The sequence below is a fragment of the Paenibacillus sp. JZ16 genome (assembly GCF_015326965.1).
GTDB lineage: Bacteria > Bacillota > Bacilli > Paenibacillales > Paenibacillaceae > Paenibacillus_AQ.
The window spans coordinates 4382501-4440171 of record NZ_CP017659.1 but is presented as its reverse complement, the minus strand read 5'-3'; the positions used below and the strand labels follow the sequence as shown (position 1 = coordinate 4440171).

The 57671-nt window shown below is 50.3% G+C and carries 53 protein-coding genes, 2 rRNA genes, 2 pseudogenes and 1 riboswitch (2 of these 58 running past the window's edge); of the genes and pseudogenes, 3 read left to right on the top strand and 54 right to left on the bottom strand.

All coding sequences use genetic code 11. The features are described from left to right. The 28 genes and pseudogenes from pabA to pth form a co-directional block, all read right to left on the bottom strand. Positions 1-329: the 5' portion of an aminodeoxychorismate/anthranilate synthase component II gene (pabA, locus tag BJP58_RS20180; protein ID WP_194540313.1), read on the bottom strand. Its footprint begins 253 nt before the window's first position; the window shows 329 of its 582 coding nt (coding positions 1-329); the start codon lies at positions 327-329; the stop codon falls past the left edge of the window. A gap of 1 nt (position 330) precedes the next feature. Then, on the bottom strand, positions 331-1995 hold the full coding sequence (locus BJP58_RS20175) for an anthranilate synthase component I family protein (protein WP_194540312.1): 1665 nt from the start codon (positions 1993-1995) through the stop codon (positions 331-333). Positions 1996-2258: 263 nt separating this feature from the next. Continuing rightward, a complete protein-coding gene (cysK, locus tag BJP58_RS20170; RefSeq protein ID WP_194540311.1) occupies positions 2259-3194 on the bottom strand; it encodes a cysteine synthase A in 936 nt (311 codons plus the stop codon). 428 nt (positions 3195-3622) lie between these two features. Beyond that, positions 3623-4558 carry a peptidylprolyl isomerase gene (locus tag BJP58_RS20165; RefSeq protein ID WP_194545003.1) on the bottom strand — a complete coding sequence of 312 codons (936 nt, stop codon included), beginning with the start codon at positions 4556-4558 and terminating at the stop codon, positions 3623-3625. Between the two features lie 20 nt (positions 4559-4578). Beyond that, positions 4579-5463 carry an Hsp33 family molecular chaperone HslO gene (hslO, locus tag BJP58_RS20160; RefSeq protein ID WP_194540310.1) on the bottom strand — a complete coding sequence of 295 codons (885 nt, stop codon included), beginning with the start codon at positions 5461-5463 and terminating at the stop codon, positions 4579-4581. Positions 5464-5520: 57 nt separating this feature from the next. After that, positions 5521-6285, bottom strand: a complete 765-nt coding sequence (locus BJP58_RS20155) for a type III pantothenate kinase (RefSeq protein WP_194540309.1) — start codon at positions 6283-6285, stop codon at positions 5521-5523. After that, positions 6282-7157: a carboxylating nicotinate-nucleotide diphosphorylase gene (gene nadC, locus BJP58_RS20150; RefSeq protein ID WP_194540308.1), complete on the bottom strand. Its 876-nt coding sequence runs from the start codon at positions 7155-7157 to the stop codon at positions 6282-6284. Before nadC ends, BJP58_RS20155 begins: the two co-directional genes overlap by 4 nt. Next, a complete protein-coding gene (gene nadB / locus BJP58_RS20145; RefSeq protein ID WP_194540307.1) occupies positions 7147-8763 on the bottom strand; it encodes an L-aspartate oxidase in 1617 nt (538 codons plus the stop codon). The genes nadC and nadB overlap by 11 nt, the downstream gene beginning before the upstream one ends. A gap of 38 nt (positions 8764-8801) precedes the next feature. Beyond that, positions 8802-9740 (bottom strand): quinolinate synthase NadA, encoded by a 939-nt coding sequence (nadA, locus tag BJP58_RS20140; RefSeq protein ID WP_194540306.1) that lies wholly within the window; start codon positions 9738-9740, stop codon positions 8802-8804. A gap of 229 nt (positions 9741-9969) precedes the next feature. Further along, a complete protein-coding gene (gene ftsH / locus BJP58_RS20135) occupies positions 9970-12045 on the bottom strand; it encodes an ATP-dependent zinc metalloprotease FtsH (RefSeq protein ID WP_194540305.1) in 2076 nt (691 codons plus the stop codon). Positions 12046-12144: 99 nt separating this feature from the next. After that, positions 12145-12684 carry a hypoxanthine phosphoribosyltransferase gene (gene hpt, locus BJP58_RS20130; protein WP_071221070.1) on the bottom strand — a complete coding sequence of 180 codons (540 nt, stop codon included), beginning with the start codon at positions 12682-12684 and terminating at the stop codon, positions 12145-12147. A 68-nt stretch (positions 12685-12752) separates the two neighbouring features. Beyond that, on the bottom strand, positions 12753-14183 hold the full coding sequence (tilS, locus tag BJP58_RS20125) for a tRNA lysidine(34) synthetase TilS (protein ID WP_194540304.1): 1431 nt from the start codon (positions 14181-14183) through the stop codon (positions 12753-12755). Positions 14184-14636: 453 nt separating this feature from the next. Beyond that, complete coding sequence (locus BJP58_RS20120; RefSeq protein ID WP_194540303.1) at positions 14637-15557, bottom strand: serine/threonine protein kinase; 921 nt, start codon at positions 15555-15557, stop codon at positions 14637-14639. Continuing rightward, a complete protein-coding gene (locus BJP58_RS20115; RefSeq protein ID WP_076326532.1) occupies positions 15541-16281 on the bottom strand; it encodes a vWA domain-containing protein in 741 nt (246 codons plus the stop codon). The genes BJP58_RS20120 and BJP58_RS20115 overlap by 17 nt, the downstream gene beginning before the upstream one ends. A gap of 169 nt (positions 16282-16450) precedes the next feature. Next, positions 16451-18960: pseudogene (spoIIE, locus tag BJP58_RS20110) on the bottom strand (stage II sporulation protein E). A 345-nt stretch (positions 18961-19305) separates the two neighbouring features. After that, positions 19306-19794, bottom strand: a complete 489-nt coding sequence (locus BJP58_RS20105; RefSeq protein WP_009591896.1) for a S1 domain-containing RNA-binding protein — start codon at positions 19792-19794, stop codon at positions 19306-19308. Between the two features lie 114 nt (positions 19795-19908). Next, a complete protein-coding gene (locus BJP58_RS20100) occupies positions 19909-20259 on the bottom strand; it encodes an FtsB family cell division protein (protein WP_113057411.1) in 351 nt (116 codons plus the stop codon). Between the two features lie 11 nt (positions 20260-20270). Continuing rightward, the gene (gene yabQ / locus BJP58_RS20095) at positions 20271-20840 is read right to left on the bottom strand and encodes a spore cortex biosynthesis protein YabQ (protein WP_194540302.1); all 570 of its coding nucleotides are present in this window, start codon (positions 20838-20840) and stop codon (positions 20271-20273) included. After that, positions 20837-21118, bottom strand: a complete 282-nt coding sequence (yabP, locus tag BJP58_RS20090; protein ID WP_009591926.1) for a sporulation protein YabP — start codon at positions 21116-21118, stop codon at positions 20837-20839. Before yabP ends, yabQ begins: the two co-directional genes overlap by 4 nt. Positions 21119-21336: 218 nt before the next feature. Then, on the bottom strand, positions 21337-21615 hold the full coding sequence (locus BJP58_RS20085) for an RNA-binding S4 domain-containing protein (RefSeq protein ID WP_076326537.1): 279 nt from the start codon (positions 21613-21615) through the stop codon (positions 21337-21339). Then, complete coding sequence (locus tag BJP58_RS20080) at positions 21615-21887, bottom strand: HU family DNA-binding protein (RefSeq protein WP_009591918.1); 273 nt, start codon at positions 21885-21887, stop codon at positions 21615-21617. Before BJP58_RS20080 ends, BJP58_RS20085 begins: the two co-directional genes overlap by 1 nt. Before the next feature lie 166 nt (positions 21888-22053). Continuing rightward, positions 22054-23568, bottom strand: a complete 1515-nt coding sequence (gene mazG / locus BJP58_RS20075) for a bifunctional methyltransferase/pyrophosphohydrolase YabN (RefSeq protein WP_194540301.1) — start codon at positions 23566-23568, stop codon at positions 22054-22056. 93 nt (positions 23569-23661) lie between these two features. Further along, on the bottom strand, positions 23662-25341 hold the full coding sequence (locus BJP58_RS20070) for a putative polysaccharide biosynthesis protein (protein ID WP_194540300.1): 1680 nt from the start codon (positions 25339-25341) through the stop codon (positions 23662-23664). Positions 25342-25540: 199 nt separating this feature from the next. Beyond that, positions 25541-26083: a stage V sporulation protein T gene (spoVT, locus tag BJP58_RS20065; RefSeq protein WP_071221080.1), complete on the bottom strand. Its 543-nt coding sequence runs from the start codon at positions 26081-26083 to the stop codon at positions 25541-25543. Between the two features lie 326 nt (positions 26084-26409). Beyond that, a complete protein-coding gene (locus tag BJP58_RS20060) occupies positions 26410-27495 on the bottom strand; it encodes a peptidylprolyl isomerase (protein WP_194540299.1) in 1086 nt (361 codons plus the stop codon). Continuing rightward, positions 27479-31006 carry a transcription-repair coupling factor gene (mfd, locus tag BJP58_RS20055; protein WP_194540298.1) on the bottom strand — a complete coding sequence of 1176 codons (3528 nt, stop codon included), beginning with the start codon at positions 31004-31006 and terminating at the stop codon, positions 27479-27481. Before mfd ends, BJP58_RS20060 begins: the two co-directional genes overlap by 17 nt. A gap of 186 nt (positions 31007-31192) precedes the next feature. Continuing rightward, positions 31193-31423, bottom strand: coding sequence for an anti-sigma-F factor Fin family protein (locus BJP58_RS20050; protein ID WP_006207424.1), 231 nt, complete (start codon positions 31421-31423; stop codon positions 31193-31195). 101 nt (positions 31424-31524) lie between these two features. Beyond that, a complete protein-coding gene (gene pth / locus BJP58_RS20045) occupies positions 31525-32088 on the bottom strand; it encodes an aminoacyl-tRNA hydrolase (RefSeq protein WP_076326543.1) in 564 nt (187 codons plus the stop codon). A 107-nt stretch (positions 32089-32195) separates the two neighbouring features. Here pth and BJP58_RS20040 point away from each other — a divergent pair, with 107 nt between their 5' ends. Next, complete coding sequence (locus BJP58_RS20040; RefSeq protein WP_071221084.1) at positions 32196-32396, top strand: hypothetical protein; 201 nt, start codon at positions 32196-32198, stop codon at positions 32394-32396. 156 nt (positions 32397-32552) lie between these two features. Here BJP58_RS20040 and BJP58_RS20035 read toward each other — a convergent pair whose 3' ends face one another. From BJP58_RS20035 to BJP58_RS19975, 13 genes are all read right to left on the bottom strand, one after another. Beyond that, a complete protein-coding gene (locus BJP58_RS20035) occupies positions 32553-33506 on the bottom strand; it encodes a ribose-phosphate diphosphokinase (protein WP_006207421.1) in 954 nt (317 codons plus the stop codon). An 81-nt stretch (positions 33507-33587) separates the two neighbouring features. After that, positions 33588-34982, bottom strand: a complete 1395-nt coding sequence (glmU, locus tag BJP58_RS20030) for a bifunctional UDP-N-acetylglucosamine diphosphorylase/glucosamine-1-phosphate N-acetyltransferase GlmU (RefSeq protein ID WP_194540297.1) — start codon at positions 34980-34982, stop codon at positions 33588-33590. A 109-nt stretch (positions 34983-35091) separates the two neighbouring features. Further along, positions 35092-35376, bottom strand: a complete 285-nt coding sequence (spoVG, locus tag BJP58_RS20025) for a septation regulator SpoVG (RefSeq protein ID WP_006207419.1) — start codon at positions 35374-35376, stop codon at positions 35092-35094. 183 nt (positions 35377-35559) lie between these two features. After that, a complete protein-coding gene (gene purR / locus BJP58_RS20020; RefSeq protein ID WP_071221086.1) occupies positions 35560-36387 on the bottom strand; it encodes a pur operon repressor in 828 nt (275 codons plus the stop codon). Positions 36388-36496: 109 nt separating this feature from the next. Continuing rightward, the gene (gene ispE / locus BJP58_RS20015; protein WP_194540296.1) at positions 36497-37351 is read right to left on the bottom strand and encodes a 4-(cytidine 5'-diphospho)-2-C-methyl-D-erythritol kinase; all 855 of its coding nucleotides are present in this window, start codon (positions 37349-37351) and stop codon (positions 36497-36499) included. Positions 37352-37529: 178 nt separating this feature from the next. Continuing rightward, positions 37530-37712: a small, acid-soluble spore protein, alpha/beta type gene (locus tag BJP58_RS20010; RefSeq protein ID WP_009591920.1), complete on the bottom strand. Its 183-nt coding sequence runs from the start codon at positions 37710-37712 to the stop codon at positions 37530-37532. Between the two features lie 234 nt (positions 37713-37946). Beyond that, the gene (veg, locus tag BJP58_RS20005) at positions 37947-38222 is read right to left on the bottom strand and encodes a biofilm formation stimulator Veg (RefSeq protein WP_006207415.1); all 276 of its coding nucleotides are present in this window, start codon (positions 38220-38222) and stop codon (positions 37947-37949) included. A gap of 289 nt (positions 38223-38511) precedes the next feature. Further along, entirely contained in the window at positions 38512-39414 is a 903-nt protein-coding gene (gene yabG, locus BJP58_RS20000) for a sporulation peptidase YabG (RefSeq protein ID WP_071221088.1), read from the bottom strand. Positions 39415-39526: 112 nt separating this feature from the next. Next, a complete protein-coding gene (rsmA, locus tag BJP58_RS19995) occupies positions 39527-40411 on the bottom strand; it encodes a 16S rRNA (adenine(1518)-N(6)/adenine(1519)-N(6))-dimethyltransferase RsmA (protein ID WP_194540295.1) in 885 nt (294 codons plus the stop codon). Continuing rightward, on the bottom strand, positions 40408-40959 hold the full coding sequence (gene rnmV, locus BJP58_RS19990; RefSeq protein WP_194540294.1) for a ribonuclease M5: 552 nt from the start codon (positions 40957-40959) through the stop codon (positions 40408-40410). Before rnmV ends, rsmA begins: the two co-directional genes overlap by 4 nt. A 185-nt stretch (positions 40960-41144) precedes the next feature. Further along, on the bottom strand, positions 41145-42332 hold the full coding sequence (locus tag BJP58_RS19985) for a resuscitation-promoting factor (RefSeq protein WP_194540293.1): 1188 nt from the start codon (positions 42330-42332) through the stop codon (positions 41145-41147). A 271-nt stretch (positions 42333-42603) separates the two neighbouring features. Next, positions 42604-42818, bottom strand: a riboswitch (cyclic di-AMP (ydaO/yuaA leader). Between the two features lie 205 nt (positions 42819-43023). Further along, on the bottom strand, positions 43024-43788 hold the full coding sequence (locus BJP58_RS19980) for a TatD family hydrolase (RefSeq protein ID WP_194540292.1): 765 nt from the start codon (positions 43786-43788) through the stop codon (positions 43024-43026). A gap of 97 nt (positions 43789-43885) precedes the next feature. Further along, positions 43886-45175, bottom strand: coding sequence for an HD domain-containing protein (locus BJP58_RS19975; RefSeq protein WP_194540291.1), 1290 nt, complete (start codon positions 45173-45175; stop codon positions 43886-43888). A gap of 323 nt (positions 45176-45498) precedes the next feature. Between BJP58_RS19975 and BJP58_RS19970 the strand changes: the two genes are divergently transcribed. Continuing rightward, on the top strand, positions 45499-45753 hold the full coding sequence (locus BJP58_RS19970; protein ID WP_006207408.1) for an AbrB/MazE/SpoVT family DNA-binding domain-containing protein: 255 nt from the start codon (positions 45499-45501) through the stop codon (positions 45751-45753). A gap of 267 nt (positions 45754-46020) precedes the next feature. Here the strand turns inward: BJP58_RS19970 and rsmI are convergent, their stop codons facing one another. From rsmI to BJP58_RS19920, 10 genes and pseudogenes are all read right to left on the bottom strand, one after another. Continuing rightward, complete coding sequence (rsmI, locus tag BJP58_RS19965) at positions 46021-46914, bottom strand: 16S rRNA (cytidine(1402)-2'-O)-methyltransferase (RefSeq protein WP_194540290.1); 894 nt, start codon at positions 46912-46914, stop codon at positions 46021-46023. Continuing rightward, positions 46911-47678 (bottom strand): tRNA1(Val) (adenine(37)-N6)-methyltransferase, encoded by a 768-nt coding sequence (locus tag BJP58_RS19960; RefSeq protein WP_194540289.1) that lies wholly within the window; start codon positions 47676-47678, stop codon positions 46911-46913. Before BJP58_RS19960 ends, rsmI begins: the two co-directional genes overlap by 4 nt. A gap of 205 nt (positions 47679-47883) precedes the next feature. Further along, the gene (gene yabA / locus BJP58_RS19955; RefSeq protein ID WP_009591928.1) at positions 47884-48252 is read right to left on the bottom strand and encodes a DNA replication initiation control protein YabA; all 369 of its coding nucleotides are present in this window, start codon (positions 48250-48252) and stop codon (positions 47884-47886) included. Between the two features lie 32 nt (positions 48253-48284). Continuing rightward, the gene (locus BJP58_RS19950; protein ID WP_071221096.1) at positions 48285-49085 is read right to left on the bottom strand and encodes a PSP1 domain-containing protein; all 801 of its coding nucleotides are present in this window, start codon (positions 49083-49085) and stop codon (positions 48285-48287) included. A gap of 56 nt (positions 49086-49141) precedes the next feature. Further along, on the bottom strand, positions 49142-50128 hold the full coding sequence (holB, locus tag BJP58_RS19945) for a DNA polymerase III subunit delta' (RefSeq protein ID WP_194540288.1): 987 nt from the start codon (positions 50126-50128) through the stop codon (positions 49142-49144). An 85-nt stretch (positions 50129-50213) separates the two neighbouring features. Then, positions 50214-50657, bottom strand: coding sequence for a YaaR family protein (locus BJP58_RS19940; RefSeq protein WP_071221098.1), 444 nt, complete (start codon positions 50655-50657; stop codon positions 50214-50216). Positions 50658-50993: 336 nt separating this feature from the next. Next, positions 50994-51323: a cyclic-di-AMP receptor gene (locus BJP58_RS19935; protein ID WP_006207400.1), complete on the bottom strand. Its 330-nt coding sequence runs from the start codon at positions 51321-51323 to the stop codon at positions 50994-50996. Positions 51324-51387: 64 nt separating this feature from the next. After that, positions 51388-52032, bottom strand: coding sequence for a dTMP kinase (gene tmk / locus BJP58_RS19930; RefSeq protein ID WP_194540287.1), 645 nt, complete (start codon positions 52030-52032; stop codon positions 51388-51390). Between the two features lie 85 nt (positions 52033-52117). Then, positions 52118-53784, bottom strand: a pseudogene (locus BJP58_RS19925) (aminotransferase class I/II-fold pyridoxal phosphate-dependent enzyme). Positions 53785-53923: 139 nt separating this feature from the next. After that, positions 53924-54109 carry a sigma factor G inhibitor Gin gene (locus tag BJP58_RS19920; RefSeq protein WP_071221101.1) on the bottom strand — a complete coding sequence of 62 codons (186 nt, stop codon included), beginning with the start codon at positions 54107-54109 and terminating at the stop codon, positions 53924-53926. A 232-nt stretch (positions 54110-54341) separates the two neighbouring features. Between BJP58_RS19920 and BJP58_RS19915 the strand changes: the two genes are divergently transcribed. Next, positions 54342-54863, top strand: coding sequence for a hypothetical protein (locus BJP58_RS19915; protein WP_194540286.1), 522 nt, complete (start codon positions 54342-54344; stop codon positions 54861-54863). Between the two features lie 96 nt (positions 54864-54959). Here the strand turns inward: BJP58_RS19915 and BJP58_RS19910 are convergent, their stop codons facing one another. The 3 genes from BJP58_RS19910 to BJP58_RS19900 form a co-directional block, all read right to left on the bottom strand. Then, entirely contained in the window at positions 54960-55397 is a 438-nt protein-coding gene (locus BJP58_RS19910; RefSeq protein WP_194540285.1) for a hypothetical protein, read from the bottom strand. A gap of 345 nt (positions 55398-55742) precedes the next feature. Next, a 5S ribosomal RNA gene (rrf, locus tag BJP58_RS19905) occupies positions 55743-55859 on the bottom strand. 146 nt (positions 55860-56005) lie between these two features. Continuing rightward, a 23S ribosomal RNA gene (locus tag BJP58_RS19900) occupies positions 56006-57671 on the bottom strand (it continues 1262 nt past the right edge of the window).

Here is a 57671-nt window from a genome sequence, read left to right as displayed (position 1 = left end):
GTATGCTGGATCGCGGATGTTTTCCCATGCATGAGGCGCTCCGCACGAATCACGTTGCCGCCAAAGGCTTGCCCGATCGCCTGATGGCCGAGGCAGACGCCGAAGATCGGAATGACACCCTTGAAATGCGAAATCACATCCAGACTGACGCCGGCTTCATTCGGCGTGCACGGTCCCGGCGATATCAGGATATGGTCCGGAGCCAACGCCTCGATGCCGGCGATGTCGATCTCATCATTCCGGTAAACCTTCACTTCCTCGCCGAGCTCACCCAAATATTGAACCAGGTTATACGTAAACGAATCATAATTGTCGATGACAAGTATCATGTTATTTCCCCCCTATATTCGCAGCCACTGCTGCCGCTTCCTCTTCGCTGCATATCAGTGCGGCAATCAAAGCCTTTGCTTTGTTATGACACTCCCTGTATTCCCGGTACGGATCGGAGTCAATAACAATCCCTGCACCCGTCTGAATGTAACCAACCCCATCCTTCACGGCGAGGGTCCGAATAATAATGTTAAGCTCCATATCACCATTATAATCGATCCAGCCCATGGAGCCGGTATAGGGCCCTCGCGTCACAGGCTCCAGCTCCTCGATGATCTCCATCGTCCGGATTTTGGGTGCGCCTGTAATGGTGCCGCCGGGGAACGCTGCCGCAATGACATCATACGCATGGTTGCCCTCTGCAATCCGCCCTTCCACTTGCGACACCAGATGCATCACGTGCGAGTACCTCTCAACCGTCATCAACTCCGGAACATGCACGGTTCCGTATGCGGCAATGCGGCCAATGTCATTACGTTCCAAATCAACCAGCATAATATGCTCCGCCCGTTCTTTCTCGCTGCCAAGCAGCTCCGCTTCCATTGCCGCGTCCTCTTCCGGATTGCTTCCACGACGCCGCGTTCCCGCGATCGGCCGTGCAGACACGACATCGCCATCCAGCTTCACCAGCAATTCCGGCGAGCCACTGGCCAAGCTGAAGCCCGGTGAAGAGATATACCCCATATATGGCGACGGATTCAGGATGCGCAGCCACTCATAAATATCGGCAGGGTCCGCATGCAGCTGCAAGTGCCGGCGAAGAGACAAATTGACTTGAAATACGTCACCCTGCCGAATATATTCTTGAATCGAGAGCACCGCCTGCTCGAACGCTTCCTGCGTAAAATCAATCTCCAGCCGATCCCAGATTTCGACATTCGGTCCTGACAGCTCCTGCGCTTTCTTCCATCGTTCCTGCCGCACGCGCTCATCTTCGGAACTCGAGTCGTTCCCTGAGCCCGTTCCGAACATTTGATTCCATTGGGACAGCATCGATTCAGCCCTTATGACAGCCCGATCATATAACTCCTGCAATAACTTCTCTTGGTCGGTTGAAAGCACCGAACCACTGGATTCATCACTAGAAGCACCGGGCGCTTTCTTTTCTTTCGAAACTCCCCCGGTCCCGAATGCCCAAGGCAGAGGGACATGCACCGAACAGTAGATGCTGTCATCTGAATGATCATAGATCCAAATCTCTTCCATCCGCATCCACATATAATCCAGGAACCCCGGCTCATCCTTGGCCATCGTGGGCAATTTCTCAATCGACCGAATCACATCATAACTCAGGAATCCGGCGCAGCCTCCGCGGAAGTCCGGCCACCCCGGTACACGGGGAGCCTTCCATTTGTTCATCCACTGCTCTAACAGGTGCAGCGGCTCTCCCGTTACCTGCGTTCGCAGACCGTCAGACAGCTCGATGATCTCACCATGGCATCCCTTCCCCTGCAGAATGGACACCGGCCGCAATCCAAGATACGTATGGCGTCCGCCCTTACCGCTCTCCAGCACAAAGGCATATGGTGATGCGGCGTTCCATGCATGTCTCCATGACAGGGGTAACCCACTTGTTGCTCCTTTATATTGAACCAGATAGGGAACGACGGACCAGCCCTCTTCAGCCCATGCCTGCCACTGGGCCAGCTCCACTCTTCTCTCCATGCCGATCCTCCCTTAGTCATCAAAAGCCTTACTGTTGCCTGTCAGTATACTGTATCCCGCTTCTCTTGAAAACCCTAAATAGAAGCTCGTCCAACAATAATTTTTGGAGCGGTCATCAGGCGGATTCTAATAAAGCGTTATCTTAGGGAGTAGTATACGCAAAAAGCCCTCAATGCTATAAAAACACATTGAGAGCTCCTTCCTTGCCACCTGTTACCTCAACCAGATGAGGTAAGGAGATAGGTGCATATTACGATATCATCTTACTCGAAGTTGTAAAGCGGTGTGCTCAGGTAACGTTCTCCGTTACTTGGGATCACGGCTACTACCCGCTTGCCCTTACCAAGCTCCTTGGCAACCTTCAATGCAGCATATACAGCCGCACCGGAGGATATACCTCCAAGAACGCCTTCTTCCTTCGCCACGCGGCGGGAAGTTTCAAAGGCATCGTCATTCTCAACATGAATGATTTCATCGTAGACTTCTTGGTTCAAAATTTCAGGAATGAAGTTTGCGCCGATGCCCTGGATTTTGTGAGGACCCGGTTTGCCACCTGCAAGGATTGGTGATGCAGCAGGCTCAACCGCAATAACCTTGATGTCAGGGAACTGCTCCTTCAGTACTTCGCCAGCCCCTGTAATCGTTCCGCCTGTTCCGATCCCAGCAACGAACGCATCCAGGGAACCACCGATGGATTCGATCGCTTCAACGATTTCCGGACCTGTTGTTTCACGGTGAATCTTCACGTTGGCTTGGTTCTTGAATTGCTCGGCCATAAAGAATCCGGCATTTTCCTTCAAAATTTCTTCTGCCTTCTTAACCGCACCGTTCATTCCTTCCGATCCCGGTGTCAGTACCAATTCCGCACCATAGGCACGCAGCAGGTTGCGGCGCTCCAAGCTCATGGTTTCAGGCATAACGATAACGGCTTTGTAGCCTTTGGCAGCTGCCACCATAGCTAAACCAATGCCGGTATTACCGCTGGTTGCTTCAATAATGGTATCGCCCGGCTTCAAACGTCCGTCCTTCTCCGCTTCTTCCACAATGCTGATCGCAATCCGGTCTTTAACGCTTGCGCCCGGGTTCTGGTATTCCAGCTTCAGATAGATCTCTGCACTATCCTCCGGTACGATCCGGTTCAAACGGACGAGTGGAGTTCCACCGATTAATTCTGTCACATTATTTACGACTTTTGCCATGAATGAAGCCCTCCTCTAGATATGAATCTTAGATAAACTAGTAAGTCCATAATGGTGTTATACATTTAATGTTGAATCATTAAATTTGTAGTGTCTGGATGTTGAAAGAAAAGCGGAGCCAGCTTATAGACGCAAACTCCTTGATTATTGAGGTCTCTGATATCCGAGTAAAAAGGTAGGTTTTTATACCTTCATCTTAACAACGTTACGAGTCATTGTCAATATCCCACACCTCGAAAATCAACATTTCTAGGTGGATTTTCCTGCGCCTCCCGAACGAGATAACGGGGGACTCGCCTCCAAGGTATACACGCTCAAAAAGCCATCATCCTTCAGTGAACGTAACCTATTGCATCCTTTAACGCAAAAAAAGCTCCTGCAGCTACATCTTACTCCGCCACAGCGAGCTTTCCCTGTTCTTCCTCTTTTTACAACGTGACCGTACCCGCACTAATCCGTGCCTCGTATTTCTCACGAAGCTGACGCTCCAGTTCGGATAAAGACACCGCCTGCTCCAGCGCCAGCTGCTTGCGAACCGCCTCGCGGACACTTTCCTCACTAGGGGCCTGAGGCTCGATAATGTCCTTCACATAAACAATGGCATAGGTGTCTGTGAGCGAGATTGGCCCCGCAATATCCCCGGGCTCCAGCGTTAAAGCTGCATCCAGCAGTGCCGGCGGCAAAAAGGGATCATCCTCCTCGACCAGTCCGATCTGCCCGCCGTCTTCGCGAGTATACTCATCGAGTGATACCTGGGATGCGAGATCCGCAAAAGCTTCTCCATTCTCCAGCCGATCCATCACCCGTTCCGCCTCATCTTTCGAAGCGACTTCGATCATGGATAAATTCAGCTGCTTCTTGGGACGAAATTGGTCAGGATACTGTTCCAGATACGAATCGATCTGCTGCTCCTCGATGTGCACGTCGGAAGTTGCAATTTTCTCAAGCAGCAGCCGATACGTCGTCTCTGTCTTTAATTCACTCTCCGTAATGCCTAGCTGATTTTCCATTTCCGATAAGAAACGCTCCATAGAACCGTAGCTGCGGCTCATGACTTCGATTTCTGCATCGACTTCAGCCGCCGTAACATCAATACCCTTCGCTTTGGCTTCCAGGGCCACAGCGTGCCGATTCAGCATGGTCATCAGCATTTCGCGGCCGTAACGCTTCTTTAGCTCGTCAACCCACTCGTCTTCGGTAATCGCCCTGTCCTGGATGGATGCAACTGGTTGGGAGCCCTCTTTCCACGGTGGTGAAGCCTCTTGCGAAAAATTCCCGGAAAACAGCATCCAGCCGCCCATACCCAATACGCATGCTGTCAAGACAATGACGGTCGCCCACAATCCCTTCTCTTGTCTCGTCATCACGGTCGCTCATCCCAACGTTAAGATTTGGCCCGCTCTAGCACGGATTTCAGCTGTTCTTTATCGAACGTATATTTTTCATTGCAAAAATGACAGGAAACTTCGGCTTTGCCATCCTCTTCGATCATCTGTTCAAGCTCTACCTGTCCCAAGCTGATCAAAGCGCGCTCCACCCGCTCATGCGAGCAGTCACAGCTGAAGTACACTTCCATTTCCTCCAAAATGGTTACATCCGGAACGACTCGCTTCAGGATGTCTTCCAGTTCCAGTCCTTCTTCCAGCATCTCGGTGATCGGAGGAATCTTGCTTAGCGCAAGCTCAAGCTCCGTAATCTCATCCTCCGTAACCCCGGGGAGAAGCTGGATGATGAAGCCCCCGGCATTCGCCACGGAATAATCCGGGGAAACCAGCACTCCCAGACTTACCGCCGAGTTGGTCTGTTCGGATACGGCAAAATAGTATGTGAAGTCTTCAGCGAGCTCGCCCGAAATAATCGGCACGCTGCCACGGTAAGGCTCCTTCAAGCCGAAATCCTTGATCACATCAATATGGCCGGTGGTACCTACAGCAGCGGCCACATCCATCTTGCCCGGACGGATATTCGTCAGCTCCACATGCGGATTTTTGACATATCCGCGCACCTCGCCGTTAGCATTACTCTCCGCTGCAATCAAACCGATCGGTCCGTCGCCGCGCACTTGAATGCTAAGGCGCTCGTCTCCTTTCAGCATAGCTCCCATCATCGCTGCTGCTGACACGGTGCGGCCCAAAGCGGCTGTAACGACAGGGAACGTATCATGTCTTTGGCGAAGCTCTTCGACCAAATCGGTTGTCCGCACGGCAAATGTCCGTACTTTCCCGTTTAATGCAGTTCCCCGCAGCAAACGGTCTTTTTGATTACCCATCTTGAGGCCTCCTTGTCTTTCTAGTTGTTTGTAATATTTAACGGTTTTATATCGGTTCTAGTTACGCTCATAAATAATACGCAAGCCTTCCAATGTCAGAAGGGGAGAAATCTCTTCAATGGACTCCGTCTCGCCGGCAATCAGTTCAGCCAGTCCCCCCGTAGCGATAACCTTAACATTGTCCGTACCCATCTCGGCTTTTATACGCTTGACCAGGCCATCGACCTGTCCCGCATAACCAAAAACGATACCGGCCTGCATGGCATGCACGGTATTGCGCCCGATTACCTTTTTCGGCTTTTCGAGCTCTACGCGAGGAAGTTTGGAAGCACGCTGTACAAGAGCCTCCGTGGCAATGCCAATACCAGGCACAATCACTCCGCCAAGATAATTGCCTGCCTCATCGATGCAATCAAACGTCGTCGCCGTACCGAAATCCACCACAATCAGCGGCCCCCCGTACTGCTCGACGGCTGCTACTGCATTCACAATCCGATCAGCGCCAACCTCGCGCGGATTTTCATACCGCAGATTAAGTCCGGTTTTGATGCCTGGTCCTACGATCAGGGGCGCCTTGCCAATATATTTATTGCACATCTCCTCGACCACACGCACAAGAGGAGGAACTACGGAAGAAACAATAACGCCTTCGATTTGGCTTACCAGTATATTGGACATTTGAAACAAATTATGAATCAATACACCGTATTCATCCACGGTGGACTGACGCGATGTACTGATTCGAAAATCATGCAGCAGCTTCTTTCCCTGATACATACCCAGTACAATATTGGTATTCCCTACATCCACAACCAGAATCAACTCTCTGTCCCTCCTTTCTTCGCATTTAGATCCAAGCTGATATCGAGACTATGGAAAGAATAAGTCAGCCGTCCAACGGATATGACGTCGACCCCGGTTTCGGCAATCCCGCGCACGGTCTCCAGCGTCACGTTCCCCGATGCTTCGACGCGAACATGAGGGGCCTTGGCCTTGATTCTTCGAACAGACTCCGCCATCATGTCATGACTCATGTTATCCAGCATAATAATATCTGCGCCTGCAGCCAGTGCTTCCTCAACCTGCGCCAAGCTCTCGGTTTCAACTTCTATAGTCATGGTATGTGGAATATGGGCTCTTGCACGGCTGACCGCTTGCGCGATTCCGCCTGCACCCTTAATGTGATTATCCTTAATCATGACGGCATCATACAGGCCGAAACGATGGTTCGCGCCGCCGCCAACCCGAACAGCATATTTCTCAAGCATTCGGTGGCCTGGCGTCGTTTTGCGGGTATCCACCAGCCTTGTTGGCAATCCCTCAAGCACATCAACAAAAGAACGCGTTCTTGTTGCAATACCCGACAGACGCTGAAGCAAATTCAAAGCAAGACGCTCGCCTGTCAAAATACGGTGCGTGCTTCCTTCCACTTCGGCGAGAACCGTTCCTTTTTCAACCTCGTCTCCATCACGGACCAATGCCGTAAACGTCAGCGACGGATCAACCGTTTCGAATACCAGCTCTGCAACCGGCATACCTGCTACGATTCCTGCCTCCTTGGCATGAATAACACCCTTGGATTCATGACCCGGCTCAATGGTGGTGAGGGTCGTAATGTCCCCCGACCCGATATCCTCCTGCAGCCAAGTCCGTATACTCTGGAGAAGGCCATCGTTGTATCCGTTAAACATCATCGCTTAATTCCTCCGTCATTTCTTGATCCCGTGTGTGGACTATATGTTTCTGCCATACGCTGTCATTCCGTTCCGGGAAATCCTCACGATAGTGGGCTCCCCGGCTTTCTTCACGACCCAGCGCACCCTGAACCACGAGCAGGGATGCTGTGAGCATGTTAGCAAACTCGTATTCCTCACGCTTGGTGAGCACGGATTGGAACAATGGCAGCTGACGGCCAAGCTCTTCCGCTGCTCTTAATAGAGTATCCCGATTTCGCCGAAGTCCTGCATAACGTACCATCACCTTCTGTAGCTTCAAGCGTTTTTCCACCATCGCTTGGGACGGAGCGTCCTTGCGACCGAGGTGGAATGATACATGAAGCGGATCGCCTGAAGGTTCCGGCAGGCTCTTAATGCGCTCGACAATACGACTACCGTACACAATCGCCTCCGACAGCGAATTGCTGGCCAAACGGTTCGCCCCGTGGACACCAGTAGACGATACCTCCCCGCAAGCAAATAAACGTTTCACGCTGCTCTCGCCGTGCAGATTGGTTTTGATGCCCCCCATCATATAATGCGCAGCCGGGGAGACAGGAATCCAATCTGACGATAAATCGAGTCCATACTGCATGCAGGTTTCATAAATCGTTGGGAATCGATGTCTGACCATTTCCGGCGACTCATGGGTAATATCCAGATAAACAAAGGTAGACCCCGTTGCTTCCATCTCACTGACAATAGCCCGTGCTACAATATCCCGCGGTGCCAGCTCCAGTAAATCATGGTATTTGGGCATGAAGCGTTCCCCTTGTATATTCCGAAGAACGGCGCCTTCACCCCGAACCGCCTCTGATATTAGGAATCGGGGCGCACCCGGATAGCTAAGCGCCGTCGGGTGGAATTGTATAAACTCCATATCCCGAATTTCTGCGCCTGCCCGATAAGCCATGGCAACGCCATCGGCTGTGGCAACCTCCGGATTGGTCGTATACCGGTACAATTGACCGGCGCCGCCGGAACACATAACCGTCGCCCGTCCACGAACGAATACCCGTTTTCCATCAGGCATTTGTACCAAAGCGCCATGACATTCTCCCTGCTCGGTAATCAGGTCAATGACAAAATGATCGTCCCACACCTCTATATTGTGAAGCATTTCAACCTGAATGGAAAGGGCACGCACAATTTCATATCCGGTAGCATCCCCGTTGGCATGAAGGATCCGGCGGTGACTGTGTGCGCCTTCTTGGGTCAGCGCGAGCTCGCCATTCTCCACATCAAACATCGTGCCGAGCCGAATCAACTCTTGAACGCCAACCGGCCCCTCGTTTACAAGGACATCCACCGCGGCAGATGAACATAGGCCCGCCCCTGCCAAGAGGGTATCCTGCCGATGATAGGCCGGGGAGTCATCCTCAGCTGTTACGGCTGCAATTCCTCCCTGCGCATAACGCGTGTTGCTTTCGAGCAGCGATTTCTTCGTAATCAGCAGCACATTCTGAGTCGCACTTGCCATGATCGCCGTATATAAACCCGCAATGCCTGAACCGATCACGATGACGTCCGTCTCAACTGCAGGAAGATCGTTCAGATCAAAATCAATTAAATACTGCGGTATCACGATGCCTCACCTGTCTTTTCACGAAAGAGTAGCGCATGCTACTTAACCTGTAACATGCGCGCTAATGAAGTTCTGGCTTTTTCTGCAACGACCGGCGGCACATAAATTTGCGGCTTCATCGTTTCCAACGCTTTAACCAGCTTTTTGAGGTTATTCACTTTCATATTCGGACACACCAGGAATTTCGTAGCGAAATGGAACGATTTATCCGGGCTATCCAGTCGAAGCTGATAACCGGTTCCGTCCTCAGTACCCACGATAAACTCCTTGGCCGATGAATTTTTGCAATACTCCAGGATGGCGGTGGTACTTCCTACAAAATCCCCCATCGCAACAACCTCCGGACGGCATTCCGGATGCACCACAAATTCAGCATGAGGATATTTGGCCTTCATCTCGACGACATCCTTCACCGTCAGCATGTCATGCGTGTTGCAGTACCCTTCCCAGATAATGAGCTTCTTGTCGGTATGCTGCTGAACATAATGCCCCAGATTTTTGTCAGGCACCCATATAATTTCATCCGAATCCACCGACTGAATCACTTTCACGGCATTGGATGAAGTACAGCAGATATCCGTCTCAGCTTTGATCTCAGCCGATGAATTGATGTACGTGACCACTTTGGCATTCGGATGCTGCGCTTTCAGCTTCCGCAGTCCGTCAACGTTCACCATGTCCGCCATAGGGCAGCCGGCCCGCTCATCCGGTATAAGAACCGTCTTGCCCGGTGCCAGAATTTTAGCGCTTTCGCCCATAAAATGCACACCGCAAAATACGATAACCTCGGCATCCGTTTGTGCTGCCTTCTGCGCGAGCAGGAAGGAATCCCCCCGGAAATCAGCGACCTCTTGTATTTCATCCCGTTGATAATAATGTGCCAAAATGATTGCGTTACGTTCCTTCTTCAATTGCATTAACCGCTCGCGCAGCTCACGGTTCTGTTCCGACTTACGCTCCAGTGCCAACGCTTCCATGATCGACCCTCTCCCCTTATATAGTCCGGCAGTTCGCCGCTGATGACCATGTGACTTTCAGGATGGTTTTCACCTTTGTGAAAGGATTCGCATCCTTATTTAACAACTAATGTACACGTTCGTTCTGCCCCCTGTCAATGTGATAGAAAGCACAAAAAGAACCGGAAAACGAATTATCGTTCTCCGGTTCTTCAATTTTATTCGGTATTCGAGGTTTTATCAGCAAATATTACGTTAAGCTGCTGTTACCGTTGTCCGATCCGCCTGGAGGATCCTTGCGCTCCGAATCTTTGCGCTCTGGCCCTGGATCATTCGAATCCATCGGGTTGTTCGGAATTTCCTCCGTGGAAGTCGGCTGCTCGCCGTCTTCTTTCCCTTGGATGCGAACTTTCACGTCGCCAATGTTGTCGATGATCGGTTCACCATTCTCGGAAGAACCTTCTCCTTCACCGTCGCCACTGCCGTTGCCTTCAGCTGATCCGGTCTCAATGAGATTCTTGATTTGCTCAAGCTCCAGCGTTTCCATCTCGAGGAGCGTATTCGCAATCAGATGAACCTCTTTAGCATGCTTATTCAGGATCTCTTTACATTTCTCATAGCAATCATTAATGAATCGCTGCATTTCCTGATCGATCTCATAAGCGATTGCATCACTATAGTTCTGCTCATGTCCGATATCACGTCCAAGGAACACTTGTCCTTGGGATGTACCGAACTGCATCGGTCCGAGCTTCTCACTCATACCGTATTCCACAACCATGCTGCGGATAATGCCTGTTGCTTGCTGGAAGTCACTGTATGCCCCGGTCCCGATTTCACCGATGAACAGCTCCTCAGCGACACGTCCGCCAAGCAAACCGGTTACGCGATCCAGCAATTCCTGCTTCGTCACGAGCATCCGATCTTCCTTCGGCATCATAATGACATATCCGCCGGCACGGCCACGAGGGATAATCGTTACCTTATGCACCGTATCCGCATGCTCGAGGAAGTAACCCACAATGGTATGACCCGCTTCATGGTATGCCACGATGCGTTTCTCGCGGTCACTGATCACGCGGCTGCGTTTCTCCGTACCGACGATAACGCGGTCAATCGCCTCATCCACTTCTCGCATGGAAATATCTTTACGGTTGCGGCGAGCTGCAAGCAAGGCAGCCTCGTTCAGGAGATTCTCCAGATCGGCGCCTGTAAAACCGGTTGTACGTTTGGCGATGATGTCAAGTTTAACATCCTTCGTCAATGGTTTGTTGCGTGCATGAACCTTCAGTACGGCTTCACGGCCCTTCACATCCGGGCGATCTACGGTAATCTGACGGTCAAAACGTCCCGGACGAAGAAGCGCCGGGTCCAAAATATCCGGGCGGTTGGTCGCAGCAACGATGATAATGCCTTCGTTCGCTCCGAAACCGTCCATTTCAACCAGCAACTGGTTGAGTGTCTGTTCACGCTCGTCATGACCGCCGCCAAGACCAGCGCCACGCTGACGACCTACTGCATCAATCTCATCGATAAAGATGATACATGGTGCATTCTTCTTCGCGTTCTCGAACAAGTCACGTACACGAGAAGCACCGACACCGACAAACATTTCAACGAAGTCGGAACCGGAAATACTGAAGAACGGCACTCCCGCTTCACCGGCAACGGCACGAGCCAGGAGCGTCTTACCGGTTCCCGGAGGACCGACAAGCAAAACGCCCTTCGGAATGCGAGCGCCAACCGTGTTGAACTTGCGCGGATCCTTCAAGAAGTCAACAACTTCAACAAGCTCCTGCTTCTCTTCATCTGCTCCGGCTACATCTTCAAATGTAATCCGTTTCTTCTCTTCATTATATAAGCGGGCTTTGCTCTTGCCAAAGTTCATCACTTTGCCGCCGCCGCCTTGAGCCTGATTAAACAGGAAGAAGAACAGTACAAACATAATGATGAGCGGAATAAAGGATGAAAGCAATGTCAGCCAAATGCTTTGGCCTTCCATTGGCAACACGGACAGTTTGACTTTGTTGCTCTCACTGGCTGCAGTCAGCTCTTGCATCGCTGCATCCGTGGCAGGAATATAGGCTGAGAAATTCTCCGATTTTTTCTCTTCGGAAACCTCCCTATACTTACCGGTCACCAGATAAGCGTAACCGTCAAATTGTACCGTCATTTCCTCTATGTTGTTAGCTTTGACTTCCTGCCGCAGTTCATTATAACTAGGGGCATCGGCTTGCTCGCCGCCATTAGTAACGAATTGTACTATGCCCACCACGACTAAAAATAGAATCAAATAAAAACCAGAATTCCGGATGAACCGACTCATCCCCTACCTCCTCTCAAGACACATAAGATATTTTACCACAGCCTGTCTGGCCATCTCAACAAAGGGCCCTGAACTGTGATAGCGGCCCATTGGCGCGGTTTAACTGCTGTAGATTTCCGGCTTCAAAATCCCGATGTAGGGGAGGTTCCGGTAATGCTCGGCATAATCAAGTCCGTATCCGACAACAAATGCATCCGGCAGCACGAATCCGGTATAATCGGCCTGCAAATCCACCGTACGGCGTGCCGGCTTGTCAAACAAGGTGACAACGCACACCGAGTTTGCCTTGCGGCTCTTCAGAAGCTCAATCAAATGGCTCAGCGTAAGACCGCTGTCGATAATATCCTCCACAATCAGCACATCCCTGCCTTCAACGGATGCGTCCAGATCTTTAATGATCTTCACCACGCCGGAGGATTTGGTTGATGCCCCATAGCTGGATACAGCCATGAAATCCAACTCAAGAGGTACTGTTATGGATTTAACCAAGTCGGCCATAAAAATAAACGCACCTTTAAGAACGCAAATAACGAGTGGATTGCGTCCCACATATTCGGCGCTGAGTTTGGAACCAAGTTCCTTAATCTTTGCGTGAATCTCTTCTTCACTGATGAGTATTTCCTGAATGTCATTCTGCAACTTAAGTGGACCTCCTACGTTTATACTATGAAAGCGTGAAACGGGCCATTCTTCGTTTTACACTTGCCTTAAGCATCCGATAGCTCCATCCGGAGAACTCGTGATGTGTGCCGCCCGCAAGCGGCGTGAACGGAACGTCGTACACCTGGAATCCACACAATGCTGCCGGAACCGTCACAAAGAATAGGAATCCGGGCACGGACAGACGGTGGGATTTTCTCATCAATGAGAATATCTTTCACCTTTTTGCTTCCGTTTAATCCCATGATCTTCATCTTGTCCCCCGGCTGTCTGTTACGCAAGGTTAAAGGAAACCTAAGCTCATCCGCATCAAAATCCGCCACAAAGGCCGATGGTCTGGAGCCGCTCCGGCTTTCGCTTCCTGTCTTTAACGACAATTTCAGCATCTTTCCGATTTCCTTAACATACTGCTGCGAAACATCAGGAGAATCAAGAATGTATATGTACTGTCCCTGTTCTTCCGGAGGCTTAGGCCAAAACTGGATCACTCCGTACTCACGAACACAGGTAATGCCGTCACCCAGATCCAGACGCCAGTTGCTTCGCTGATCGTTAAGAATGCCATGGCGCACCGTTTCTATCTTGACAAAATCGGTGTTTTCCTGGTCTGAGGGCAGGTAATTTAATATTAGTTTAATCAAACGCCGTTGTAAAGCGACATGTAAGCCCAAAAAGGAAGGCGCGTCGAAAGCGAGCCTCCCATCGTTCTCCTGTACCATACTCCGAAATTGCTTCGCAGCTTCAAGCTCCACAAAATCATCCTCCTGCTGGACAATCTCGGCCAGCTGATTGAGTGAGGAGGAGAACTGCCCATTGTATCGTTCCAGAAAAGGCAATACTTCCAGGCGAATCGCATTACGGCGGTACTTCGTCTGCAGATTGCTGTTATCCACCGCATACTGGAATCCGCATATACGGCACAGCTCCACGATATCCGCCTTGTACATACGTAGGAACGGACGGATAAGTTCCACTTTTTTTTCCGTTCGCTTAAATTTTATTCCGGCAAGTCCGGACAGGCCGCTCCCGCGCAGAAGCCGCATGAGCACCGTCTCGGCTTGATCGTCAGCATGATGAGCCAGCGCTACGGCGCGCGCATTGTATTTGTGGGCTGTTTGCAGCAGAAATTCATAACGCTTCTCTCTTGCAGCCTCCTGCCCACCCTTACCGCTCTCTTCCATATAAGCAGGAATATCGATAAACGCCGTTTCTAATGGAAGTCCGAGCCGCTCCGCCAGTTCACGCACCATCTCTGCCTCTTGGTCTGATTCCTTCCGAAACCCATGATGAACATGGGCGCAGATCAATCGGAGCGGCGTCCGGTGCATAGAAATTTCATGCAGTACGTGCAGGAGCGCAACGGAATCAGGCCCGCCGGAAACGGCGACCACGATGCTATCGCCTTCTGACCACAGATCAAACTCTGCGGCTGTACGCTCGACATGGTTGACGAATGTCCGTAAATAATCCTGTTTCACTTTCCAGGTCCCCTTTAGAGGTTGTTCAAAAAGCCCGCTTTTGATAAGAAAACCCCTATCGAGGCCACTTCAAGGATGAGCGAGCGCGATGCATAGGTAGGTTTTCTTGCGATATAGAATTTCATCAGTTCCACTGATAACTCATAAATTCTATATCTAACACGAAGTGAATCAGGAAGCCACTCGGCATCGAATCTTGAATTCAGCCGGGCCTAAGCAGATGCTTTCGAAGTATGTTTCCTGCGGAAACATTTCAGGTGCTCACGTACCAAAAACAGCAGATGCTTTCGAAGGCGTTTTCTGCGAAAACGTGTAGCTCCACTCCTGACGTCCCTAGCTTCATCCAACTGAAGCGTTTTGAAAAAACGCACATCGGGAGCATAAGCTTCGGTGCTGAAAACCGACCTTTTTGAACTCGCACCTTTATGAACTCCCAGTAACAAGGTAACAACTTCATGAGCGGAAGAAAAAATAAACAGTAAGGGCCATGATGACTAACGACAAACCAAACGCGTTCTTCAGCCAACGCGGAGTTCGCCCCGGTTTAGGACGCACGCTCCGGCCCGAGCCTTCATATATTCGTTTTCTCCACTCGTTCAACGCTTCCCGTGAATCCGCGAAATCTCCCGACAAAGCCTTGTTCAGCCACACAGCGTATGGCTTGAACAGGAGGTTTCTTCGCAGCACCAGCTGCAGATCGGCAACACTACGGGTCTGGGGAAGCTGACAAGACGCCTCCCGTAATGATTTCTCATCCAGTAGGCCGATACACATCACGGCAAACGAGAACAAATCATAGGATACGTCGCCAGTCCGGCTTCCGGCATTCCAGTATCCCCGATCATACCATTCCGTAAACTGCTTGACGCTGCGTCCGAAAGGGCTTACGCCTCCATAATCGATCAGTTCCACTCTTCCGTATGCCGAGACCATCACATTATCCGGCTTCAAATCACCAAATGCATAACCGGATGCATGCAGAACGGACAGCTTCTCGAGCAGCTTCAGTCCGATCAATCCGATCCAATCGGCACCACGCTTGCGAATAAAATGATGCAGCGGACTCCCTTCAATGTAACGCATGACATAGAAGGACACTTCCCCACTGCCGTCATGATGATCGTCCGCCTCCACGAGATAAGGGTTCGGCATCTGTTCTTTCAACGCATTCAGGACATTAATTTCGGATTGAAGATCCAGAGCGTCATACCCAACTTTTAGAGCATAACGCTCGCGTACTCCTGCCCGATGGACCAGATACACCTTGCCGTTAGCCCCTTTGCCGAGCATACGCTCCACGATGTACCGGCTGTTCCGCCACTTGCCCTTAATTACGGTTCCTGGCGGATAACCCGGGTTAGACAACGTAGTCACCGAGCATCCCTTCCTCTTGGCTGGAATGACCCTGCCATGATTGATTACCCTCTAGTGTACCATATCGGTAAAATTCAATCACCTTTAACAAGGCAGGTCCCGTCGGCGTAGCCCCTCTCATCTGCAGGCGGCTGAACATTCCCCGGGCGCCGTCCAGATCCGAGGTCCAATTCACGTCCATCACGATATCCTCGCCGCTGTGTTTTCCAGGAAAATGGAATACGGACAATTCGCTTGAGCCTGCGCGCGCTTTCAAACTCAGCATTAAATCACGTATCGCTTCCTCAACGGCAGCCAGCTTGGGTTTCATGCTAGCACTTGCATCGATTAACAACGCGACCTGCAGAGATGACGTCTCAGCCAGCTCATCCACAACTTCAACGACCTGCGATCGCTTGTCCGGCGGAAGTTCCTCCAGCGACCCGCCCCCCAAAATATGCTGTATCTCCTTATTTACCGCTTGTTGGATCGTCTGAACCACCGTTTTCCGAGTCATCATCTGTATCGTCTGCGCCAGCTGCGGTGTACCTACGATCCGGTGTATACCCCCTCCCGCTTTGGCTATCTCCTGAATTTCCAATCCCCCAAGCTCACCGATCGTTCCGTAATCAAGGACCCCCACCACATTCACGACAATACCATCCTGGAGCGCATGGGCTGCAGCCAGAACCGGACTGGCTCCCACGTTCGAGCATCCGTCCGTAATCAGTAGAATTTGCTTCATAATAAATGATCGCCTCCGTCTCATCCTATCGATTTGACTTCTGTCTCTATCATTTCCACATTCAAGAGAGTTCAAACGATATATAGAAGAATCGACGGAAAAGATTTACCCTCTCCGGGGTCCTCCATTTCCCGGGTAATCACTTAGTTTATCTATTTTATCTATCGCATCAGCTAACCGTTCGCGGCCGCTCCATTCGGGCGAAGCCCGGAACATGCACATTCGACCATTCCGGATGGAAGTGATCCACACGCCCGACCACCACCGTCATATCATCATGTATTTGATTCTGTTGATAGCGAATCACTTTCTCCAGCAAACAATCGGCTATTTCCTGCGGATCCTCGCTGTTCACCTCCTGAATCATTCGTTTCATCCATAGCTCCTTGTTCACCGCATAACCCGGCGCATCATATATGCCATCCGTCATCATGATGAGAACATCACCGGCTTGCAGCTGTAACGACACCAGATCCACTTCGATATCCTGAATAATCCCGATCGGGAGATTGCTGGCCGAGACCGGTATGACATCATTCCCCCGCTTGATAAAGCTTGGCGTCGAACCGATCTTCATAAAGGTGGTTTGAGCCGTATATTGATCAATTAGGGCCATATCGACCGTAGCATAGATTTCATCCGGTGAACGCAGCATAAGGATGGAGTTCACCGATTTGATCGCCAGCTTCTCATCCATCCCGGATTGAAGCAGTTGTTCTAATATATTCAGAGCCGAGCTGCTCTCAAGCCGAGCCCTTTCCCCGTTGCCCATACCATCACTAAGCGCTACCGCAAACGTCCCGTTCCCCAACTCGACCGTACTGAAGCTGTCACCTGATAAAATATCTCCTCCCTTAGCCGCTGCGGCTACGCCTGTCATAATTTCATATGTTTTCGCTGAGCCGAATCGCACGGTGGCCAATCCATCCCTTGGATGGGTCAAGGTCTCTTCCATTACGGCGATATGCTCCCCGAGAATGTCGGACAGCAGCGGTCCGATAATCTTCCTGCATTCGTCATAACCCCGGGTATACGCATGAACGATCTCAATCTCAACCTGCCCGGAGTCCAAACTGATGATATCAATGCCTTGAATCGATAAACCCAGCTGCTGAAGCGCTTCCCGAATCTGTTCTTCCTGAATGTGCATCGTCTGGCTTTCCCGCTTAATCTCTCGTGCCAAATCTTCCATAACCTGCGAAACCCCGGATAATTGTTCCGCTACCAGATGTCGGCTATCGTATATTTGGCGTTTCCACTGCATATCATGTTGGTAAAGATGATACTGCTGCTTGAGGATGCCAAGCACCTCCTCCTTCTTGGCACAGATCCGGCTCCATTCCGGTGGCAGATCATCTGCTTCCATCTCAGGGTTCTCCTCGATGGAGGTCATCATATCGGTCATATATTTATAAGTCTGGTAAAATTTCATGTCCCAGCACTGATTCCGTTTAAAGCATGTGGCACAGCTGCCCTCCGCCACGGCATTCATGAAATGATTCATCTCCTCCGTTTGTTTGCCCGGAGGCTGTATAACCCCGGACGTTTGTCCGAAGCTTTGCGAGAGCTGCCGGAACACCCGGGAAAATTGGGTAACACGATCCGCTGTAAGATCCCGGACCCGCTTGGCATATTCATGCTGTGAACGGGTATGATCCTGCGTGCCTGGCACATATTTGCCTATAGCCTGCATCACGCTCTTGGGTGTAATGAGGAATAACACAATAGCCGCGCAGGTTTCCCAAGTGGAGATCATCACTTCTCCAGGATTGCTGAAATAGATGGAGAGAATGGTAGCCCCGAGCAGCATTCCCAGCGAAACGCCGCCTTTCTTCCCTTCCTTCAGCATACCGGCGAGCATCCCGGAGAAGGCGAGCAGACTCATCTGGGAGAATGCCGAAATGTTGGCAAGACTGAGGATGAGGCCTGTTACTACACCAACCGAGGCGCCTAGTGGAGCTCCCCCGACTAGAGCAAACAACAGAATTAAGTATCGGGATAGGACATGCTCTACCGACAGGGATTGGATCGTCCAGCCAACGGCTCCTGTCATGACCGACGCCAGCAAAATGATGATACATAAAATTTCTTCATTTCGAAGAGCATGTGTTTTTTTACGAAGGGTCAGCACCGGGATCGCTTGGATAAAGACCAATGTCAGTACAAAGCTGAGCACGGCGTTCAGGGTGAGCATCATCATGGAATACCAGGTAATGCTAGGTCCGATGAGAACACTGAACAGATTCACGAAGAAGGTGGAGACAAATACCATCAGCGGCGCATATGACAATTCTGCCCGATCATAGGTCTCCAATCCCCGCATCATAAAGTAAAAGATCAAGATTTCTGCCGGTACCATCCATGCCACCGGAAAGGACGCAAATAAACTACCTGCAACGATCGCTGCGCCTACCGGCAGCAAAACATCACGACGCATAAAGGCAATAACTGCAAAATAAGCGACTGCAAATGGAGACAACTCCCCAGAATCATAGCTCGTCCGAGCAGAAAACCCATGAAGGTTAGCAGAATCATCCACTTCTTAGCGGCCAGGAAGTGGATGGGACGCTGCAGGAAAGGCAGCTGCCCTAACCGTTCTGTTACACGGGCACGAATGGAACCCGCTCCCCCTTTAACCGCCTCAGTACCCGGAAACATCACCAGATTTCTTTTATCCATTACGCTGGCACCCCATTCTTCACGAATTTGTTGGTCCCATTATAAAACCCCTGTTCAGGAAAGTTTGTCAGAACACCGGACAAGCCCGAAAGAAATTTCCGACAAAATCAACGTGTCTTGCGAACGTTCGGGAAAAGAGCGTCCATCCCCCGCGCCCAGCGGTGTTTCCACGGGTCAAGCCTGCAGCATTCTTGCGGATCATTTCCCGAATTGAGGCGGACATTCCGTGCTCATTCCATACGACAGCGCCGTAAATTGCGTAGGAACCTGTCGTACCCTTGGATGCAACGACAAAAAAACCGCAGAAGGCGATTTCCCTCTGCGGTCAGTTTATATTTTATCGAATTACATACGTTTGGCTCCGCGTCCACCGCGTTTGCCTTCCGTATTCTTCTTAAGCGAAGAGATCCGTTCTTCACTGTCTTTTAGGAAGCGTGACATTTTATCCTCAAATGAAGGCTTGTTGGCCGCAGGCTTAAACGGGCGTCCGCCGCGTTCACGGTTGAATCCTCCACCACCGCCACCTCCGAATCGTTCTCCGCCGCCTCCACTGCGTTCCGGTCTCGGTGCGCGGGGTGGACGACTTTCGGAAGCCGGCTTGTCGACAGCCTGCTTGATCGAAAGACCGATCTTGCCGTCCTTGTCGACATTAATCACCTTCACGGTAACGACGTCGTTGATTTTCAAATGATCGTTGACATCCTTAACGTAATTGTCGGCGATCTCCGAGATGTGAACGAGACCCGTGACACCTCCTGACAGATCCACAAATGCTCCAAAATGCGTTATGCCTGTCACCTTGCCCTCTAACTTGGTGCCCACTTCAATTGCCATAGAATAAAATGATCCTCCCTTAAAAATATACAGTCCGATTTAGAAATCGCGCTGCGGTGATTTGATTATACGATAATGACCTAAACAAGGTCAACAGACGTCTGTCATGCCTAATTACGGCTTTTCGCCCGAATTTTGGGGCTGAATGATCGGCGTCTCATTTGGCAGATACAGTCCAAACTTCTTGCGGGCAATCTGCCCGATATATTCAGGGTCCTTCAATCGCTCCACTTCATGAGTAATCTGGATTAGCGACTGTTCAACGGACTTATAATCCTCTTGCTTTTGAGCAAGCGCTTCGTTCTGATTACGGATGCGGTCATTCTGGGACCAGAGCGTTGAACCTGCCCAGATCAAAAACAGCGCCATCATCGCCACAAACATTTTTTTACGCCGGCGTGCGCCCTTGTTCTTTGTCTTGGTTTGTTGGGGAGCCTGCTTCGACGGATCAGCAAATCTTCCCATGACCATACCTCCTAAAACCAGCGCTTCCACGCCTTAATAACCTTGTCCGCGAGTTGCTTGCTCCATGCCGGCAGCCTGACTCTGGATGTGATCGGTCTCAGCATCCATTTCAAGAGTCGCCAAAAAGGCATGAGGCATTTAAGGACTAAACGCAACAGCGACAGGAGAAACTTCCATAGAAACCTTAACAATCCCAAGATGAGCATTAGGAGTCCTTTGATGGGATTCCACACTAACATACGGAACAGCTTGTACAAAAAGGCCATTAAGCCTTTTGTCACTTGAATTAACATTACCACAAAACGCTGGGTTATGACACTCCATAATAAAAAATAGATCCAAACCCCTATAAACAGGCCCACAAACACATAAAAACGCAGTTGACCGTCATTGGTCACGTACAACATGCGAAAAATGAAGAAGGCTGCCGCAATCCAGTAAAGGAAGTCCAGGGTATGCTTGGACCATCGCGGGAAACGGAGCTGCCCTGCCAGCACCCGGTAGCTGTCAAAGGCGACTCCCATCGCTGCTCCGGAGAAGAGCATCCAGAGCAGCGTGATCCATTGTACGCTGGGGTTCATTTAAACAGCTTACCCAGCAGACTCTTGTTCTTGGTCTGCGAACCGGGATTCAAATAAATCAGTGAATGCACCTGACCTTCAATCGACAAAAGCCCCTCTTCCAGGCTGAGATTTTTAATATGTAAATTTTGCCCCCGAATGGTGAGATGCCCAAGCTCGGTTTGAAGCAGAAATTCTTCACTGTCAAAGCTCTCCACATTTTGGACACCCGTTATGTCCAGCAGCTTCCGGTTCTGCATCCGCAGGTCATGAAACTTACCCTTCCCTTGGTCGATCATGGCATGTACCCCTCCTTTAACAATAGCTTATGGGAAGGTGCCTGTCTTTAGAACCGGAAGAAGAACAACCGCCTCAGGAATGATCGTGACGCTGCGACGAAAGCCAGGCGAAAGAAAGAGAGCAGGAGTTCCAATCGTTTATACATCCATGATAAACATAAAAACGCCCCCCACACCATATGGTGAGAGGGACGTTTGATGGAACGGCTTTGGGCTGCTTACCAGTCCAATCCGCGATCTTTAACGATCGGTTCTTCCTTGACCAAGGTGTAGAGGCTGGTCGCCTCATCTTTACGGGTTGTCTCGGTAAGACGCTCGACCCGGACGGTCACCAGCTTCTGGCCAAACTGGACGGTGATCTCGTCGCCCAATTTAACCGTGCTGCTCGGCTTGGCCTCGCGGCCATTGATCAGCACCCGACCTTGATCCGATACATCTTTCGCTACGGTACGCCGCTTGATTAACCTCGATACTTTCAGGAATTTATCGACGCGCATTATTTTACGGCTTCTTTAAGCTTGTTACCTGCCTTGAACGCAGGAACGTTGGATTCTGGAATTTCGATCGTGTTACCCGTTTGCGGGTTGCGGCCAGTACGTCCAGCGCGCTTGCGAGTTTCGAATGTACCAAAGCCGATCAATTGAACTTTATCGCCATTAGCCAAAGCTTCAGTGATTTCACCAAGGAAGCCGTTCAGGACGTTCTCTACGTCTTTTTTTGTCAAACCGCTTTTACCGGAAATGTTGTTGATCAGATCTGTTTTGTTCATGAATTAAATCCTCCCAATTATCAGAAAAATATAAGATTTTACGGTTATTCGGTTAAACCGCCTTGCAACCTGCAAGATTTCACCATTAATGATTATTCTGGATGCCTTGCGGAATTCCTGCCGCAAATCCCTATTTTTTTATTTTTTACGTGAAAAGTTGCCCTTTTCACACGTCGATACCGCCGTTTTGTGCCGATCCCGATTTAGCGGCCTGCCATAGGGCTTCCATCTCGTCCAGAGTACTTTCCTGCAAGGTTTTCCCCTGGGCGGCAAGCTTCTCCTCTATGTAGCTGAAGCGACTGACAAACTTTCGGTTCGTTCTCGAGAGCGCCTCTTCCGGATCCGCACCGATAAATCTTGCCGCATTGGAGACCGCGAACAGCAGATCGCCGAGCTCTAGTGCTGTGTCCTCATCAGACTGGCCCTCGGTCACCGCCTGCCTCAGTTCACCGAGTTCCTCTTCAATCTTCTGGAACACACCTTCGATATTATCCCAATCGAAACCAACCTTGGATGCCTTCTTCTGGAGCTTGTACGCCTTCATCAAGGCGGGAAGATCCCGCGGGATGCCATCCAGCGCCGAGGCTTTCTCAGGTGAGAGCCCCTTGCGACGCTTCTCTTCCGCTTTCATCTGCTCCCAGTTCTGCAGGGCAGATTGCGCGTCTTTGGCGCTGCTCTCGCCAAAGACATGCGGGTGGCGGAAGATCAGCTTGTCATTCAGCGCTTGAATGACATCATACACCGTAAAGGTACCGAGCTCCTCTTCCATCTGGGAATGCAGCATAATCTGCAGCAGCAGATCCCCAAGTTCTTCCTGCATATGCTCAGGATCATCCTCATCAATCGTCTCCAATACCTCATAGGTTTCTTCGATGAGATTTTTGCGGATGGATTCGTGGGTCTGCTCGCGGTCCCACGGACAGCCTTCAGGACTGCGGAGAATGCCAACGATCTCATGGAGCCGGGCAAACGTTCGCTGCCTTAACGTGCTGTCATCGCTTCGGGGTACGTAGATCAGCGACAAATTCCCGTAGCCGTCGATGCGATCGAGTTCAAAGAGCGGTACTTGCTGTATCGCTTCTTCGCCCTCAACGCCCAGCGCATGGCCGACAATGACTGGATAATCGTCCGGATACAGCTCCATCAGCGCCAGTTTAACTTCCGAAGCCGTAAACATGTCATACACCTGGCCGATCAGGGTATGCAGCTGCGGCTGGATGACGCTTGCCCGAAGCTCAGCCGCATCGAGAAGCTGGAAGCCCTCAATGGGATCGAAACCAAGGCGAACGAAGGCCTCGTCCAGAAAACTCTCACCGCCGAGCACCGTAAGCGTCACATGCTCTCCCGGGCAGCGTTCCCGTAATAACCGAACCGTTGCCTCCGCTACCATGGGATGCCCGGGCACCGCGTAGACAATCTCGCGATCCTCCTCAGCAGCTTTGGCCAAGTTGATTAGCGCGGATGCAATGGATTCGTACACCTCGGGAAAGGTGTCATACGCTTCATACACATGGTCAAACGATTCCGGTTCAATCTGGAATTCATTCAACGCAGCAATGACGGGATGAGATAATGTACGCACATACACCTTCGATGCCCGCTGCATGGTTTTTATGATACCTATCGTCAATCGATCCGGATTGCCAGAACCCAAGCCGACCACCGTAATGGATGCACTCATACGCTACTTCCTTTCGTCTTCGTCCGCCTTGTCGACGTCATTATCGTACACTACTATAGCACAGAAGATCAAACATCTCACAATCGGCCCGGTTCAGCGCAGCATACGCAGGGCCCGCAAGAAGGCTGCCAGTGGTCTTCCGACCTTCGGCAGCATCCGAAGCTCCTCCTCGGTGAGGAGCTTCGTGAGCGCGGCGCCGATAAGGAAGGCGCCGCATCCGGCCGCGACGCCGCTCAGGCCCGCTGCCGCGTGGGTGAGGCGACCTGGGGCGAAGCCGGCCGCCGCCAGAATGCCGCCAGCTGCCTCACCTGCGGCCCAGGCGGCCAGCGCCACCGCGGCGAGGACCGGCAGCGTCCTCGCAAGCATGCCGCCGGCGTCAAGGCGGGCGCCGGCGCTTCGCGAGAGCAGCGCGAGGTTGAGCGCGGCGGCGGTCAGATGCGCGGCCACGCCGGCGATAGCTGCGCCGGTAATGCCAAACTGCGGCACCAGCAGCAGGTTGAGCAGCAGCTTGAGCCCTGCCGCAGCCAGCAGATGAACCGCCGGGGCCTTTACAATGCCGATGCCTTGAAGCAGCGCGGCTGTAATCGTGCTCAGCGTACCCCCGGCGGCTGTAAAGGCAATCACCTGCATCGTCACCGTTCCTGCGGCATCCTCGTACAGCATAACGTTAATCGGCTCAGCCAGCACTGCCAAGCCTACGGAAGCCGTCATCCCGATCAGCCAAAACCAGCGGAGGGCCATGCGGGTTTGGCTTGCAACCCGGCTGGACTCTCCCTTGAACTTGGCCTCTGCCAGGGCAGGGATAAACAGAACCGACAACGAAGTAGCCAGCATCGTAACCAGCTGGACAAGCGGCAGTCCGCGGTTATAGACCCCAAACTCTGCCATAGCCATTGCTTCGCCCAGTCCGCCGGATGTCAATAACCGGGGCACCGTGAAGGTATCCACCAGTCCAATCAGCGGAACCGCGAGCAGACTAAGACAGACCGGAATTCCATAAGCAAGCAGGCGTCCAAGCAGAACACCTGCTCCCTCTCTAGATACATCGGCACGCATCCTCGTTTCGTTCATACCCGCTGCTCTGATTCCGTAGACAACTTTTCCTTGTGCTTTACTCCGAGTTCCCCGGAGATGCTTGCGCCAGTAGATTCCCATCACCACCAGACCGGCAGCACCACCGGCAGCAGATCCTAGCAGGGCCCCGGCGGCAATCATGTCGGAATCGGCGCCGGCCCGTATCATGTAAAGGAGCAGCACAATCATAACCCCGACACGGACAACTTGCTCCGTAATCTGGGAAATCGCCGTCGGCACCATATTGTGCAGCCCTTGAAAATAACCGCGGAGGACCGACATCCAAGGCACGAATGCCAGCGCCAACGCGCCTGCGCGGAGGGCGGGTACAACCTGACTGCTTCCGATCCACATCCCGATCCACGGAGCGCAGACATACATCAGCAAGCCGAGAATCAGACCGAACAGCACCAACGAGGCGGATGACAGGCGGAGCAGGCGATGACCGTCCTCTGTGCGCCCTTCAGCCTCATATTCTGCCACATATTTGGAGACCGCTGCGGGGAAACCGACGGCCGCTATCGTAATGATCATCATATAGAACGGATAAACCGTATTGTAGATGCCAAAGACGGCATCCCCGCCCATATTTTGCAGCGGTATTTTTTGCAGTGTGCCAATCAATTTGGACAAAAGCGCGGCCGCACTGAGAATAAACGCTCCCTGTAGAAGCCTTGCCCCTGTTTGATCTGGTTTCATATCCTCTTCCAATCCCCTAGTTTCTTTTTCCGTAAATATAGACCCATCATCATTCAGATGCTGCCATATGTACATCATTATAACCAAGGGTGTGAGCGTGGTACAAAAAAAGAAACCGGACAACAAAAACTCCCAGCTGCCGATTGACCTGTGATCAACGTTCAGCGGGAGTCTCCATCCAAGGATTCATGTCCTCGTCTTACTGTTCCATTTGCTTGCCGAGGAAGCCTGCAGCAGTTTCAGACATCTTCACTTCCATCTCACCCATGTTCACGGATTCATCCTTGTTCAGCAGCACAACACTGCCAATCGGGTCTCCACCAGCAATGATAGGCGCAGCGACAAATGCGGACAGAGTTTCCGGATTGTCTTTGCTGATCTCATACGTACCGCTGTTGCTTTCCAGCACTGTCTTGCGATTTTCCATGCAGTTTTCCAGAAGGTTGCCGATTGGCTTGTCCAAATACTCCTTCTTGGAGCCGCCTGCTACGGCGATAAATGTATCACGGTCCGATATGATCGTGATGTGACCTGTGCTCTCATAAAGGGACTCTGCATATTCCTTCGCAAAATCACCCAACTCACCGATCGGTGAATATTTCTTCAGAATGACTTCTCCATCCCGGTCAACGAAAATTTCCAGCGGGTCGCCTTCGCGAATCCGCAGTGTGCGTCTAATTTCTTTTGGAATGACCACGCGCCCGAGGTCATCAATACGGCGGACGATACCAGTAGCTTTCATGTCACTTGTTGCCCCACTTTCATAAGAAGATTTTTCAACTACTGTTCCATTCGGGAAGAGGATGTCCCCAGGTATATAAGAGTTAATGTCTGACCATAGTATTCATCCATTCCCAATTCCTTATACATCATCTACCCTCTGTTGGTTGCGAAATCCAAAATAAATATCATTCGAAAGAGACTGACGTCAGGGGAGAAAAAATCCATAACGCGCGATTTCGCACGTTATGGATTCGAAGATCCCACCATTTCTTGCGTGCGCTGGCCATACATCCGGCATTGCCCCAACGCATTACAATATCATTGCCCGACCGCTTGTCTGCGGGCTTATTTACCTGTGTCGTCCTTGCCTGCATCCGGTGTTTGATCACCTTCCGCCGGTTTGTCGGTTGTACCGTCTGTCTTCTGGTCTCCCGTGCCCTCGGCAGGCTTGTCCGCATTCTCGCTTTTCGGAAGATTCATGCTCTCAATCAGGTCGTTAAGCTCATTCTGCATGAAGTTGTCAATCTTCGCCGAAGCCAGCTCATTTCGAATGCCTTCCTTCTGATCGGCAGGCAGTTTGTCGTAAGACACTTCCTCACGCTTCTCCACTTTCATGACATGGTAGCCGTAATCGGTTTCTACCGGATCGCTGATTTTGTTCAGTTCCAGCGTTAAGGCCTTTTCCTTGAATTGAGGCACCCAGCTGCCTGCGGGTTTGTTCTCGTACAGACCCCCGCTGTCCTTGGAGCCCGGGTCCTGGGAGTATTCCTTCGCCAAAGCAGCAAAATCCTCCCCTTTATTCAGCTTGGACTGTACTTCCTTGGCAATTTTGAGCGCCTCTCCCTCAGGTCTCTCCTTGCCTTCGGTATCTTTAAAACCAATCAGGACATGACGAACGCTAATGTTGGTATAATCCTTCTTGTTCGCATCGAATTCCTTCTTGATATCCTCTTCTTTTACCTGATTCTTCTCGTGCTCCATGACGGTCATGACGCGAAGCATATAATTTTTGAGGTCGTCTTCCGTCAATTTCTGCGATTCCAGAGCAGCTTTAAACTGCTCCTCGCCCATTCCGCTCTTCTGCTGCTTTAACAAATCATCCGCTTGCTTCCCGGCAGCTTCCTTCGCTTTATCGTCAGCTTTGGCGTACAGGTATTCATAGGCTACCCCCTGTTTCGCCAAATACTCCTTAAATTCATCCATTTGTAAAAATTGGGCGTATTCCGGGGACATGAACTGAATCATGCGCTGTTCCAGATCAAATTCCTTCTCGGTAATTTCTCCACCCTTATATTTGACGATAACTTTGCTATTATCATCTTCGGTTCCCTTAGTCTTGTCGTTTCCGCACGCAGCGATCATCGACATGGATAGTACTGCTGTGATGGATACAATAAACGTCTTCCATGCCTTGTTATTTCTTGACGGCATTTTGTAGTTCTCCCTTCAGGTTGAATGGCCCTTTTGCGGCCTCCAGGAATTGCTCCAGCAATTCTAGCAGTTGTTGATCGGAAAGTCCCTTGCCTTTGATTCGAATGGCCATAGTCGGCCCTTGTTCAAATTGTACACGTCTTTCGAACATATTTCCAATTTGCGCAAGCCCTGTTGTATCAATCGCTTTGTCCTGCCCTTCATAAAACTGCAGCAGCACATCATCGCCGCGCTGGATGATGGAGTCGATCCCGTACGTACGACCATATACCTTCAAGCGGGATACGGCAAGCAGGTTACTTACCGCAAGCGGCAGCTCGCCAAAGCGGTCAAGCAGCTCGTCCTCAAGCTCAGCCGATTCGTCGATAGACGAAACGACAGCCACTTTTTTATAAATTTCGATCTTCTGGATGCTGTCATAAATGTAATCAGACGGCAAGTAAGCATCAATCCCCAGATCGATGGAGGTGTTCCAGTCCTTCGATGGCAATGGCGGCTCACCCAACATGCTGACTTTGCGCTTTTGAATCTCCTCCGCCAGCATTTGTGAATACAAATCGAACCCGACGGAAGCAATAAAACCATGCTGCTCCGCTCCGAGCAGGTTGCCCGCACCGCGAATCGACAGGTCCCGCATCGCAATCTTGAATCCGGAGCCAAGCTCCGTAAATTCTTTAATGGACTGCAGCCGCTTCTCGGCCACTTCGGTCAACACCTTATCCCGTTGGTACGTGAAATAAGCATATGCGATTCGGTTGGAACGTCCGACGCGTCCGCGCAGCTGATACAGCTGGGAGAGGCCCATTTTGTCCGCATCATGCACGATAAGCGTATTGACATTCGGGATATCCACGCCCGTCTCAATAATGCTTGTGCTCACCAATACGTCGTATTCGCCGTCGAGGAAGTCGAGAATGGTCTTCTCCAGTTCCGTTTCCGACATTTGGCCGTGTCCCACACCCACTCGGGCCTCCGGTACCAGCATGGATATCTGGGCTGCCATCTCCTGAATGCCCTGAACCCGGTTGTAAAGATAGTAAACTTGACCGCCCCGGGCCAGCTCCCGCTCGATCGCTTCCCGCACCAGGGTCTGGCTATGCTCTACGACATAAGTCTGCACTGGAAAACGATTCTCCGGCGGTGTCTCGATCACGGACAAATCCCGAACACCGAGCATCGACATATGCAGCGTGCGCGGAATCGGCGTTGCCGTCAGCGTCAGCACGTCGACATTGGTCTTCAGCTTCTTCAATTTCTCCTTATGCGTAACGCCAAATCGCTGCTCTTCATCCACGATCAGCAGTCCCAGATCCTTGAACACAATATCCTGCGACAGCAGTCGATGCGTTCCGATCAGAATATCGACGGAGCCCTGCTTTACTTTCTTGATCGTCTCATTCTGCTCCTTACGGCTCCGGAAACGGCTCAGCACCTGAATGTTGATCGGATAATTGGCGAAGCGCTCCCGGAACGTCTCGTAATGCTGCTGGGCCAAAATCGTTGTCGGTACCAGCACCGCAACCTGCTTCCCTTCGATCGCCGCTTTAAAGGCAGCTCGAACCGCCACTTCCGTTTTCCCGTAACCGACATCACCGCACAGGAGCCGGTCCATCGGTCGGTTTTGTTCCATGTCTTTTTTGATTTCGGTAATGGCCCGAAGCTGATCGGGTGTTTCATCATATGGGAACATGTCCTCGAATTCCTGCTGCTCCGACGTATCCTTCTCAAAACCGTATCCAGGCGCAGACTGACGCTCGGCATACAGCTTGATCAGATCGTCGGCGATATCCTGAACGGAAGAACGAACCTTGTTCTTAACCCGTGTCCATTCATTTCCACCCAGCTTGTAAACCTTCGGCTCCTTATCTTCGGAACCGACATATTTCTGAATGAGATCGATCTGCTCAATCGGAACGGACAGCTTATCGCCCCCGGCATACAAAATATGCATGTAGTCCTTATGGATTCCGTTGATTTCGAGCGTCCCGATCCCCATATATTTCCCAATACCGTGGTTTTGATGCACCACATAGTCGCCGACTTTGAGCTCCGTATAACTCTTGATGCGCTCGGCGTTGTCCATATTCTTCGTGGTTTTGCGTGTTTTACGCTGCTTCGAGGAGAACATCTCACTCTCTGTAATAATAGCAGCATGGACCGAAGGCATCTCGAAGCCATTTTGCAAATGCCCTTCATACATCACCGGTTCTTCGATGCCATAGTCCAGCAACACCCGCCGCATACGGTCCATCCGCTCTGCATCGCCTGCCAGCATCATGACCTGAACGCCCGACTTCTTCCAGCGTTCCATCTCGGCCTTGAGCACGTTCATCTGTCCATGGAAATCCTGCATGCCGCGCGTAATCATATTGACGATATTTTGCGGCTGCATTCTTGGCACCTGACGCAGGAAGATGGAGATCAACAGGCTCTGGTAGGGATGCTGGTAGATCAGTTCTTCCGTATCCAGCGACAGCGGCAGATCCGGCAGCGATTTGCCATTTTGCATCAGATGCAAATTCCATTCCGCTTCATCCCGCTCCAGCTGCTTGGCTGTTTCTAACAGGCGAGCAGGCTCATCCATAATCAGAATCGTATCCTTCGGCAAGTAATCATATAAATTGGTCTTCTCCGGATACAACAGGGAGATATATTTATAGATTTCAGGGAAATACATCCGCTCGCGCAGCATCTCAACTTCCCGGTGTATTTCGTCCCGCAAACGGAGCTTGGCCTGACGATCACTCATGCGTTCGAGCTGCGTCTCCAGCAGACGGGCCACCGTATCAGCTGTGCGACTAAGCCGCTCCGAATCGGCAATAATTTCCTTGCATGGTGTAATGGTGACTTCCCGGACCTTATCAATCGAGCGCTGATCCGCCGGGTCGAAGGTACGAATCGAGTCGATATCCTCATCAAACAGTTCTACGCGGTACGCCATGGTCGTTGTCATCGGATAAAAATCGATGATACCGCCGCGGACACTCATCTCGCCGCGGCTCTCGACGCGCTCCACCCGTTCATATCCCATCTCGATCATCTGGTTCAGAAAGGATTCCAGCACGAGTGTACCGCCGTCATGGAGCACGATTCGGGCATCGGACATCACTTCGGGAGCGGGAAGCAGGCGACGCACGCCGGAAAATGGCGCAACGACAATACCCCGGAAGCCTCTTGCACAACGGACGAGAACATCAATCCGCTGCGCCAGAGTCTCGGGGCTTGAAACGGCCGACTCGGCTGCTACCAGCTCATTCGCCGGGTATAATAACACTTGATCCGGTGAGAGCGCTTCCTGTAAATCATCCGCAATTTTCTGGGCTGAAAACATATTATGAGTGACCACGAGCAGCGGGCGCTGCTGGTCCTGGTGCAATGCAGCCATTAAGATCTGTCTGGACGACCCGGAAAGACCGGAGATCAATTGCTCCCTCATGCCGGCTTGAACGCCAGCGGTTATGGATTTGAAGTCCGAATCCTTCGAAAATACATCAATAAGTGCTTGTAACAAAAGGGGGCACCTCTCTTATGCAAAAGAAATGAATTTCCTAGACTCTATTTCTCATGGAATTTTAGACGATTGCCAAAAAATTATAACCGAAAAGAAGCCTTGAGCAAAACTGCCAAGGCTAGAGCAGCGGCAGGGCCTGCCGCTGTATGTCTTCTACCAAAAAACGTCGTTAACCCCATTATACTCTCATTGCAGGGGATTTGCCAAAAGGCTAAGTTCCGGATGGGCTTCGAGGGCTTCTCTGCAATGATCGCAGGTTACCCGGACCATCACTTCTCCGTTAAAATCATAGGCTATTATATCCTTGCGTTCCTCAGGGGTCAAGGAATCAAATCCGAGACGGGCTTCGGATACGTGATTGGAATCGATGCGGCCCTGAAAAGCCCGACAGTGTCTGCAAACATAGGTTATCGCCATCATATGCCTCCTGAAGGTCGTATATACCTTCAGTATGCCCGGAATTCCCTCGTTTAAGACTTCGATCTTCCGGCAGGTTGCTTCCATCCTATAATGCTTCTCTAGGACTTGTTGAACTTCGCCATCGTCTGCTCAAAGGTATGATCCAGACTGAATTCCAGCGCGTCACAGGTCTCCTCAACCATGCTCTGCAGCTGTTCGCGTTCTTTCTTCGGAAATGTACCCAGCACATAATCCACAATGGCATAACCTGGCTCAGGCCTCGATATGCCCATTCGGACGCGGTTGAAGCTCTGCGTCCCGGTATGCTGAATAATGGATTTAATGCCATTATGTCCTCCGGCACTGCCCTGATATCGCAGGCGGATCTTACCGACGACGGTATCCAAATCATCATAGACCACAATCATGTCCTCAAGACTCACTTTATAATAATCCATATAAGCACGCACGGCCTCGCCTGAAAGATTCATGAACGTCATCGGTTTGATCAGGACCGTTTTAGTGCCACCAATCATCCCTTCCGCGATGACCGATTTGCATTTATTCTGATTAAACTTCATGCCGTGTCGCTCTGCCAGAGCATCCAGCGCCATGAACCCAACATTATGGCGTGTCTTCTCATAATTTGAACCGGGGTTGCCCAGTCCGACAATCCATTTCATCACAGGTTGATTCCTTTCACGATTTATACTTTCTTCTTTGCGCATTTCTGAGTACAATATGAACAAAACCTATCGGCGTTATGCCCTCATAAGAAGGTGAATCGGCATTGAAAGCTTTCGAACAGAAATTAACGCACCACAGTCATTTTCAATACCATATGAAGCATGGCATCCCTGTTCAAGTCTATGAACTGGGTTGTCACATCGACGTGGGTCTGATCACTGCAGTCGACGCCTACTTTGTCGAGCTTGAGGGGACGCTATACAACCGGAACACGTTCACTTTCATCTCCAGGCCCGGATATTGATAGCCTACGCAGCACGTATTATCAGGCTGAAATTATGAAAACGTTTTCTCCCAGGCTGTTCACCTGCTCTTGCTTAACCCAAGCTACAAAGTCGCCATAGCCGACAAGGGTTACATCTCCTTATGAGGAGATGTAACCCTGCCTTTACACGGTTTATTATTCTATTTCAAACAATTTACTAATCGACAGTTCCTCATGAACCCGGATGATGGCTTCACCCATCAACGGAGCAACCGACAATACCGTCAGCTTGCTGCTCGGGTTCGGATTGGTGATCGGAATGGTGTCTGTTACAACAACTTCCTTCAGCGGGGAGTTTTCCAGGCGCTCATGGGCAGGGCCCGAGAGAACCGGATGTGTACAGCACGCGTAGACTTCCTTAACGCCGCCTTCCATCAACGCATTGGCACCCAGCACAATCGTACCGGCGGTATCGATAATGTCATCAATCAGAATGGCGGTCTTGCCTTCGATATTCCCGATAATGTTCATGACTTCACTGACATTCGGCTCAGGGCGGCGTTTATCGATAATCGCCAGCGGTGCATTCAGGAAATCAGCAAGCTTTCTCGCGCGAACGACACCGCCATGATCCGGAGATACAACGACAGGGTTCTCGATCTGCTTTGAACGGAAATATTGGGCAAGAATCGGCACCCCGAGCAGATGATCCACCGGAATATCGAAAAATCCCTGAATCTGCATCGCATGCAGGTCCATCGTAATGACACGATGAGCTCCTGCTTTTTCGATCAGATTCGCAACCAGCTTAGCGGTGATCGGATCCCGCGAACGCGCTTTGCGGTCTTGACGGGCATATCCGTAATACGGAATAACCACGTTGATGCTCTTCGCGGATGCCCGCTTGAGCGCATCCACCATAACCAGCAGTTCCATCAGGTTATCATTCACCGGCAAGCAGGTGGACTGCACAATATAAACATGGCAGCCCCGCACGCTCTCGGAGAGCTTTACTTGAATCTCGCCGTCGCTAAAGCTGGTTGTATGCGATTCCCCCATCGGAATGCCGATATAATCGGCGATTTGATGGGCAAGTTTAGGATTGGAATTACACGTGAATATTTTTAATTTAGAATCAAGATAAGTCATAGAATAAAAACCCTCCGTGCTGGTTCGTTGAATTAGGTATCCGATCACCGCTTCATATCTTGGTAAAGGAAGCAGGGATAATTACGATTTCTTGTTCTTCTTGGCGATAGCGCGTTCCCGGATCTTCTCTGCGTACCCTGGCTTGTTCTCCTGACGCTGTCTGGCGATGGCCAGATCATTATCCGAAACGGAATCCGTTATGGTAGAGCCTGCAACAACGAATGCGCCTTTGCCCACCTTCACCGGTGCAATCAAATTCACATTACTGCCGATAAATGCATCATCTTCAATTTCGGTAATGGACTTATTATAACCATCATAGTTGACTGTAATCGCACCGCAGCCGATATTAACGTTTTTGCCGACTTTGGCATCACCCACATAACTGAGATGAGATACTTTAGAGCCGTTATCAATCGTGGCGTTCTTCACTTCAACGAAGTCCCCCACCTTTACATCATCCCCCAGCTTGGCGCCTGGACGAAGATAAGCATACGGTCCTACAGAGGTCCGAGAGCCGACTTCAGCACTGCTGAGCACCGAATGTTTGACGCTGGCACCATCCGCAATAACGGAATCCTCGATATCGGAATCCGGTCCTATCACGCAATCTTCACCGATCACCGTATTTCCTTTCAGGACGGTACCGGGATAGAGCACGGTATCTGAACCAATCTTAACATCAGCCCCGATATAGGTTGATGACGGGTCAATGATCGTAACACCGTTCAACATGTGCGTGCGGTTGATGCGTTCTCTCATGAAGCCTTCGGCTTCCGACAGCGCCAGACGGTCGTTGACGCCAATCGATTCCGCGTAATCATCCGTCTGATAAGCAAGCACGGTCTCGCCGGCTTGTTTCAGAATACCGATGCAATCGGTCAGGTAATATTCCTGCTGCGCATTCTGGTTGGTTACATTGTCCAGTGCAGCAAATAGCTTTTTATTGTCAAAACAATAGGTACCGGTATTAATTTCAGTGACGGCGTCCTCTTCCGGACTGCAATCTTTCTGCTCAACAATCCGAAGTGCGCTGCCATCCTCGCCTCGAATGACCCGGCCGTAGCCTTTCGGGTTATCCATATGCGCGGTAAGCACCGTAGCGGCCGCATTGTTGCTCTCATGCAGCTTCAAAAGATTCTCCAGTGTCTCGGACGTCACCAGAGGAGTATCCCCGCAAATGACAATCGTGGAGCCTTCTTCGCCGCCAAGTAATTCCTTGGCTTGCTTCACGGCGTGACCCGTTCCGAGCTGCTGCTCCTGCAGTACATACTCGGCTGCGTCTTGCAGATAGGTGCGAACCGCTTCCGCGCCGTGGCCTACGACCACAACACTGCGTTCACAGTTTACCTGTTGTACGGTTTGCAATACATGTCCGACCATCGGCTTGCCACAAACAGGATGCAGCACTTTATATAGTTTGGATTTCATACGTTTGCCCTGCCCAGCGGCGAGCACAATAGCAAATCTTTTCAAGGGCCATGCCTCCTCCTCTTGAACTCACTACTGAATATATATCATTCTACAAAAAAGAAAAGAGAGCCACAGGTATGGCTCTCTTTTCCTTGAACCCCAATTGTAAATCTTAAGCGCCTTCTTCAATCACTTCTTCTTCAGTAGCCGCTCGCTCATACTCGGCCAATACAGCCGATTGAATTTTCTCGCGAGTACCGGAAGAAATGGGATGGGCAATGTCGCGGAATTCTCCATCAGGAGTGCGTTTGCTCGGCATTGCAACAAACATTCCATTGTTTCCGTCGATGACGCGAATGTCGTGAACGACAAATTCATTATCGATGGTAATGGATGCGATTGCCTTCATTCTCCCCTCAGAGTTAACACGGCGGAGTCTGACATCCGTAATTTGCATATGTGTTCACCACCTTTTTCCATCAGAGACTTGGTGTATAATTCCACACAGCAAACCAGAAATCCTTCTTTTTTCTAATACAAAATGTCCTAAAAACAGGAATTTTTTTTAGAATGTGATATTTTCGACAGACTTCGGGCTAATTCGAATGAAAACGCTATTATATCGACAAATATCGCGACTCTATTTTTCGAAATAATTACCAGGGTTGACGGTAATTCTCTTCGTTTTGGAGTCCACATCGCTTAAGATGGCCAGTGAAATATAGTCCTCCAGAAGTCTTTCCTCGGTTTCCACCGCTCCCGACTCTACCAGCACACCGACACCTGCGACTTCAGCATTAAATTCACCCAGCAGGTCAACCATTCCCTGAATGGTCCCGCCTGCCTTCATAAAATCATCCACGATCAGCACGCGGGAGCGTTCCTTGAGCGCCCGGCGGGATAATGACATGGTATGGATGCTCTTGTGCGAGCCCGACACATAATTGATGCTTACGGCCGACCCTTCGGTCACTTGATGGTCCCGGCGAACTAGTACGACCGGCAGGTTCAGTTGGGCCGCTGTCGCATAAGCCAGTGGAATCCCTTTGGTCTCTACGGTCATGACCACATCGATATCCCGGTCGGCGAACGCCGTGGCAATGATCTTGCCCGCCTCGTTCATCAGCGAAGGTTGTCCAAGCAGATCAGACATGTACAAATATCCGCCCGGCAAAATCCGATCTGATTGCTGAAGCTGCTGGCACAGCTCCTCCGCAAACCGCAAGGCATGATCTTTGCGCAGCTTCGGAATGTATCTGACTCCTCCCGCTGCGCCGGCCAGGGTCTGGAGCTCTCCGAGTCCCTCACTCTCGAACACGTCCTTAATAATCGCCAAATCCTCACTGATGGATGACTTGGCTGCTCCATATCGCTCGGCGAACGTCGTCAGCGGAATCAGCGTATGCGGTTTAGATAGTAAATATTGGGTCATATCGACCAATCGTTCGCTTCGTTTTAATTTTTTCACCTAGGGTTCCTCGCTAAATCCGAATATTATATGTTAAATATAACACCTTTGTACGTATTTATACAACTTTGTTTGAAATTCGACCCCGAATTGTCAAACATAACCGTTTCTAAGTCAGCAGGCGAACGGCATACACTTCCTTGCAGAATCCCCGCAGGCCATTGTAAATCCGGGCTACCTTGGATTCCTTGGAGACCAAGCCGAAGACCGTAGGACCGCTTCCGGACATGAGCGCGCCGTCAGCTCCCAATTTCAGCATTCCTTCCTTCAGCTGCTGAACTTCCGGGTGCATCTTCAAGGTAACCTCCTCCAGAACGTTACCCAGCGATTGACACATCTGCTGGAAGTTGCCTTGCGTAAGCGCCTCTACCATGCGCTCTGCCGATGGGTGGCGCTGAATCTGCTCGCTGCGCAAACGTCCGTACACTTCCGCCGTCGACACGTTGATCGGCGGCTTCGCCACGATCACCCAGCACTGCGGCGGATTCGGGATCGGCGTGAGTACCTCGCCGCGCCCTGTAGCCAGTGCGGTGCCGCCCGTTACGCAGAACGGCACATCCGAGCCGAGCTCTGCCCCCAGCGCGAGCAGCTCCTCCTGGGGGATACCCAGTCCCCAGAGGCGGTTCAAGCCGCGCAGTGTTGCCGCTGCATCACTGCTGCCTCCTGCCAGTCCAGCGGCAACGGGAATTTTTTTGTCCAGGTGAATATGTACACCCTGTTTCACGTCGTAGCGCTCTTTAATTAGTCTTGCTGCCTGAAAGGCCAAATTCTTCTCGTCCAACGGTATGTACCCTGCCTGTGAGGTGATGATGATGGTGTCCCGCTTCTGTTCGGACATTTCGAGCCGATCGGCGAGGTCGATCATCGTCATGACCATCTCTACCTCATGAAAGCCGTCAGGACGTTTATGAAGTACATCCAGCATCAAATTGATTTTGGCCGGTGCTTTTTCGTATATTTTCAAGAACGTTCACCTATCCTTAGCTTTTCCCATATGCTTGAACTTAACATATTCGAGGAAAAACATCTAATGCCTCTATATTAACAAACTCAGGCTTTGAAGTCATGGGACCGTTTGATGGAGGTAAACAAACAGGGGCTTCCGCTTAACCGGAAGCCCCTGCCGCGTTATGGTCTTTCTCTTACAGATCGGATTTGCGGGCTGCCCGCTCGGCGAGCTCAATCGCCCGTTTTACCATGTTGCCGGCATCCTTGGCCTTAATGCCTCCCCAGCCTTCTTTTTCCACGGTATCGTAGAATCCCAATTCCTTAGCCAATTCGGTCTTCAATTGATCGGACATAATGCTTCGTCTTCTCCTGCTCATCAATCCCGCCTCCTTGGAAAATGTATTGAGTATGGCATGAACAGCATCCGGCGCGATGCAGTGACCTTTTACGCCCCCCTGCAAGCTTAACCTCCATCTCCGCATATGGAACGGATAAAGAAGGCCTCGCGCAGCCTTAGTATGCGTTTAATTTTCGCTTGTCATTCTCCCCGGTTCGATGGCAACAAAAAACAGCCTCCCTGTAAGTGGAGACTGCTCTCTCATGACATATCGTTATGACTTGATATAGGTGATTCGCATCTCGTTGTCATCACCGGTTACCATGATTTCCACGGTTTCGGTCAGAATATCGGCATAACTGTAGGACACACGTTTAAAAGTTTGCTGGTCTTGATCCAGCTTCACAATGAAAACAGAAGGGTACGTTTCTTCCAAAACACCAGTACGCTCGACGGTCTTCCGACGGCCACCGTTAGCCCGAAGCGTAATTTTTTGCCCTAAATGGGCATCGAGACTGCGTTTGATTTCCAACAGCGCGTTTTTAGCCATTGTCGACGACCACCTCTTTCCTTGTCCATTATACAAAAGATTCAGTCATTTGTCAATTCAAAAACATTAATTATATCAGCATCAAAAATATATTGTCAACGTATTTTTTTTGACCCTGTATTTCTCGTGTGCATTTGCTTTAATATGTGCTAAATTGACAAGCTTTATGTATTTTTTTTGACAACATTCTTAAAGAATTGAAACAAAAAATAAAAAACCCCAGCTTGTGGGGTTCTTCTCGGGTCTTTCCTCAACGGCCGATAAGCCTCTTTCAGCACACAGTATGAGCCTAACTGACCGAAGGCGTAACCTTCAATGTGGACAAATCCTGCAGCTTGGGCAGACCGATCCGGTAGCTGCCTCTCGTCTCGATTCCGCCCACGCCCTGGCTGCCGCTGATCGTATGATGAACGACATCATGAATGTTCACGGTATCCCTGACCGACGTATAGGCTGCCTTGGCGGCAACGTAGACGGGATCCAGGGCATGAATGAGGATTCGCCCCGGCGAGCTGGCAAAATTGGCTCCTGCCTGCAGCAGCGCTTCAAAATGCGATTGGCACGCTCCGGCTACAATGACCAGGGAATCCAGATTCCGCTCATATTGACGTGCTACCTGAATGGCCGTGACAAAGTTGTGTGAATTTTTATAGCTGTCCAGGCTATATAAATCGTATGGCTGTCGTCTCTTCAGAACTCCATCATGACCTGTAATTACCACGATATCAGGTCTTACCCGCGGAAGAAGACGATATAATGAATCGGCCATCCCCGACTCATTGATATAATGGCCTTCCGCTGGGACCCGAAGCTGATTATACAAGGTCAAACTCTTCTTCAGGTATTGGGGATCCCCATCCAAATGCAGCACTTTGCCCGGCACGTCAAAATATCCTTTATCCGCAAGCTGGCCGCCTTCGATATTGCGCAGGCTGGCCAGTTGACGCTCGCTCTGCTCCTGTCTGTGCTTCTGCAGGCGGTCCAGCGACTCATTGGCTTTGATCTGTGCCTGCTTTGTTCGTTCGCTTAAGGTGGGATGCGGGACCGTGACCAGATCATCAACGGGAGCATCGGCCAGTAACCGGAATTCCGTCCCTTTGATGACGATATTGTTATTTTGCCGCATGCCTTCTACCCGGAACGTTACATCGCCGCCGTAGGATTTACGAACGACCAAGTCTCCCAAGTTCATCACAACATCACCCCTACCCTATGGTATGGGCCACTGTGACTATTGGTTCTTGGAAACATCAATTTATCGCGTCGAGACCTTCCGCGGGTCTATGGGCGCCCTAATGGCTGTATTAACGAATATCCGCGTTGTACAATATGTTGCTAAGCCGGGCATACTCTTCAATACTAAGGGTCTCGCCGCGCCGTGAAGGCTCGATGCCCGCCTCCTGCAGCAGCTGCTCCAGCCGTTCACGGCCTTCTCCCGGAAAGAACCGGCTCTTCAGATTGTTGGCAATCGTCTTCCTCCGCTGTGCGAAAGAGGCCTGGACCACCTCGAAGAAGAAGCTTTCATCTTCTACGCTGACAGGAGGCTGTTCCCGTACCGCCAAGCGAATAACGGCCGAAGCGACATTCGGCTGCGGAATAAACACCGTATGCGGCACAATACAGACCAGCTTAGGCTCACTGTAATATTGAACGGCAATGCTAAGGCTGCCGTAATCCTTGCTTCCCGGTGCGGCCGCCATCCGCTCTGCCACTTCTTTCTGAATCATCACCACGATATTCTCCAGCGGCAGCTTCTCCTCCAGCAGCTTCATGAGAATCGGCGTCGTCACATAATACGGCAGATTCGCAACCACACTTACCTTCGATACGCCCGCAAAATCCTGACGGAACAGCTCATGAAGATCCACCTTCAGGACATCCCCATGATGCACCTTCACATTCTCATAGGGCTCCAGGACCTCCCGCAAGATGGGAATCAGGCGCTGATCAATTTCGACCGCGGTGACGGTTCCTGCCGTCTGTGCCAGCTTCTCGGTTAACGCACCGATCCCAGGACCGATCTCAAGCGCTCCCTTATCTTCATCCAGTCCTGCAGCCTCCACGATTTTATACAATATATTCTGATCGATGAGAAAGTTTTGACCCAGACTCTTCTTGAAGGAGAATCCATGCCGTGAGATGATCTCCTTCGTCCGTCTTGGTGTTGATATATCCTCGATCCGATTCATTGGCTTACGCCCCCTTCTTCCAGCTGTGAAAGTGCGGCCAGAAATTCTTCCCGCGATATTTGAAACATGGCCAATCGTTTATGGAATTGCTTGCTGTTGCAATATCCGATCCCGAGCAGGTTTCCCATCGTCATACGCCTTGCAGCAGCCTCCGGATGGGCTGATAATCCTGCCTCCAGCATGTCCTCCAGACTGATCAGGCTCTCTCCGCCCTCAAAGGAGGTATGTACCCGCTCCAGCGCACGCCGTATCGCTTCTGGCGAGGCATTCTCTACGCCGATATCCCCTTTGCGGGTAGCATCCGCTTCCGGAATAAAGGCATGCTTGCAGCCAGGGACACCCTGATCCACAATTTTGCGGATCCGCTCCCCTGCATGGTCAGGATCGGTTAATATAATAACGCCTCTGCGCTCCTGAGCAAGCGCTATGCGTTTCAGGATTTGTTTATTGATCGCTGAGCCGCCCGTTTCGATCGTATCTGCTTCTACGGCCCGTTTAATGGCAACGGTATCGTCTCTGCCTTCCACAACAATCACTTCTTTAATCATGCGTTTGTTCTCTTCCTTCCCAAGAAAACAGGCTTGTACAACCTCTAGGTTCTACCAACTTAGCCCTATATACTCCGTTCTTAACAAAACAAAAGAAGAGGAAATATTCCCTCTTCTTCATCATTATATATTATAAGCTAAATAGTATAGCATTAGAATGGTATTGTAAATTGGAATTCATGCGTCTAGTTCAATTCAGGTTTAACCGGACCGATCACGTAAACGGTGCGGCCGCTCTTCCGGCCGAAGTTTATGGCCGATTTCAGTGAATCATAATACACATCGATTTTGTTGCCTTTGATGGCACCGCCCGTATCTTCTGCACGACGGAAGCCAATGCCTTCGATATAGACCCACCAGCCGATCGGGATGATGTTAGGATCAACGGCGATGGTGCGTCCTTCTGTAACGCGTGTACCGGATGCAGTGCGTGTACCGATTCCCTGCTGCTCAGCGGAATACGCCGTCATCGACACGTTGTTCAATACCTTGCTGTATTTAAAATCAACGCCTGCCCGAGAAACCACGTTGTTCTCGACAGCCTTGGCGGTCGTTACTTTTTTCGTGCCGGACAATTTAGCCGGTTTAGCCTTTACATCGGTGGCTGCCGCCTGAACGATGACAGGCTTCTCTACTTTTTTCGTGCCAACAGCAATGATTTTATCCTTCGTTCTGCGTTCAATCTCTTGGGAGACCTTCGTCTTGGAAACCAGCTTGCCATTGTGGTAGACCTTCTCATAATGGTTCACCATGAGACCAGGCTCGCCCCGCTGAATAACGCGGTTATCCCCTCTCTCAAGCGATGGGTCGGCTGTTTTGATCACGCGGAAATTGCGATCCTCCGTCTCTTTAACTTTTTGTTTCGTGACGCGAACGACATCGATATTCATATTGCTGGTCAGCTTCGTGTTCTGTGCCGGTTGTACTATATCTTCACCCTGGATCGTAATACCAGCCTCTTTAAGTACATGATCAACCGTATCCTGGGATGTAAATATGGTTTTGGTTGTGCTGCCTACTGTAACTTTGACTGGAATTGCCCGGTCAATGATGATCCGGTCTCCATCCTGGATCGCGCCGTTTAAAGGCATCGAAATCTGATCCTGAGGACTCAACGTGATCGCTTGCTCATCCAGCAATTCCTGCAGCAATGATCCACGTGTTTCTACTGTGGTGACACGACCATCGACGACAAGCTGAACCTCCTTGCCTGCCTGATCATGTACGACCAACGATATGAGAAGTGATACCGTAACGGCACCCATGGCACCGAGCAACATCAGTTGACGCAAATTGTCATGCTTCCATCTCAATGCGTAAGACATGCTGGATGATTGTGATTCATGGGTTTCTTCAGGTTGAAAAATGCCCACTATTCCATCCTCCTTCATAGTCCCGCCGTCTAGGTAAACGCATGAATGCATTTGACGTGACTATAGCAATTTTTCTCACAAGGCGCCCTGCTATCTATCTACACCCTGCGTCAATTCCCGTCTTTCCGTCCATGTACCACCACCCCTTGTTTACCAAGAGTATGATGATCCCCTCTCCATTATTCAAAAATAAAAGAAAGCCATTGAAAGAGTACTAGAGGCTCTAACGTGGCTTCCTGATGATTAGAATCATGGAAATGGTATGCACGAGAATTCCCCTCTTATTTCGCTTACGGAGTTAGCTGTCGGGTTCGGACGTAAGAGAGACGCCCTAGATCCGGATACCCGCTCATGGCGAGATCCTTCAAATTCACCCCAAAGACCCGAAAAAGAAATCAAATACAGCTGCGCGCATTCAGACCAGTATGCACGGCGGTATCGGTTCCCCCGTTCCCCAAAATTTCGGAGATTAAGCGAGACGGTTCATGAAATATTCGGCCGCGATCTGCACATCGCAGCTTCTTATCACTGAAAAGATGATATCCTGTTTGTATGCAGGTTGTAAAGCAACATTCAACCACATTTTCTCATGTAAAAGGTTAAAATATTGTAATATCAACGCCTTTTCTGATTAAAAAACTTTAATTAATCGAAAATGCTCCCTTTTTCATCGCTTTTGCTCTCGTTTTCGTTAAATACCAAATCGTTCCAGCGCATTTTGGGTGGTAATTTGGGCCAATTCCTCATAGGACAACCCTCTAATTTCGGCTGCCGCCTCCGCCACCAATTTTACATAAGCGGTCTCATTTCGTTTCCCGCGGAAGGGATGAGGTGTTAGGTAAGGGGAGTCCGTTTCGATCAATAATCGATCAAGCGGAACCTGCGCCAAAACCTCTTTGGGCTGCTTTGCATTTTTGAAGGTAATCGGCCCGCCAAACGAAATATGGAATCCCATATCGAGACATATTTTGGCCGTTTCCCAGCTTCCGGAGAAAGAATGCATGACACCGCCCACCTCGGAGGCTTTTTCCTCGCGCAAAATTCTCACGATATCTTCATGCGCATCCCGATTATGAATGACAATCGGCATGTTCAATTCCCGGGCCAGTCCGATCTGACGCCGAAGCACTCGGTGCTGAACTTCTTTCGGAGACGTATCCCAATAATAGTCCAAACCGATCTCTCCTATAGCCACCACTTTCTCGTGACTGCACAAAGAGGCGATCCAATCCAGGTCCTGATCCTCCATGGTAATGGCGTCTACAGGATGCCAGCCTACCGCTGCATATATAAAATCATAAGTTTCTGCCAGCTTCATCGTAGTCGGAATCGTCTCCCGGTTAAATCCAATATTGATCATCCGGGTCACGCCGGCTTCGAGCGCCCGCTGGATTGCCTCTTCCCGGTCTTCGTCGAATTGGGGAGCATCCATATGAGTGTGCGTGTCGAACAACATAAAATCCACACTCTCCTTCCTGTCGTTTCTGTGTCGTATATCTTCCATTAGCTGGGTAAATTGCAGATAAACCAAATGTTCCTGTTTTCCAACTAGGTTAATGTTGTTGTTTAAATACACTGGCTATCTTCTCCGGCATTTGAGCCAGCAGCGGACTTACCTTCTCCTCCGGATAATAAAGGTGGTACCGTCCTTTATGAATGCCGCTGATCGAGCGTACAATATCGGATACTTCCGAGATTTCCTTCAGCTCATCATGCCGATCCAGAAGCAGGATTTGCTTCTCGTTAAGCGGCATATCGGAATGAACCTTATCATAAGGAAGATCCGTTGGAAAATCAATCTCCAGGTCATATTCCGGATGCAATCCCACGGCACTGAATGCGTGGCGTATCCCGTCGATGGTCTCCAGATCGATGTTGTCGATTTCTACATATTTGTAGAGCTTTCGGTGCATGAAACGGCCGCATAATTCGCTAAGAAGAGGATCTTCCTCCTCCGTCCATTGCAGAAAGGCCGTTTGGATCAGAGCTTCATCAAGGCGCAGATATTGATTCACCCCGATATTCCCCGAAAACAACGCAGGAAGCGGTTCGATCATGAAACGAAAAGCATATCCACGGTCATGCAGTTCCTTGGCCCGGCGGAAAATTTGGCGCAGGATAATTTCGGAGCTTCGGGTGACAGGATGAAAATACACCTGCCAGTACATCTGATACCTTGACATCAGGTAATCCTCTACGGCATGCATACCCGATTCCTTCACGACGACCCGATCCCGGTACGGCCGCAGCATCCGCAAGATCCGGTCAATATCAATCGTTCCGTAATTGACTCCCGTATAATACGCATCCCTTAACAAATAATCCATCCGGTCTGCATCCAGCGGACTAGTGACCAGGTTTATCACAATCGGCTTGTCGTAGGTTTTGTTAATAACCGAAGCCACTTTCTCGGGGAAATCCGCTCCAAGCTCCCGCAGTACCTGATTGACGCAAGTATCCCCAAGCAGGATCCGGCATGTCCAATCCTCGTGATTCATATGAAAAGCTTCTTCTATAGAATGAGAAAAGGGCCCATGCCCCAAATCATGCAGCAGAGCCGCGCAGAGGGCAACTTGCCTTTCCTCGGCAGGCCAATCGGAGTACCCCCTCCGTTCGAATTGAGAGATGATTCTTCTCGTAATTTCATAGACTCCCAGTGAATGGGAGAATCGGCTGTGCTCGGCCCCGTGAAAGGTCAGAAATGAAGTCCCGAGCTGTCTCACCCGGCGGAGCCGCTGGAATTCCGGGGTATCGATTAATCGCCATATGATATCGTCTTGCACATGAATATAATTGTGGACGGGATCCTTAAACACTTTTTCTTCCGAAATTGGTGAATGCATTCCATCTCAACTCCTTATCGTTTTGATTTGGGTTTTTGCCGATAAACACTTCTTTTGACATCTAATGTCGAACCATGTCGAATAAGGTAAAATTACGCTTTCCAAATCGACAAATAGAAAACCGCAGCAAAAATTGGTTCGTTTATGGTAATTACGTTGCTATACAAGGGTTTCGTTCACTATACTTTCGTAAATAGGTTCCGATTTTTCAAAAATATAGGTTGACTGTTTTGGGAATCGTTGGTACTATAAATAACATAAAAACTAGAACTATGTCGAATTATGACTTTTTTAAATTATGGCGAGAGGGGCATTTATAAGTTATGATGAAATCAACAGGAATTGTAAGGAAAGTCGATGAGCTTGGACGGGTCGTCATTCCAATTGAGTTACGCCGTACGCTCGGAATTGGTGAGAAAGATGCATTGGAGATTTATGTAGACGGCGAACGCATCATGCTTAAGAAATATGAGCCTGCCTGCATCTTCTGTGGTAACGCTGAGAATGTCACTTACTTCAAAGGTAAAATTGTTTGCCATGAATGTATCTCGGAAATCCCTACACCTGTGACAAATTAAGATTTTTAGTATATAATAGCATTATTACATTTTGTTAATTCTAACCTTTTTCATATCTCCTTGGTGCCTTCCTCGGCTATGAACCCGGCCGCAGGAGGGTCTTTTTTTGATATTAAAGAATTTATAAGTTTTCAGCGAAGTGAGCAATTCTTTAATCGCATTTATTTATATGTTTTGGGGTCCCCGCAAAGGATTTGAATAAACATCGAAGCATAGGCCCCACTTTGTGGGGCTATTTGTTATCCCCCTGCGCCGAGTTACGCTAGATCACGAATCCGTCAGGAGTGCATTATAAATATCCCGCTTCGATACACCGCGATCACTCGCGGTTTTTTTCATGGCATCCTTGCGGCTTAGTCCTTCCCGCTCATAATGTTCCACATGCTCCTGGAGCGAAAGCTCCTGCCACCAGGCATTTTTCTCTTTAAGCTCCTCTTCTGCACTGCCGGCTTCAACCACCAAACAATATTCTCCCAGCGGCGGATGCTCCGTGAGCCAGTCCAGACATTCGGAGATTGTTCCGCGCAAGAACTCCTCGTAGCGCTTGGTTAGTTCGCGAGCCAAGGTCACCTTCCGATTTCCCAGTACCTCCTGCAAGATCTCCAGGGTCTTTTTCACGCGATGCGGAGATTCATAAAATAATAACGTTCCCTGCGCCGATTGCAAAGCTTGCAGCTGCTGGACGATATCTTTGCGCTCCCGCGGCAAAAAGCCGATAAACGTAAACCGTTCGGTCGGCAAACCCGAAACGATTAAGGCGGAAAGAGCGGCATTGGCCCCCGGGATCGGAATGACCGAAATGCCCGCTTCAATCGCAAGTGAAACCAGATCACTGCCAGGGTCCGAAATCGCCGGCAGACCGGCGTCGCTGACGAGTGCCACATTTTTTCCTTCTATTATATAACGTATGATTTCAGGCCCGCTGGCCGCCTTATTATGCTCGTGATAACTAAACAGCGGTTTGGCCGGAATTTCGAAATGGGTCAGCAGCTTGCGTGACTGCCTCGTATCCTCTGCGGCGATAATATCGCACTCCTGAAGGATGCGCACGGCTCGATAGGTCATATCCTCCAAATTACCGATCGGCGTTGCCACCAAATACAGAGAGCCCGGGCTCCCCTCTCCCTGGTCGGCATAACTTTGCTGTATAAGATTTCTCATTCGTTCGTCTCATCCTTATGTGTTCCGTAGTAAATTTCCATAAAATCCGGTCCATAGTTTCCTTGCTCATCATACACGATCAGCGGGGGCTTCAGCCGAACCTCAGGCTTCCCGTCCCGAATCCCCTCGATAAGCACCATGTTCGCTTCCATATTCACGCGCGGATGGACAAAGCGGATGACTTTGGGCTCAATCCGGTATTTGCTCATCAGCGTAATGATTTCTGCCAGCCGCAGGGGCTTGTGGACCATGCTCATCTTCCCGCCTTGGCGAAGCAGTCTTGCACAGGATTCAATTACTTCCTCAAGCGTACAGTGAATTTCATGCCTGGCAATCGCCTGGTGCTCATTCAGCTTCAAGTCGCTGCCGTTCATCGGCATATAAGGCGGGTTGACCGTAATCAGGTCGTACGCTCCATACCCTTTTTCCTTGTACAGTTCCCGCAGATCTCCTTCATGAATCGTGATCTGATCCTGCAGATCATTCATCTCGACGCTCCGTCTGGCCATGTCTGCAAGTCTGGGCTGAATCTCAATCCCCTCGATCGGCGCTCCTGTACGTGTTGACAGCAGGATCGGAACAACTCCGTTTCCCGTGCACATATCCAAAATACGGCCCCTGCGCGGAATGCTGGCAAACCTGGCGAGCAGGACGGCGTCCATGGAAAAGCTGAATACCTCCTCACTCTGGATGATGCCAAGCTCATGGGTAAGCAGATCATCAATCCGCTCGGATGGTTGCAATAACACTTCTTTCAATTTCATAGTTTCAACCCTTTATCTCCATAATTCCAAACACGCTCTTCTGGTGTATCGGCTCTCTACATAGTACCTGATAAAATGAAATACATAAAAGGCTGCTCTTCACATTGCATGACAAGCAGCCGTATGGTATTTTTTCAATCGCGATCCTTACAGTATAACCTTTCCATTCTAGAAAAAAACCGTAGGCAGTTTCTCCTACGGCTTCTTATTTATTCAAAAAAGATAAGCAGAACAGGCAATCCCCTTCCGTCCGCAGATGTCCGTAATAGACATTGCAGATGTGGAAGCCTTCATGATACAGCCGAGCCAGGTTATCATATCCCTCGCCGACCACATCTTCATGTTCCTCATCCTTCACATGAGGCTGAGGTTGTAAAGCCACTGGGTTTTCCAATTCTGCCGGATTGACTTCCCGCTTTAAAATTTTCCGGAGCTGTTCATTTTCAAGACTGAGGCGATGGTTCTCTTCCAGCAGTTCCTTGATGACCAGCTTAAGTCCACCCAGTTCACTGTGTATATGTCCCATCTGTGTTTCCAACTCTTGAATGAGCACAAAAATGTTTTTCTTCTCCAAGTCTACACCCCGAAAATAAACATTCTATTGGACTATTTGATGACAACGTCATCCATTGGAAGTTCCTTAACCTTACCAATTTCAAACAGCTGAACATGAACCGTCCGCTTATCCGCATTCAGTCCGACTACTTTGCCTTCTCCAAGCGAAGTAACGACCATTTTCCCAGCGGATGGAAGCTCTTCTTTCACGCTTTCATAATTATCATGCTCAAACTTCAGGCAGCACATCAATCTTCCACATAGCCCGGAAATTTTAGTCGGATTGAGCGATAGGCTTTGATCCTTTGCCATCTTGATCGATACCGGCTCAAAATCACCAAGCCATGAGGAACAGCACAGTACGCGTCCGCAAGGTCCAAGACCGCCGAGCATTTTTGCTTCATCGCGAACTCCAATCTGGCGAAGTTCGATTCTTGTACGGAATATACTGGCCAGATCCTTGACCAGCTCACGGAAATCCACACGGCCTTCCGCCGTGAAGTAGAAAATGATTTTGTTGCGGTCAAAGGTAAATTCCACATCGACCAGCTTCATTTTCAGTTCGTGATCCCGAATTTTATTTAAACAGGTGGTGAATGCATCCTTAGCCGCTTGTTTGTTCTCTTCAACCACACGGGCATCAGAATCACCAGCGATCCGAATGACCTTCTTGAGCGGAAGGACAACGTCTGATTCACCGACCTCCTTCTTTCCTATCACAACTTGACCATACTCAATACCTCTCGCGGTTTCCACAATGACGGATTGTTCCTTCTCCACTGGCAGGTCGAGCGGATCAAAGTAATATATTTTGCCCGCCTTCTTAAAGCGGACACCTACTACACTGTACAAAAATAAACCCCCTTGTGCCTGTACATAATGGCCATTCTGCGGGCCTGGGGGTCTTCTCACGCCGGAGTGTTACCGCCCAAACCCATCAATAACTGCTCTAAACTGAGCTGTCCATTGACATTATAGCGTAACTTCTTCTGACACTCTGCGGCCAAATCCATGTATGACACCCACTGTGCTGTGCTGCGGGCTGATGCATGACCAGAGATATACTCTGCCTGATCTATGAAAACGAGAGACTCTTTCCTTCCATACTGGACATGGATCATGTCCTTAAACCATAAATGAAACATACTGAACAATAGGTCCAGATGATCTGAGAGTTCGGTTTTGAACACTTTTTGACTCGCTGTGATGATGGCTGAGCCGCTGCGGTTCAAAGACTCCTTCCCTAATTGTAACACTACGTTTCTAATTTCTGCAAACCAATTCTCACTCAATATTTTCCTGCACTCTTCAAGACCTGATGAAAGGTGAACAGCGCAGCGTACAAGTGCGGCAGGATAACCTTCCCCTACAAGAACCTTCTCCATCATCTGCGGATCTAAAGCCCGGAATGGAACCTGCTGGGATCTCGATTGAATGGTGGGCAAAAGGGCCTGTCCGTTCTCGGCAATCAGAATCGCTACAGCCGGCGCTTGGGGTTCCTCCAAAAATTTCAGCAGGCTGTTGGCTGCCTGTGTGGTCATCTTCTCCGCCCGGTCAATGATATAAACCTTAGGATTGCGATTCTCCGATCGATAAGAGAATATACGCTGAAGATCGCGAATCTGATCGATCTTAATGCTTGCTCCATCAGGCTCAACCAATGTAAGATCGGGATGGTTGCCATGATCTACCTTGCGGCATTCCAAACATTGGCCGCAGGCATCGTCTTCAAGTTCCGTACAAAACAAAGCCTTGGCAAACGTAAGCGCCGTCTGCATCTGTCCGGCACCATGAGGGCCGCTAAACAGATAGGCATGACTGACCGCATTACGGCGCAAGGCATTTTGCAGCAGTTGCTTCGCAGTCTCTTGACCTACGATATCATTAAAAGACATAAGTCCTCACTTTCTATCAATCCTTCATAATCCTCCTCCATGTGGAGCAGTCATGAATTACGATACGCTTCCTTGCTTTTTGCAGCTAGAATACAAGATTGATCAGCATGCCTCGAATTTCACCAACTCGGTTCAGCAGATCAATTCTCCCCTGCTCCGTATCCAGCAGTTCATCCGCCATTGCGAGCAGCGCAGAATCGACTTCATCGATTACATTATACCGCTTTCCGCGTCCCCGGCGGTCCCAGCCGCGCGTTTCTTTCATTTTCACACCGCGACGTACCGTTTCCTCCAGGAATCGGCGAACCATCAATTTATACGCTTTGAGCTCTCGAACGGTCATCGCCTTAGCCAATCGATCACCTTGCATTGCAATTTCACGCATTTGACGACTCAGCTCTTCATGGGTCGCACGTTCTCCCTGCTGCTGCATCATATCCGAGAACGATCGCTTCTGAATCGGTCTGGCGTTGCCATCCGGCACCGTGAGTTCGCTTTTCATGGGCCGAAAGCCCGGATTGATCTTCACCTGAATCCACCGCCTATTGCGTTATTTCTTGCATCTAATAAAACGGAGGCATCGGTACGTTCATATCGAACAAACCTGTGCCTCACGTGAACGTACCTTGAAATGGATTGCTTGTCAAGCGATTTACTAACAATTATCGATAAATCGGACGATTATCCGGAATTCATTGAAATCATCCATCTATTAAGATCATCTCCCGAGTGCGGCGATCTACGGTAACTATTTTTATTATGATACAGAAGTGGTTCAGAAGACTTTGGTGACAGGAGAACACAGCCGTCAAATATCCCAATAAAAACATCCGTTACGTATCTATCGCAGATCCAGAAAATGAATTTAGAAATGCTCGAATCGTTCTACAGGGAGAACAAACACGGTTGCGCCACCAACCTGCACTTCGACCGGAAGCGGCAAGTAGGAATCGGTTGTACCACTCATAGGGGTTACCGGGGTGACCAGCTGTTCACGAACTTTACAGCTTGTGCGAATGACACTGAGCACACTTTCAACCTGTGAATCGTCTACCCCGATCATAAAGGTGGTGTTCCCCGCCTTCAGGAAGCCGCCTGTACTTGCAAGCTTTGTTGCCCGAAAATTAGCTTTGACCAATGCGGCGGAGAGACGGTTGCTATCTTTATCCTGGACAATCGCAACTATCAATTTCATGGTAAACCCTCCTTGTTTATTTGGACATCGCATGTCCTTAACAGTACTTATTTGACAAACAACCTCAAAAATCCTTTAATATCGCGTCTTCCAAGTGACGAATCATTTCTCTTTCCACCTGAGCCGGCGTTTTGGAAGCATCCACAATGCGAATTCGATCCTGATTACGCTCTGCTACCAATAGATAGCCTTCCCTAACTTTCTCGTGAAATGCCATGGTCTCCATATCCAGCCGATTCAATTCCCGTTCTGCATTTGCCGTTATCCGGGACATGCCAATCTTCGGCTCCACATCAAACAACAGCGTTAGATCCGGCATGCGGGTATCAATCGCAAATTGATTGATGTTCCATACCTCCTCCATGCCCAGTCCGCGTGCATATCCCTGGTAAACCAGACTGCTGTCCACGAACCGGTCACACAGTACGGTCAAGCCCTGGCTCAAAGCCGGCTCCACCTTCTCCACAAGATGCTGACGGCGGGCTGCCGCATACAACAATGCTTCGGTGCGTGCATCCATCGCGGTATGCTCCGGATCGAGAATAATGGAGCGGATCTTCTCCGCAATCTCAATGCCGCCGGGCTCACGTGTAATCAGATACGGAATCGAATGGTTCTGCATAAAGGCAGCGAGTCTGCCCATCATGGTCGTTTTTCCGGATCCGTCTCCTCCTTCGATGGTAATAAATAGTGGTCTGCGATTATTCATAGCGTATCCTGCTTTCATCATTTGTTGATCGAGGAGCTCTAAGTTATACACTCCGGTATACCAGCGTAAAGTGGAGTTCCTTCCTTCACGTTTCCTTATAAACGACAATGGTTTGCAGCGTTGGATCGGATATCCCCTGGCATTTCGCCCCTGCATGCCTTAATACCAGGAGCCTCTGTTCCATTTCCGCTGTGATGTCTTCGCCTGGGTATAAGATCGGTATGCCTGGCGGGTAGGGAATAACCATCTCCGCCGCCTTTCGCCCAGCGCTCTTCGCTAACGGCACCGATTCCAACCTCCCCCTGTCAATCGGCTTGAGTGAGAAAGGAATTGGGGCCGAATAAGGAGTCTCTGCGGACAAATTGTTCCACGTGGAAACATCGGAGATCAGTCTTGCGTCAGTTAACAATTTATCATCGGTATCGAAATGATTGGAATCCATATCCTCGTGGGCCTCTCGCGGCTCATAGCTCATGAAATCCCCCTGATCCCGCAGTGTCCGGATCAGTAATTCCGTGCTCTCTGCCGTAGCGCCTGGTTCGGTTCCGATCCCTTCTATCTTCTCCCCCTGCTCTACAATATGCACAAGAGCCCATAAGACGTGATTCGCATCTTCCCGAGTCGATGCCAGCGTAAACAATAAGACGACGCGCTGCTCGTCACTCATCTCCGGCACACAGCCGCACGCCTCTAGTGCGCGCTGGAGTGCATACCCGCTCAGGGACCCGGTGCGGTCATAGATGACCGCCTTGAACGGGTCCTGGCGGGTATACGCCGCAGCGGCCGTGCCCGCGGCGTGGCCCCCGGGCTGCGGTGGCTGCAGCAGCCCGAAGCGCGGCAGCTTCGCGAGGCCGCGCCGGAAGGTCTCCACGGCGGCCAGGCCAGCCGTGAAGGCGCCTGCGCCCTGCGTGTGCAGCAACCGCCGCGCCAGATCCAGCGAAGCCATGAGCGGGTACGAGGGGCTGGAGCTCTGCACCATGGCCAGCCGCTGGCGCAGCAGGCTTCGGTCCAGCAGCCCGCCCTGTACATGCAGCATGGCTCCCATCGTCATGGCGGCTAACATCTTGTGTGTGGATTGAACCACACCATCCGCCCCGCATGACAAAGCGTTCATCGGCAGCTGGGGATGCTGTCCGTAATGAGCTCCGTGCGCTTCGTCCACCAGCAGTGGAATGTCGCGCTTATGGCACGCTTCCGCGAGCGGCCTTAAGTCGCTCCCCATCCCGTAGTAGTTCGGCATCGTGACGATCGCCCCACGTGCCTCAGGGTAGGCCTCAAGAGCCGCTGCCAGCGTAGCCGCAGATGGAGCAATGGCTAAACCGCTTGGCTTGTCCATCTCTGGCTGAAGAAACACCGCCCTTGCACCCGCCAGCATCAATCCGTTCAACACAGACTTGTGTACGTTCCGCTGTACAAGCACGATATCGCCCGGTTCACGGCAAACCGTCAGGATTAGCGCCAAATTGCCGGCTGTACTTCCCCCACCAGGAAGAAGCTTTCCTCTGCGCCAAAACAATCTGCAGCCAGCTCCTGTGCTTCCTGAATAACGCCTTCCGGATGAAATAAATCATCGGTTCCGGTAATTTCCGTCACGTCAATGCGCATGGCCTCTTGCAGCATCTCCGCAGCGTTACCTTCTTCTGCATATGCCCTGCCATTTTTATGACCAGGTACATGAAAAGATGAAGCCCCACGTTCTCGATACCATATTAAAGCTTCTGCAAGTGGGGCACGCTCTCTATGTGTAGTCATCGACATATCCCTTCGGATTACATTCTCTAACCTATTTTAACGCAATTTGAAACCTACGCCTACGTCTCCATGCACGGAAAGCCCCCTCTAAACAAAAAAAGGCCTTTCATTCAGGCCCATTTGACGCGTGTACCCGCATCTATGCATTTTTCGGCATGGCAATCTGTTTTAATTGACGAATAAAAAAATGATATTTGGCATCTTCCGCACTGGTATGAACGATTTCGGACTCACATTCCTCGCATACGAATTGCGAGACAATGGTGATTCCCTCTGTCTTCGTCTGATTGCATATGATACACACGTGTTCGGTCAATTCTTCCATAACCATCCCACCTTGATCCTTTTCCTATTAGTATGACACAGTTTCTATTATTTTAAACCTTTTCATAGGATATCGGTCTACGCTTTATGTATATGTACCCCTTGGTGCCCTTGTGTCTGTACCTTTTTTTTCAGCTTAATAAAAATATGATTTTGTCCGATAAAGACATAAAAGACTTAATCTTCTCGTCTATCGAAATTCACTTCTACTTAAAGGGGGACGGCATAGCCCAATGGCAGATCCACATGGTCAAGCCACCTTTTATCACTATCGATTAATTAAGAAAATCCAAATTCCCAAAAGCTTGCTCATCCTCTACTTAAGTTTGCCTTGGCTAGCAGCGGCTGCAGGTGCATTTTGGGTGTCACCGTATTTCCTGCTCTATCTGCTAATCGCCTTTCCGCTTATGTTATGGATCCAGTATGTCGTCGGACATACCGTGCTCGTCCTATTGGGAGCAAGCTACCGCAAACGTTGGCGCTTCCGTCTGAGGTTGCCTTGGCTTGGTTATATTCCGGATCAACACGTCAGCCGTCGCGTATTTAATTTAGTGCAGTTCTATACCTGTTGGGTGGGGATTGTCTTAAGCGCTATCATGGCCTTCTGGTCTCCGTTGCCTTTTGCCATTACGCTTCTGTTCTGGCATCTTTGGCTCCTTCTCCCGCGCGGCTATACGATGCTGCGTCTGAGCGGCCAGCGTAAAGATGGCATGTTGAAAATGAATGAACAGGACATCTCCTACTACCTGCAATAATGTTGAAGCTTCTGCATCCATCACTACATAGCGCTATAAACCCGATTTCCGTTTCAAACTAAATAAAGACCTCATTCCGAAGTCGGAACGAGGTCTTTATTCATTTGCTTTATTGCTTTCCAATCCTTGTATGGCTTGTTTTTTTAGCTGTGCCGGAACCGTGATTATAAGAAAATCGTCATGCACCGATAGGTGGACGATACTTTTACCTTTTTCAAAAACTAAAGAAGAACCGTTATCTTCAACTTCTTTCTGCTTCCATCCCCACGACTCAATCTCTTCCAGGTAGGCTTCAGGAATGCTGTCGTCTCCCTTTAAGCCCGGAAGCGCATACCGTACATAATCCAAGTCACTAATGCCTGTGGTTTGCTCCGTTTTATTCGCTTCCTTCGGAACCGGGAATGACTTCACATTCGCCGCGCCGTCAAAGGTTTCCCAGCTTGGTTTTGTGGATGCCCCACATCCGGATCCGATCAACACGATCGTAACCGCACAGATCATCCCTGCCACATGCAGACCACGTTTACACAACATGTAATTGTCCTCCTTCCCCACGATAACCGGTCTCCAGATGAGTATTCATAGTTGGTTGGTTAATGGAGAACCTTCCAATCAGGCCTTATTTCCTACTGCCTGCGCATATCGGTAATCATATTCCCGATTATACCTAATTCTATTATACTGATTTTTGGCATGGTATCGGTAACAAAATCTTCATCTGTTTACGTCAATTTTAGGATCATGTTATATAACAGAGAAGCTGCTGACATCACGCTGCAGCATATATCATTAGTCGGACAATCTCTAAATCTGCACTTCATCAAAACTTCGGTGAACACAAATAAAAACCACCATCGATTACATCGACAGTGGTTTTTCGCTTGGCGACGTCCTACTCTCCCGGGACCCTTCGGTCCAAGTACCATCGGCGCTGGAAGGCTTAACGGTCGTGTTCGGTATGGGAACGCGTGGAACCCTTCCGCCATCGCCACCAAACGGCTCAGATGCTTGATCACCTGAAAACTAGATACGAAACGAAATTTGCGTTGATTAGAATCCGTAGCATTACCCGATGTGGTATCGGGGTCCCCGAAAAGTATTCGGTGTCAGCTTCAAAGCTTCACTTCACTTTTTGGGGTCATTTGGATAAGCCCTCGACCGATTAGTATTGGTCAGCTCCATGCATTGCTGCACTTCCACCTCCAACCTATCTACCTCGTCGTCTTCAAGGGGTCTTACTAATTGGGAAATCTCATCTTGAGGGGGGCTTCACGCTTAGATGCTTTCAGCGCTTATCCCGTCCGTACGTAGCTACCCAGCCATGCTCCTGGCGGAACAACTGGTGCACCAGCGGTACGTCCATCCCGGTCCTCTCGTACTAAGGACAGCTCCTCTCAAATTTCCTACGCCCACGACAGATAGGGACCGAACTGTCTCACGACGTTCTGAACCCAGCTCGCGTACCGCTTTAATGGGCGAACAGCCCAACCCTTGGGACCTACTTCAGCCCCAGGATGCGATGAGCCGACATCGAGGTGCCAAACCTCCCCGTCGATGTGGACTCTTGGGGGAGATAAGCCTGTTATCCCCAGGGTAGCTTTTATCCGTTGAGCGATGGCCCTTCCATGCGGTACCACCGGATCACTAAGCCCGACTTTCGTCCCTGCTCGACTTGTAGGTCTCGCAGTCAAGCTCCCTTATGCCTTTGCACTCTTCGAATGATTTCCAACCATTCTGAGGGAACCTTGGGGCGCCTCCGTTACTCTTTAGGAGGCGACCGCCCCAGTCAAACTGCCCGCCTGACACTGTCCCCGTACCGGATTACGGTACCAGGTTAGAACCTAGATACGATCAGGGTGGTATCCCAACGTCGCCTCCACACAAGCTGGCGCTCATGCTTCAAAGGCTCCCACCTATCCTGTACAGATCGTACCCAAATCCAATATCAAGCTGCAGTAAAGCTCCATGGGGTCTTTCCGTCTTGTCGCGGGTAACCTGCATCTTCACAGGTATTAAAATTTCACCGGATCTCTCGTTGAGACAGCGCCCAAGTCGTTACGCCATTCGTGCGGGTCAGAATTTACCTGACAAGGAATTTCGCTACCTTAGGACCGTTATAGTTACGGCCGCCGTTTACTGGGGCTTCGGTTCACAGCTTCGGATTGCTCCTAACCGCTCCCCTTAACCTTCCAGCACCGGGCAGGCGTCAGCCCGTATACTTCGCCTTACGGCTTCGCACAGACCTGTGTTTTTGCTAAACAGTCGCTTGGGCCTTTTCACTGCGGCCCCCTCGGGCTATTCACCCTACCGAGGCACCCCTTCTCCCGAAGTTACGGGGTCATTTTGCCGAGTTCCTTAACGAGAGTTCTTCCGCGCGCCTTAGAATTCTCTTCTCGCCTACCTGTGTCGGTTTGCGGTACGGGCACCTTCACCTGACTAGAGGCTTTTCTTGGCAGTGTGAGATCATGACCTTCGCTACTATAATTTTCACTCCCCATCACAGCCCAGCCTTATCGATGTGCGGATTTGCCTACACATCAGCCTCACTGCTTGGACGGACATCCATCAGTCCGCGTCACTACCCTCCTGCGTCACCCCATCGTTCATAACGGTTTACGGTGGTACAGGAATTTCAACCTGTTGTCCTTCGATTACGCCTTTCGGCCTCACCTTAGGTCCCGACTTACCCTGAGCGGACGAGCCTTCCTCAGGAAACCTTGGGCTTTCGGCGGATCAGATTCTCACTGATCTTTTCGTTACTCATACCGGCATTCTCACTTGTGTACTCTCCAGCGCTCCTTACGGTAC

Coding starts and splice junctions, on each gene's coding strand:
- BJP58_RS20105 (WP_009591896.1), bottom strand. CDS start 19,794: ATGGCAATTGAAGTGGGCACCAAGTTAGAGGGCAAGGTGACAGGCATA.
- rsmA (WP_194540295.1), bottom strand. CDS start 40,411: ATGAATCGGATCGAGGATATATCAACACCAAGACGGACGAAGGAGATC.
- spoVT (WP_071221080.1), bottom strand. CDS start 26,083: ATGAAAGCTACTGGTATCGTCCGCCGTATTGATGACCTCGGGCGCGTG.
- rsmI (WP_194540290.1), bottom strand. CDS start 46,914: ATGAGAAATCTTATACAGCAAAGTTATGCCGACCAGGGAGAGGGGAGC.
- holB (WP_194540288.1), bottom strand. CDS start 50,128: ATGTCTTTTAATGATATCGTAGGTCAAGAGACTGCGAAGCAACTGCTG.
- rnmV (WP_194540294.1), bottom strand. CDS start 40,959: ATGATTAAAGAAGTGATTGTTGTGGAAGGCAGAGACGATACCGTTGCC.
- BJP58_RS20175 (WP_194540312.1), bottom strand. CDS start 1,995: ATGGAGAGAAGAGTGGAGCTGGCCCAGTGGCAGGCATGGGCTGAAGAG.
- mazG (WP_194540301.1), bottom strand. CDS start 23,568: ATGAGTGCATCCATTACGGTGGTCGGCTTGGGTTCTGGCAATCCGGAT.
- BJP58_RS20115 (WP_076326532.1), bottom strand. CDS start 16,281: ATGAAGCAAATTCTACTGATTACGGACGGATGCTCGAACGTGGGAGCC.
- cysK (WP_194540311.1), bottom strand. CDS start 3,194: ATGGCAAAAGTCGTAAATAATGTGACAGAATTAATCGGTGGAACTCCA.
- spoVG (WP_006207419.1), bottom strand. CDS start 35,376: ATGCAAATTACGGATGTCAGACTCCGCCGTGTTAACTCTGAGGGGAGA.
- BJP58_RS19975 (WP_194540291.1), bottom strand. CDS start 45,175: ATGCATTCACCAATTTCGGAAGAAAAAGTGTTTAAGGATCCCGTCCAC.
- yabG (WP_071221088.1), bottom strand. CDS start 39,414: ATGAACTTGGGAGACTTGGTCGTTCGTAAATCCTACGGCGGCGATGTA.
- BJP58_RS19935 (WP_006207400.1), bottom strand. CDS start 51,323: ATGAAATTGATAGTTGCGATTGTCCAGGATAAAGATAGCAACCGTCTC.
- BJP58_RS20165 (WP_194545003.1), bottom strand. CDS start 4,558: ATGACGAGACAAGAGAAGGGATTGTGGGCGACCGTCATTGTCTTGACA.
- BJP58_RS19910 (WP_194540285.1), bottom strand. CDS start 55,397: ATGTTGTGTAAACGTGGTCTGCATGTGGCAGGGATGATCTGTGCGGTT.
- BJP58_RS20085 (WP_076326537.1), bottom strand. CDS start 21,615: ATGCGCGTCGATAAATTCCTGAAAGTATCGAGGTTAATCAAGCGGCGT.
- nadA (WP_194540306.1), bottom strand. CDS start 9,740: ATGGAAGCGTTGGCACTGGAGCGTAAGTCGGAACAGAACCGTGAGCTG.
- BJP58_RS20050 (WP_006207424.1), bottom strand. CDS start 31,423: ATGGCGATAACCTATGTTTGCAGACACTGTCGGGCTTTTCAGGGCCGC.
- hslO (WP_194540310.1), bottom strand. CDS start 5,463: ATGGGTAATCAAAAAGACCGTTTGCTGCGGGGAACTGCATTAAACGGG.
- BJP58_RS20035 (WP_006207421.1), bottom strand. CDS start 33,506: ATGACTTATCTTGATTCTAAATTAAAAATATTCACGTGTAATTCCAAT.
- BJP58_RS20010 (WP_009591920.1), bottom strand. CDS start 37,712: ATGAGCAGGAGAAGACGAAGCATTATGTCCGATCAATTGAAGACCGAA.
- nadC (WP_194540308.1), bottom strand. CDS start 7,157: ATGATGTTTAACGGATACAACGATGGCCTTCTCCAGAGTATACGGACT.
- yabP (WP_009591926.1), bottom strand. CDS start 21,118: ATGATCGACCAAGGGAAGGGTAAGTTTCATGACCTGCGGATGCAGAAC.
- BJP58_RS19970 (WP_006207408.1), top strand. CDS start 45,499: ATGATGAAATCAACAGGAATTGTAAGGAAAGTCGATGAGCTTGGACGG.
- tmk (WP_194540287.1), bottom strand. CDS start 52,032: ATGAATAATCGCAGACCACTATTTATTACCATCGAAGGAGGAGACGGA.
- pth (WP_076326543.1), bottom strand. CDS start 32,088: ATGAAATGGATTGTCGGACTGGGCAACCCCGGTTCAAATTATGAGAAG.
- BJP58_RS20070 (WP_194540300.1), bottom strand. CDS start 25,341: ATGAAACCAGATCAAACAGGGGCAAGGCTTCTACAGGGAGCGTTTATT.
- BJP58_RS20080 (WP_009591918.1), bottom strand. CDS start 21,887: ATGAACAAAACAGATCTGATCAACAACATTTCCGGTAAAAGCGGTTTG.
- BJP58_RS19980 (WP_194540292.1), bottom strand. CDS start 43,788: ATGTTGTTCGACACGCACACTCATATGGATGCTCCCCAATTCGACGAA.
- BJP58_RS20060 (WP_194540299.1), bottom strand. CDS start 27,495: ATGCCGTCAAGAAATAACAAGGCATGGAAGACGTTTATTGTATCCATC.
- ftsH (WP_194540305.1), bottom strand. CDS start 12,045: ATGAGTCGGTTCATCCGGAATTCTGGTTTTTATTTGATTCTATTTTTA.
- yabQ (WP_194540302.1), bottom strand. CDS start 20,840: ATGAACCCCAGCGTACAATGGATCACGCTGCTCTGGATGCTCTTCTCC.
- veg (WP_006207415.1), bottom strand. CDS start 38,222: ATGGCTAAAAACGCGCTGTTGGAAATCAAACGCAGTCTCGATGCCCAT.
- BJP58_RS19920 (WP_071221101.1), bottom strand. CDS start 54,109: ATGGAAGAATTGACCGAACACGTGTGTATCATATGCAATCAGACGAAG.
- BJP58_RS20100 (WP_113057411.1), bottom strand. CDS start 20,259: ATGGGAAGATTTGCTGATCCGTCGAAGCAGGCTCCCCAACAAACCAAG.
- BJP58_RS19960 (WP_194540289.1), bottom strand. CDS start 47,678: ATGAAATTGAAAGAAGTGTTATTGCAACCATCCGAGCGGATTGATGAT.
- BJP58_RS19915 (WP_194540286.1), top strand. CDS start 54,342: ATGGCAGATCCACATGGTCAAGCCACCTTTTATCACTATCGATTAATT.